Below are 55,335 nucleotides of genomic sequence, written 5' to 3' on the forward strand. Positions count from 1 at the left end.
CCAGAGCCGATGGTACTGCGGTAAAACGTGGGAGAGTAGGTCGGTGCCAAACTTTATCAAACGCCCGTCTTCATTAGAAGATGGGCGTTTTGCGTTTGTAAACTTTTAATTGCTCTTATCTTTATAGATATTTATATACTTTGTAAAGTATTGCTCATGAAATTATACTACTACCTGGGTTTGGTTTGTCTTTTTGCTTTTTCGTCGTGCTCAAATAGGACCGATAAGCAAAAAAATAATACTTCCGCCCAATCCCCGGGCGCCAAACCCCGCATCGATACAGGCATCATGGTAAAAGACACTTTTTTTATCAGCCGCACTACAGATACTACAGGACAGGTTGTGCACGCAATTTATATCGATCCTAATAGAAACTCGCCCGCTTACGATCAGATTTTCCCCTGGAGCAATGGCGACAGCGCCAATCTCAAAAATTATCTTACCCAACTGAAAAAAGGGAAACATAAGCTAATTCATGCCGCTGTTGGCCACTTCCCGGTTGAGTGGCGACCTGTTTATCGCTACCGGGGTAAATATTATGTGTATAACCCGGATGATGCCGCAGGTAATAATACGATGTACGTTACAGATTCTTTGATAATGCCTTATTATTTCGGAGATGGTTATACGCCTGTCGCAATACAAACTTTCAAGCGTAATAATAGTAAGTGGGTTACTATAAAAACTACACATTACCCTGATATGGAGGGTGTAGCTTTTGGCGATGTAGATGTATATACTATTGATGAAAAAACCGGACTATCGGTTTGGGTTATAAATAATGAGGGCGAACTAATGGTGCCTCGGTCAGGTGCAAACAACTATCCGCTAATTGTTAATTATTCAACCTTACAAAAATATCCTGAATTGGATTTTGATAATATAGACGCAAAGACGCTTGTTAATAAATAGCCTAACGCAACAAAAAGCCCTTCGAGGTTATCGAAGGGCTTTTGCTTTATAAATAATTCTATTATTGATATTGTATATAAATTGGGTTAGGCTTTTTCTTTAACACCTCCTGTGGTGTCAGCATATGGTGAGGCGCCTTTTTGATATCGTTTTTATAAAATAATTTAAAGCCGGTAAATTGCACTGGCTCATTTTTGATGAAATAGCGCCAGGTTCCTTCTTTTAAGTCTGGTTCGCCCCAACCGTCCATATCCATTACCAGTTGAATTTCAGGATGTAATTTGATGTTCTGATAATTGGTCAACATCTTTTTAGTAAAGCGGTGAACAATTAAAATTTTAGGAGGCAGATTATATTTTCTTACTAAACCTGCCAGGTAATTTGAAACATAGTTTACGTCTGCAGCGTCATAGGTGCCTATTTTTTTGCCCGGTAAACTACCGTCTTTCATTGAGAACTCAGGATCCATTCCAAAATGCACCTGAGGCATGATCAGGTATTTTTCTAATAAAGGTAACTCAGTATGAATATTGCTTAGAGCAACCTGCACATCCAGGAAAACTATAGCGTGAGCTTTTTTGGCCAATACTAATACGCTATCTATTTGCTTAAAAGGCATCCGGTTACGGTATTTTCCATCTTTACCGGCGTTGCCGCTGGCAACTACCGCTATATAATGCAAAGCAGGCTGTACCGGAGTTTTTGGATCGGCGCGCTCCCAATTTTTAACCTCGCCTTTTAATTTGGCGAGCATTTCGTTAGGCGGCAGCTCGCCTAAAATCCCCATCTTTTTAGCGTACAGGTTACCGTAAAAGGCTACCACACGTTTAAATGGTAAAATAGCACCAGGCAACGGGTAAGGTGCGTTTTTTACAGGCCATTTTCCGGTAGTATCGCCGTTTGCCAGGCGTTTCATTAATGAATCATATAGTTTTTTATCTAGCGGCGGGTAAACTACTTTTTTAGTGGTGTCGCCGGGCGCGGCCTCAGCATTTTCACCGGCGGTGTTTGCTGTAGCTGCAGTTTGCCTGGTGTCTTTAGCATTAGTTTTGTTTTGCGTGCAGTTAGAAAACAATCCTAACGATAGCACTAAAAGTGTAGATAAAAATATATTTTTCATTTATAATTTGTTTGCTTGTGTGTGAATTGTGTGGCTTCGGCTCGAGGATTATACCTGTCACAAAATAACGCGATTTAATTTAGTCGATAGGTTAAATTTATCCACAAATTGCCTATTTGTGTTTATAAAACTTACCAAACACACCCAGGGGCAATTTAATGCCCGATGTTGCTTGCAGGTACAGTTCGCCAATCTCCAGGTTTTGGACCTTTGGGAATGCATTTTTGATAAGGTTTTCGACGATTACTGCCGAAAAACCAAGCGAATAAGTATTGAGGATTAAAAAATGTTCTTCAGGATCCAGTAATTGAACTACATCCTTAATCATTTCATTAATATTATCTTCAAGTTTCCATTTTTCGCCGCTGGGGCCATGCCCGTAAGCCGGCGGATCAAGGATAATACCATTGTATTTTTTGCCGCGTTTTAATTCGCGCTTTACAAATTTTAAGGCATCCTCAACAACCCAGCGAATATTTTGCAGACCTGATAATTCCTGATTCTCATTTCCCCAGGTTACCACCTGGCGAATGGAGTCGACGTGTGTAGTATCCGCGCCGGCACCTTTGGCAATTAATGAAGCGCCGCCAGTGTACGCAAACAGGTTGAGCACTTTGGGGTGGGGCGTTGTAAATTTTTTAACGTTTTGCGATATGTAATCCCAGTTAACAGCCTGCTCGGGGAAAATACCGACATGTTTAAACGAAGTTAACGCTAACCTGAATTTAATGGCTGCCTCGGGGTTTTTGTATTCGATGTGCCAGCGATCGGGTGTAGATGGGTTTTTCTTGATCCACTCGCCTGATGTGGCTGTGCGGCCCTTAAAACGGATGTGATGCAGACGCTGCCATTCTGATTGCGGTAACACTTTATTCCAGACAGCCTGTGGCTCGGGCCTGATCAATATTAAATTTCCAAAGCGCTCCAGCTTTTCAAAATCGCCGCAGTCTATCAATTCGTAATCTTTCCAGTGGGTGGGAGTAAGCAGTTGGATCATTGCCGTTTAACGAGTATTTATCAAAGAATATTGATCGGCAAATATAGGCATTTGAGGCTACTTATCGGCCTGTAGCCAGCCCTATTTTGAAAACCAATGCGGCACCTGTCAACTTGTAGTAACAAGTTTGTTAGAATAAGCAGAAAATTTTTTCACAAAACCAATGATCTGTATTTTTAATCACCCAAAACAGATCGGTGTGAAAAAGCTACTAAAAACTACTTATAAGCTGCTTTTACCAGCTTTATTATTGACTATAACAGCAAGTGCACAAAAGTTGCCAAAGATACAGGCTGCCAGCGTACTCGCTCCGGCAGTTGTTAAAGTTGACGGTAAAACCACCGAGTGGAATAATCGCTTTCAAGCTTTTAACCGTACTACTGAGGTTTACTATACGTTGGCTAACAGCGCCACCAAATTGTATCTTATCGTACAATCAAACGAAAAGAGAATTATTCGTAAGATTATCGCTAATGGTGTTACATTAACCATCAATACAGGTTCGGTAGACCAGAAAGACGGTCTGGCAGTAACGTTTCCGGCGTATACAAAAACGGAGCGTCCGCCGAGTTATAATTTAGGCAATCCATACCTTGAGGTAAAGGATACGGTTCAGAACAATAAAATGGCCGATTCAACCCTAGCTGTTTTTAATGCCGACCTTTCATCACGCCTGAAAATTATTGGCGTTGTGGGCGACCCCAATGCTGCTCCGGATAGCACTCTTTCTATTTTTAATACTGATGGATATAAAGCCGCCGGCAATTTTACGCACGCAGACAAAGCATTTGTTTTTACTTATGAGTTGGCCATTCCACTAAGCGCAATAAAATTTGCTGCCGATAAACCCGGCGCTTTTAAATATACCTTACAGGTTAATGGCATTCAGGGCGAGGTACAGATTGATGGTAATAACCAAATGTCTTACCTGGCCGGCGACGGTAGCCGTGTTTATGTTGGTTACGCCGGGCCCAATAATCTGGGCTTTGCCAATCCCACGAATTTCTCGGGCGAATATACGCTGGCCAAGTAGCCGCAAAGAGGGCTAATGGGCTTTATGCAATATTTATTTTGCTGATAAGATTGTTTTATTATTACATTTAGTAAAACCAATTATATTCCTGATGCCAAGCGTATTTAACTGCAAGTTTTTCTGTGCCGTACTACCGGCCTTGTTTTTGGCGGCTTTTGCAAACGGCCAAAAATTGCCAAACATTCAAAAAACCGCATTACGTGCTCCAGCCAATATTAAAGTAGATGGTAAAGTTAATGAGTGGCCCGCCGGGCTTCAGGCTTATAACCATGCTATTCAGGCATCTTACACCATAGCTAACGACGATAATAAACTGTACCTGATAGTTAGCTCAAATCGCAAAGAGATCATCAACAAAATGATCAACGGCGGCGTGTCGCTGGTGGTAAATAAGGTAAGAAAATCAATGGTTGGTGGGGTTTCGGTTATGTATCCTGTTTTCGCGCCCGATAATTCGCCGGTAATAAATTTGAATGTTTTGTATGACACCAAAGCCGATGCACCAAATGCCAACCGGAAAATTGATTCGTTGATTAAAGTGAATAATGCATTGCTGAATGATAAAGCCAAATTTATTAGGCTAAGTGGTGTACAGGGCGATATTGATACGCTTATATCAGTTTATAATAAAGACGGTGTTAAAGCTTACAGCGCCTTTGATGGCAATAGGAATTATACACTCGAGATTTCTGTCGACCTTAAAGTATTGGGACTTTCTATCAATAATAAAACCCCGTTTAACTACGCCATACGGTTCAATGAATTGAAACTGGATTATGTGCCGGGTGTGGATATTACCCGCAATACTGAAGGCGTAATCACCCAGATGAAAGTTACTGACGTAAAGCTAGCCAACTCTTACATGAGTGTTTTAAATACCACTGATTGTTGGGGGACGTATACATTAGCTAAATAGTATGTCATAACTTATTACGCGCTGCCTGCATAAACTTGCTGGCAAAGACAAAGTCGTTCAGCTCTTTATTGTCAGTCTTGGCTATCTCTTTGTTGCTGCCTTCCCACCATTTTTCGCCATTGTGTAAAAAGATGATGTGATCGCCTATACCCATTACCGAGTTCATATCGTGCGTAACTACCACAGTCGTCATTTTATACTCCTCGGTGATTTCGGCAATCAGGTCGTCAATCAAAATAGATGTTTTAGGGTCGAGGCCTGAGTTAGGTTCGTCTACAAACAAATATTTAGGCTGCATAGATATGGCCCGTGCAATGCCCACGCGTTTTTTCATACCACCCGATAGCTCGGCTGGATAAAGCTTATTCTTGCCCTCAAGGTTAACCCGTTCCAGGCAAAAGTTGGCGCGCTCCAGTTTTTCGGCTTTTGATTTGTCTGTAAATAGGTTTAGCGGAAACATAATATTTTCCTCTACGGTCATGGAGTCAAACAGCGCCGAGTTTTGAAACAGCATGCCAATATGCGTGCGGATAGGCACGCGCTGTTCAAAATTCATTTCTGTAAAGTTCTCACCGGCAAAAAATACCGAGCCTTTAGTGGGTTCATGTAAACCAACTATGCATTTTAACAAAGTTGTTTTACCCGAACCAGAACCGCCTATGATGAGGTTGTTTTTTCCCGGTTCAAATTTGGCCGATATGCCTTTGAGTACCTCGTTTTCGCCAAATGTTTTATAGATATCCGTAATCTCGATCATAACATTATACGGGTTATCACTAAATCGGCAAATAATATCATTACACAGCTATAAACTACGCCGCGGGTTGACGATTGGCCAACCTCAAGGGCGCCTCCCGAAGTATAGAAGCCCTGGTAGGCACAAATGGAAGCAATTATAAACCCAAACACTACAGCTTTAACTAAGGCCACCTGCATTGTTAAACCGTCAAACCCATCGCGAACGCCGGTTATGTAGTCGTCAGGAGTAATGTCGCCAGACAATACGCAGGCCAGATACCCGCCGCCTATGCCCAGAGCTATGGACACAATAACCAACAAAGGTATCATTGTCATGCTGGCAATAATTTTTGGCGATATTAGGTAACCAGGTGCGTTAACACCCATAATTTCCAGGGCATCAATTTGTTCGGTTACACGCATAGTGCCTATCTGCGAGGCAATGCTTGAACCTACACGCCCGGCCAGTACCAGCGCTGATATGGTAGGGCTAAATTCAAGTATAGTTGAGTCGCGCGCAATTTTGCCGGCAATGCTCATAGATACCAGTGGACTGCTTAGCTGGAAAGCAACCTGAATGGTGGTAGCCGCACCGATAAAAATGGATATGATTGCAATAATGCCTAAAGAGCCAATGCCGATAGAGACCATTTCGCGCATAACCTCGTTCCAGTAAACCCTGAAATTTTCGGGCCGCCTGAAACTTAAACGCAATAAGAGGATGTACTTGCCTAAACTGTAAAACATGCAATCATATGTAAATTGGGTTAAAAATACATTTACTTTTTGTAACCCACCGTGTTTTAAATGTAGTAATTTAACGCTAAAGGTGGTTAATTGTTTAAGCCATGGCGGAATGTCATTCCGTTGCTTCCTCTGCCTCCTGAATTATAGTAGTACGAACCATTATCGATTTCTAACGTAAAATTAATTGGTACTGTATACTGAACCCGCACCGGTTTACCATTGGCGTAACCCGGTGTCCAGGCAGGGGAAATAGATAAAACTCTAATTCCTTCGTCCGCCATCGTTTTACTTGGGGCTCTAATCGCCTTAATATTTGAAAGCGAACCATCTGTTTCAACCATAAACGTCAGGAACACCTTACCCGAAACCCCGTTCTCTCTATCAGCCGCCGGAAAGTGAACATTGTTGACCAAAAATTGTCCAAATTTTTCAAGGCCGCCCGGGAACTGCGGCATCACGTCAGGTTTTTGCATGGCGGTGTCACTCAATAAAAAGGCGATGGGTAAGGTATATATTACTCGTACAGGCTTACCGTCTAAGGTACCAGGCTGCCAATTTGGAAATAGTCTTGGGACTCTTTCAGCTTCAGCTTTCATGGTAACGCTTGCACCTGTTAAGGCATGTACATTAGAGACATGGCCATCTTTTTCAATGATAAATTGAACATAAACTTTTCCCGAGCGTTTATTTTCCCTGTCTTCAACTGGGTAGCGTTGATTATTAAACAGGAAGTTTTTGATTCCTGCAACACCCGACATAAACTCAGGCGCCCTATCAACTTTACTTACCGATATTGCAGAATCTGTTTTATTATAAGCAGCATCCAGAGCAGCAAAATCGGGTACGCTATCATCAAAATATATATCTATGTTAGGCGACGCTTTTTCCCGATTATTGATTAGAAAGTTAAATTTAATTGTTAAATTGGTGGCTGAACGCACTGGCTTGCCTTCTATCGAGAGGCCTGCACTCCATGGCGTAGATAACTCCAATACTCTAACTACTTCATTTTCCATTGCTTTACTTACAGTACTATTAACTTTAATATGAGTTATTGCACCGTCTTTTTCAACAATCATAACTATATTGACGTCGCCTGTAGTCTTCTTCTTCAAATCCTCTTTGGGATATCTGAAAGTATTTTGAAAGTAATCGATAAAGTCCTGCTTAGTTTTTTGTATAAAGCCTGAGCTACCGCCGTTAAATGATGGCTTCTCAGTTATAATAGATTCAATAGGCTCGGATTTGTCAAAATGTGAAACTGCTGCTGAATCAATAATTGGCTCCCAATCGCCGGTGACCGTGCCGCCTTTAAGAGATGCCTTTTTAATGGCTGCTGTAAAATCATTAGTATAAATTACCACTTTTCCATTGCCTTTTGTAGCTAAAACGGTTCCAATCGAGTCTCGGCATTCTATGTATCCCCCATCGCTGGGATAGGGAAACTCTTTAATGGTATAGATATTGCCATTTGGGAAAAAACTGATAATTTTCCCTTTGGCTTGCGCTGTATTAATATCAATAGTCATTGATATATGACCATTCGGGAAATATTCGGTGGTATGTGTCTCTTCCTCACCCTTTTTGTTTTTGGTAATTGCGATTTTTTTATAGAGGCTACCGCTCTCAAAAAAATAACTGCTTTCGCCAACTACTAAACCATTGTGATAAGTAGCAACTCGTTGCTTGTTGCCGTTAGGATAATAAGTAGTTGCAGGACCTTCAAAATTGTTACTAAATAATTGTGAAGTTAAAAAGGCCGATAATTTTAATTGACTATTTTTATAGTATTCTATCACTGGATACAGGCCTCCGTCTTTTTCGCTTTTAGGTAAAATTAACAAAGAGTGATCTGCAGTTTCTTTATTGGTCTCAATATTAGCAGCGTCAAAATAATACTTCAACGTGTCAGATTTAACCGTAGTTTGGGCATGAACATTCTGGAGCATCAATACCCACAGTAATAAGAGTGATAAGGTTTTATACATAAACTAAAAATACCTTGAAATATAGCAGCAATTTTTGAAATAGCCAAGCTGCTACCCTGCTCAATTACATTTTCACCGACTATTCAGCCCCGTTCCCCGATTTGTGTGCCGGGGATTTTAAAATTGTATCTACTTTTAGATTATGAAACCATCAGGCATGATAGCTTCATCACCAATAAAATAAAAGTAATACAGATGAAAAATGCTTTAATAACCGGATCAACCAAAGGCATGGGCCGCGCAATAGCAATAGCTTTTGCTAAAGAGGGCATCAACCTGGCTGTAAATGCACGTAATACGGACGATTTGGCAGCTTTCAAAACCGAGCTGCTTGACATCAACCCCAACATCAAAGTGTTTACCGCCGTTGCTGATGGGAGTGATCGCCAGCAGCTTTTGCAATTTGCCGAAGGTGCCCGCCGCGAACTGGGCGCTATCAACATCATCGTTAACAACCTGGGCATGTATAAGTATTCAAATATATTGGATGATGAGCAGGGCTTGTTCGAGAAGATGGTAAACACCAACCTGATGCCGGCTTATGAGCTTTACCGTTTGTTTGGTAAAGACATGGCAGCAGCGGGCGAGGGGCACATTTTCAGCATATGCTCGGTAGCTTCACTAAACCCTGTTGTTGAGGCCGGTATTTATAGCGTAACCAAGGCAGCCTTGTTAAGCCTGAGCAATACCATGCGGCTGGAAATGCAAGAGCACGGTGTGAAAGTAACCGCAGTAATTCCCGGCTCAACACTAACCGACTCATGGAAAGGCCAGGATGTTGATAAAGACCTTATGGTTTTGCCTGAAGACGTAGCATCGGCCATTTTAACTATTTATAAAATGAGCAAAGGCGCCAACGTCGACCAAATTATTATCAAACCCGCAAAGGGACAACTCTAAACTAATTAAAACTTAAAGAACATGGAAAAGAAATTAGAACGCGACGAACAGCATAAAATGATTGCTGGTGTGTGCGCAGGTTTAGCCAATTATTTTGATGTAGATATTACCATAGTACGTGGCATATTTGTGATATCAATGATATTGCACGGCGTAGGGGTGCTGCCTTACATCATTCTTTGGATCATTATGCCGAAAAAAATCACTTACCGTTTTGATACCGGTTTTAAACCGGGTGTTGATTATACCATGCCGCCACAAAATGGCCCTGTAGATTACAGCATACCTAACAACCCGTTTGGCCACGCAGCCGGCAGCCCCTATGTGCAGCCTAAAAAGAAATCGGGCGCTGGCCTGGTGGTGGGTATGGCCCTGGTAGCATTTGGTGCCTTCTTCCTGCTGGAGAACTTTGATTTACTGCCCGACTGGGACTTTGGTAAGCTGTGGCCGGTAGTATTGGTAGCTTTGGGCGTATTAATGATATTTTCGCCTAAAAAAGAGAAACCATGGGAGCAGACAGACTGGGCAACTGCTCACGAACCAGCAACCGAAACAAAAACTGAAGACAAACCAGAGGATAAAACACCCGATACTCCTCCAACTATATAATCAACCCAAAAGCTTAAAAGATCATGAAAAACGATAAAATAATCCCCGGCACTGTCCTGGTACTGATTGGAGCGACAATACTATTGCATAACTATGATGTTATACACTTTCATTTAGGTAACTTTTTTCACCTGTGGCCTATATTCTTTGTGGTGGGCGGTATTAACCTGATATTTGCCAATAACCGTTCAGGCTGGGCAACTGCTTTAAAACTGGCGGTAATATTTATAGGTTTCGGGCTTATCATATTCGGCAATTTTGGTCGTCGTAGCGAGTTCTTTCCTACTTATACCTGGTATGACGATGGCGATGACAGCAGCAGCCATGGCCACATTACCAAAGTATCAGGTAACAGCGAATTTAATACACCCTATGTAGCCAACGCAAAAGTTGCTACGTTAAATATCAGCGGTGGTGGTACCGTGTATACTTTAAACGATACGACCAGCGAGTTATTCACGGCATCAACCAAAGAATTTAGAGGCCGATATGAGTTTAGCCATACCAATACCGACTCTGCATATACCTTAAATTTTAAAATGCGTGGTAACCGTAACTTTAAGTTTGATTTTAACGATGATGACGACAAAGGAAAAGATAAGGACAGCATCCACACAAACTCTGCTGTATTTAAACTGAACGCCAACCCGGAGTGGAACATCAATGTAAAAACCGGCGCTACCGAACTGGATTTCGATCTGTCGAAATTTAAGGTTCGCTCGGTTAATCTGGCTGGTGGTGCGGCAGAATTTAACTTGAAAATGGGTCAACCATTGGTTGCTACTAACATTATTGTTGAAACCGGTATGTCAGACGTTACCATTAGCGTACCTGCTACCGCAGCTTGCCAAATCAAAAGCAGCACAGGCTTATCATCAACCAACTTTGATGGCTTTAATAAAATGGCCGATGGTACTTACGAAACCCCTGGCTTCAGCAACGCTAAAAACAAAATGTTTATTAAAATGAGCGGCGGCATGGCCGACTTTAAGGTTAAGCGATATTAATTGCTTAACCTTAATTGGTGTTTATAACGTAAGTTTTTGCCCAGCTATCGTACCAGGCCTGGCGGTGTTCGCTGAAAAGAATACTTAAAAACGGTATCCAGATGGTGATGGAAAGCGCTACGCCCAGGTTACGCAATAAGGCGCTTTGAATGGATAAACGCTGCCCGTCAATATCAACTACAATCAGTCGTAAAACCTTTTTGCCAAGGCTTCCTTTTAAAGGCGTCAACTCACATATGGTATTGTATATCATAAACGAAGCCAGCATAATTAATGAAAGCTGTAACATGGCTGGTGGTAAAGGGTCGCCCAATTTATAGCCGGGAGGTAACACTATCAGGCCAGAATTTGTTAAAATGTTCGACACCAGCATATACCAGCCTATATAATCTATTAAAAAAGCGCCCAATCTTTTGCCAAAACTTGCCAAGTTATCCTCAGTAGGGAAATAAATTCCTTTACGTTCAAAGTATTCATTAAATTCAGGCAGCTCTGAGGCATACTGCTGCTTATTATTTGCAGTTATAATTTCCGTATGGATATCAATATCCAGCTGCGTAATTTCTTTAAACGTATACGGACCCTTTTTCTCGCCGTTATCTAACAGATAATATTCTTCGTTCATTGTAACACAAAGGTACCTTTTTTGAAGGTAAATTCATTCTTAACCTAACTAAATTCATTAAGGCGGCCCAGGTCCCAATGTTAAATAATAGTGTAATTATTCCAAGCGCGGGAATGCACGCATCGTTCGGACAAATTCCCTGCTAACCATTTTGCCATTATCAGGTCTGTAAAGTATTAATGTAGTATCAATACCTTTAATTTTATAGGCAATCTCAAGATTCTTAGCTGTTAAAATTGAGTTAGGATATTTGCCCGAATGTAAGATGAAATTAATGCCGGTGCCATCGCCATTACTTAAGCCGACGTCTATAGGTACAATATCTGAGAAAATACGATCAGTTTCTATGTCAAGTGTTATGATACGTGGGTTTGAAGTATCGCGTTTTACCGGCGTGTTGGTTTTTGCGGCCCGCTCTAATTCGGTTTGGATTTTTTCGAATTCGATTTTATCGTCCCACACCCCCTGTATTATCTGCTTTATTTTTACTTCAGGACTTTCGGGCTGTTTGCATGATAAAAATGCAGAGATTGCCAATAGCGTTATTATTTTGCTTCTCATTTGTGTGACGGTTAAGGGACTAAATATCGCTTATTAAATAATTTAATCCTCTATAATATCGTTAAATTTGCACTGATATAATCTAGTACATGAGCTCTTCTACAATCTTATTGCCCGGCCGTTATTGTAACTCATTAACCGAATATTCGCGTTTTGTTACGCGAGAGGTAATGATTGGCGATCTGGCGATGGGTGGCAATAACCCTATCCGCATACAAAGCATGACCACGACTGATACCATGGACACCATGGGTACGGTTGAACAGTCTATCCGCATGATTGAAGCAGGCTGCGAATTGGTGCGCATTACAGCGCCAAGCATTAAAGAGGCTCAAAACCTGGCTGAAATTAAAAAGCAATTACGCAACCGCGGTTATCACACCCCGCTGGTTGCCGACATACATTTTACCCCCAACGCAGCCGAGGTAGCTGCGCGCATTGTTGAAAAGGTACGCGTTAACCCCGGCAACTACGCCGACAAGAAGAAATTTGACCAGATAGATTATACCGATGCCGAGTATCAGGCCGAACTGGAGCGCATCTACAATAAGTTTGCACCGCTGGTAAAGGTTTGTAAAGAGTATGGTACCGCTATGCGTATCGGCACAAATCATGGCTCGCTAAGCGATAGGATTATGAGCCGTTATGGCGACACCCCGCAGGGGATGGTCGAGTCGGCTATGGAGTTTATGCGCATGTGCGAGACGCTAAACTATCAAAACCTGGTGATCTCGATGAAATCGAGCAACCCGCAGGTGATGGTGCAGGCTTACCGCTTATTGGTTGAAACGATGGTGGCCGAAGGTATGAACTACCCGCTGCACCTGGGCGTAACCGAGGCCGGCGATGGCGAGGACGGTCGCATCAAATCGGCCGTGGGTATTGGCACCCTGCTTGAAGACGGTTTAGGCGATACTGTTCGCGTGTCGTTGACCGAAGAGCCCGAAGCTGAAGCGCCCGTAGCTATAGCACTGGTTGAACGGTACGCTGCGCGAGCTAAGAGCCAGGAGTCAAGAAACAAGAATCAGGAATTAGCGCAAGGAACTCCCTCTCCTTTGGAGCGGGCCGGGGAGAGGTCTCACAATCCCTACGAATACAAAAAACGCGAAACCTACGAAGCCAACGCTTTTATAGGCGGGCATATGGTACCGCGTGTTGTGGTCGACCTGTCGCGCGCTAACCTCAAAGATGCAGCCGTTTTGACTGATGCCGGTTATATCTACTCGCCAATTTTGGATAAGTATAACATGGCCGAGCAGTCGGTCGATTTTGTTTATTTTGGCGATGAACTGCCATCGTTTAACCTGCCATCTAACTTAAAACAGCTATATAATTACCCGGCCTGGAAAAAACTGACCGATAAAACGCTTTGCCATCCGGTATTTACTTTACAGGAGTTTATTGAGGCCGATGATCAGTCGTCTGCCTTAAACCTGGTAAGATTAAAGCCTGCGGATATTGATTCGGATGCGTTCGGTTCATTGCCGTTAAGCAATTCGCTGATTTTTGTTTTAGAGACCGATGCCTTGCATGGTATGGCCGATCAGCGTTCGTTCTTCTTTAAAATGGAAGAACTGGGGCTGGATATTCCGGTGATAGTTAAAAGAACCTATAATTTCGACACTCAAGACGCTGAACTCAAGGCTCAGAACTTACAGTTATACGCAGGTACGGATCTGGGCGCTCTGCTGGTGGACGGTTTTGGCGATGGCATCTGGATTGACGCACCACAGGTAGAAACTAAAGTCATCACTTCCACGGCCTTTGGCATTTTGCAAGCTACCCGTTCGCGTATTTCAAAAACCGAATATATATCTTGCCCAAGCTGCGGCCGTACGCTGTTTGATTTGATGGTGACCACCCAGATGATCCGTAGCCGCACCAGTCATTTAAAAGGATTAAAGATCGGCATTATGGGCTGCATTGTAAACGGCCCGGGCGAAATGGCCGACGCCGACTATGGATACGTAGGCTCGGGCACCGACAAGATCACCCTTTACCGCGGCAAAGAAGCCGTGAAGAAAAACATCAGCGCCGCTAATGCGCTTGACGAGTTGATTGATATTATACGTGAAGATGGGAATTGGGTTGAACCTGTGGAGGCATAATTAATTTAATTAGCGATATAGTAAGGGTGTCACCCTGAGCCCGTCGAAGGGCGAGCGTTGGTCGGTCAAACTTTTGGGCCTTTGCGCAATATACTTCGACAAGCTCAGTATGACACCTTTTTTTGATTAGGCATAATCCTTATTTCGTCATTGCGAGGCACGAAGCAATCTCTGCAAATGCTATTCTAGTCGCTTTGTTACTTGTCGCTTGGTGTCGCTCAGTTGCCGCTAAGGCTGTTACTTTACCTTAAATGCAAAGTAACCAAACATCAAGCCAATCCAATCGCTTCAGCCGCACGGGCCATACACCCGGCCCGGTGGATTGGCAGGCCTTTACCCGCTTTTTTGATTTCCTTCAATTTTAGCACTATTCTCAATGTGTTCACCAGTGTCAGCTGTACAGCTTCGGGCGAAAGCAGGTAAAACGATGCTGGGCAAGTGCGGTGGAGGGCTGTCGGGAATGTTGCCTGAAGCACAAGCCTAAGTGCGACAAATTGCGGCAACAGGCCCCCTGCCCAGGTTTTACCTGCTTTGCAGGGCAAAGGCCAAGAGCGCAAAGAAGCATCACAGTTGACTTGATTATTCACAGGTTGTTAATTTTTAGTGTGAATGAGATCGCTACGCTAAGTATTTGGTTCTTTTCATCAAGGGAAAGAACAAAGCCTACCCGCGGCGATTGAGCGGGACGATCCTTACAACTAGGAATACACATGAGCATAAGTTAACACGCAATACCATAGTTTATCCCTATCTTTAACCCATGCCTAACATCGTATACATAGCAACCAGCATCGACGGTTACATAGCCGGCAAAAATGGAGACATCAAATGGCTCACAGAATATCCTAACCCTGATCAAAGCGATTACGGTTTCTTTGATTTTATGAAGGGTATCGACGCTCTTATTATGGGCCGTCACACTTTTGAGACCGTTAACGGCTTTGATATGTGGATGTATAACAAGCCTGTATTTGTCATCAGTAATACGCTTACTGAGCTAACCGGTAAATGGGCAAACAAAGCACAATTGGTAAAAGGCGACTTGAAAGAAGTAGTAGCCGGGCTAAATGCAAAAGGCATCAATAATATCTATGTTGATGGGGGCGCAACTATTCAAAGTTTTATGGCGCTGGATATGATTGATAAGTTGATCATCACCATTATTCCTATTGTTTTGGGCGGAGGCGTCCCCTTGTTCGGCAATAGTGCCCAACTCAATTTTAAACATGAATCAACAGATGTTTATACCGGCGGACTGGTGAAAAATACCTTCGCCCGCGACCGCGGTGTTTAACACACCGGCGCAAAATCAGCAAATAGCTTGCCGGCCTCAGGTAAGCGGTTTAGCGGAGTATAGGTAGATACTTCGGCATACTCGCGCCACATTTGCTGCACCTTTGGGTTTTTGTGCGCATTTTTCATGGCTTGTTCTGATTTCCACTCAAAGACTTCAACTATCGCACCGTCCTTGGTTTCTAATATAAATGATTCTTTGTCTGTGACCAGTCCTGCTTCACGTAGGCAGGACGCATGTTTCTTTATCAGCGCTCGTAGCGCTTCTTCGTTGCCGGGGTTTGGCTTGTAGGCAACTATCGCGACTCGTCCCATATTCTGTTCGTTACTTTTTTACAAAATACGCAATTTAAAGCTAAATAGCTGTTAACTTTTTAATAAATTTACTGTTTTGTTGCAATTATTGCTGTATAATGACGCTTTTTATAATATAGATTATATTTTACATACATTTTGATCGGCTTAGCTTAAATATGCTTTCCACCAGTTACTGTTATGCGGGCCGCTAACCTCGGTAGGCATGCCCGGTTCAGGTACAAAAAGCTGAATATTTTTTTTGCCGGCATAGCCGAGCAACTTTTCAATTGGTTCAAACCAGGCATGCAGCGCCAGGTTAAAGGTACCCCAGTGAATAGGCATCATTATCCGGGCATTCAGATCAAGGAAAGCATCTGAGGCTTTATCCGGCCCCATATGTATATCGGGCCAGTATTGGCCATAAGCGCCAATTTCCAGCGTCGCCAGATCAAACGGCCCGAAGGTCTCGCCAATGTCCCTGAATCCGGGAAAATAGCCGGAATCGGCACCATGAAAAATATTGTGGTTCTTTCCCTTTATCACAAACGATGACCATAAAGTTTCATTACGCCCGATAATCCCGCGCCCTGAAAAGTGCCTGGCTGGTGTGGCAGTGATTACCAGGTCATGATCAATCATTACGCTGTCGCCCCAGTCTAGTTCGGTGATGAAGTTTTTAACTATACCCCACTTTTGCAGGTATTGCCCAACACCGAGCGAACAATAAAACGGGATGGTAGTACCTTTAAAGAATTCGATTGTAGCCTTATCGAGATGATCGTAATGGTCGTGAGATATAATAATGGCGTCCAAAGGCGGCAAATCGCTCAACCTTACCGGTGGATTAAAAAAACGTTTAGGCCCGAATAATTGAGTCATGGAAACTCGCTGGCTCCAAACCGGGTCGGTTAAAATGGTGCGGCCGTCAATCTCGATCAATAAACTCGAATGCCCTATCCAGGTAATGCGCAAGCCGGTTTTAGGTGGTGTTTGATAAATGGAGACGTCCGTTTTAAACGGTCCCAGCGTTTTCTTGGGTACCACCTCGGCTTTATTGGTGGCGTATGCCCTGATCATCGGTATAATATCACCTGGCTTAACTTCGCCGGTAGGTATGGTGTTCTGATATTTACGGCCTATTTTTTTGGATGGTGATATGCCCATGCTTAGTTGGTAGAGTGTGGTTAAATAATGCAAGCGACGTTAGTTACCAGCCATTCAGATTATTTGTTTAAAAATTCAATAGCCTGATCGCAAAAATCAAGCAGATGCTGAGGCAATACGTCCTTAGCATATGGATGTGTGCCGCCAAAAGTATGATCGCCCCCTTTTATAACAGAAAAAGCAGCCTGTGGTTGTGCCTGATGTAATTCTTTTGCATGTGCAAGTGTTACGCTCTTGTCATGATCGCCAAACACCATTAACCAGGGTTGGGCCACTTGCGCAGCTTTTGCTAAAATGTCCAGGCGGCCCGGGTTGCGCGCCAAATCATCCAGCAAAGTGGATTTTAAGGGCATTTGCTGATTGGTGCGGCTGTTATGCACGTACATTATGCCTTGTAAGCGCCATTGCTGCTCTGCATCTTTAGGCCATAAGTTATTAAAGCCCGAGACGGATGCCATGGTAACCAGTTTAAGTACCCGCTTATCCTCGCTGGCTTTAATAATGCTGATAGCCCCGCCCATGCTGTGGCCAATCAGGAAAACGCCATGAGCTCGTGGAAAGCCTGTACCATTGCAGGCAAAATCAATCACGGTATTCAGGTCGTCCAGCTCAATGCTGAAAGTATTATCTGCAAAAGCTATCAGGTCAGTAAAATCAAGCGGATTAGCCGGCGTTGTACCGTTATGGCTAAAGTTAAATTTCAGGTATCTGAAACCATTTTGGGCAAAATACCGGGCGACAAGATCATGCGTTCCCCAGTCTTTGAATCCCTTAAAACCATGTACAAAAATTATGAGCGGCGCTGTTTTATGGCGACTGTCATAAGTCAGATCCATCAGCATGGCGCGGTCTTTGCTGCCGGGTAGGGTAAAGGTTTCTTGTTTAATCATTGTTTATAGTCAATATTAATACAATAGCTAGTATTGACCAAATAATAGATAGTTTTTAGCCCGGCTTGTTACAATTAATCTTTCGCACTCCACCAAACCCACCAAATTAGCGTAGGTTGTAAAGCCAGCCGCGCCCAGGCAACCCAGGGGCTAACCGTAAACGTACCGAGTTTAAAAGGTGCATTAATAATCATTTGAATATGTACGGGTAAAAAAGCAATGAGCATTAGACTTATGGCCAGCGCGGCAAACCGACGGGTAGCCTTGAAGATGAGCAGCAGCCCAAACAATATTTCAAGAATCCCTGACAAATAATTGACAAAAACGGGGAAGGGAATATAGTACGGAATTATACCGATGTAAGCACCCGAATGCAGAAAATGATTGCTGCCGGCAGCTAAATAGCAAAAAATGATGACAATCATATTTAATCTTTTTGCCATTTTTATATTTTTGGCGGCTAATTTGCCGGTTTGGTTACACTTTTAGTATCAAATCAATCAATTAATTGAAAATAGAGTGGTTATTTATAGACATTCTAAATAGCACTGTATGACAAAGTCTTGACAGATGATCTGCTTCAAGATATTATTTTTGTTGGGTCAAATTTAAAAATGCTTTGAAGTATTTAAAGGTAATAGCTTTTACGCACAAACAGATCGAGCTGAAAGAACTGGGGAAGTTGGTAATCTGTGAGGAGAACTTAACTGAGAAGCTGCATCAGGTTAAAGCCGAATTTGGCATTACTGAGTTATTTTACGTGGCAACCTGCAACCGGGTTGAGTTTGTAATGATCACCCCTCAGGTGGTCGACAAGGCATTTGCCACTAAATTTATTCAGAAACTGGAAATTGGTCTTTGTTCGCACCACAGCGGTTTATTTGTGGACGCTGCTTCAATTTATGAAGATCGTGAAGCTTTGAATCACCTGTTGCGAATGTCGTGCTCGCTTGAAAGTTTGGTGGTAGGAGAGAAAGAGATCCTGGCCCAACTGCGAAAAGCTTATGACACCTGCCGCGAAGCCGGCCTTACCGGCGACGGATTGCGAATGTTTATGAACTGTGTCGTCAAAACCGCAAAAGAAGTTTACACACACACCAACATCTCCAAAAATCCAATCTCGGTAGTATCGCTGGCCTACCGTAAGCTTAATGACCTTAGGCTTTGCTCAAATGCCCGCATCCTCATCATAGGCGCCGGCGAAACCAACCAAAACATTTCCAAATATCTTCAAAAACATAAATTCAGCAATTTTGCTGTGTTTAACCGTACGCTGTCAAAAGCTCAAAAATTAGCTGCCGATCTGGGTGGCGATGCTTATACGCTTGACGCTTTAAAAACCTACGATAAAGGCTTTGATGTCATCATCACCTGTACATCAGCAACTGAGCCTATTATTACCCCTCAGGTGTATGCCGGCTTGCTAAAGGGCTGTACTAACAAAAAAACCATAGTTGATCTGGCTATTCCTAACGATACCGCTCCTGAAGTTTTAGAACAGTTTCCGGTAAATTTTATCGAAGTGTGCTCATTAAACGAAGTTGCTAAGCGTAACCTGCAGGAGCGCTACCAGGAGCTAACCCATGCCGAGGCTATTATTGACGAAAACATCGCTGAGTTTTGCATCCAGTTAAAACAACGTAAAGTTGAATTAGCTATGCGCGAAGTTCCTGAAAAGATCAAAGAAATACGCAACGCCGCCCTAAACACCGTATTTGCCGATGAGGTATTGAATATGGATGCCCAGGCCCGCGAAACTTTAGAAAAGGTGATTGCCTACATGGAGAAAAAATATATCAGCGTGCCTATGGTTATGGCTAAAGATATATTGATCAATAATAACTAATTCAACAACTAATTCCACTTTAGATAGAATAAAAGGATTATATAAAAAAGCGCTCAGATACTATCTGAGCGCTTTTTTTATTTGGATGTAGTAAATTCGTTTAGCGGGTTTATTTCTTACTAAACGAGTAAACCACATAAGCCGTTCTATCCCCTAAAGCAACGGGCGATTTTAAGGTCATTGAACTGCCGTCAACCTGGGTTACATATAGTTTATAACCCTCGGCTATATGTCTGGTAGCTTCGCCTTTAAATGTTTTTTTGAACTGAAATATCGGGTTGCTTTTGTCCTGATCGTCGTAACTCCAAAATATGCTTTGCGATGTGCCGTCGGCCAAAGTATACATACCATTGCCGCTATTGGTTAACTGCCATGTACTGCCTATAAAAGCAGCCGGCGGCGCCTGGTCAAACACATTTTGTACAGCGCCAGGTACCAAACCCTCGTAGCTTACGTTGGTTAAAGTCCAGGTGCCGTTAATGTGCCCGTGTGCGGCGCCTACCAAACTTTTAGTAGTAGAGCAGGCCTGTAAAAGCAATGTAACTGCTAAAACGCTAAACGTAAATTTTAATAACTTTTTCATGATTGTTGTAAGTGTTTATCACAACAATGATAACATAAATCTTGCCAAGAATGTTTACAATTACAGGCAGAACATAAACAGCCCGGTACCCAGTTCAAACCGCCGGGCTTCTGCTGTTCAGTGGGCTGCAAACTCACCCACCCGGTAACTACCTCCCGGCACCCTGAAAGCAATGTTAATGCGGTTATAAGTGTTGATGGTAGTTATAGCTAATGTCAGGTCAACCAGCTCTTCATCAGTAAATTGCTGGCGCACCTGCTCATAAACTTCGTCAGGTACATCGTTATTATTTAGTTTGGTAATGGCTTCTGCCCAGGCAAGCGCAGCACGCTCGCGGTCGGTATACATCGGACCTTCGCGCCAGGCCGCCAGCATATACAGGCGTTGTTCTGTTTCGCCTTCGGCACGCAGGTCTTTTGAATGCATATCAAGGCAATACGCACAGCCATTTATTTGCGACACGCGGAAATACAGCAAATGCAACAGCTTCTGCTCAATTGGCGATTTTGCCAAATATGCCCCTAGTCCAAAAAGCGCCTTCATCGCGCCAGCTCCTTTTGCGAAAAAATTTATTCTAGCTTCCATGTTATTGATGTTTTTTTGAAGCAATGACGATTGGAGAGGGGGTGAATTGGACAAGGGTGACTAAATATTTTCAAATTATAATTACGTCATCGCAGATACTACGTAGTCGCTGCACGGATTTAGCTGTATTCCTAGATATGAAGATCGTCCCGCTCAGTTGATTTGTGCGCAACCGAACGTAAAGTGTACGCTTTTGTTACAGCTGATTATTGATAAATAATGTCTTAATAATCTGATTTTCAATAATTTGATAAACTGGCATAAAAATGCATATTTCCCTCAAGGATCCCTATCTTCAATCATTATGTTCAAAAACCACATCAAAATAGCCTGGCGAAGCTTAAGCAAAAACAAGTTTGCAGCTTTGATTAATATCGGTGGCTTGTCTATCGGTATGGCGGTAGCCATGCTGATAAGTTTATGGGTTTATGACGAGTTTACTTTTGATCACTATCACAAAAACTATAAAAACATAGTGATGCTGATGCAGAACGAAACCAGCAATGGGCGCGTCAATACAGAGCGTTCTATGCCTATCCCACTTGGGTATCAGTTAAGACGAGAATATCAACATGATTTTAAAACCGTGGTATTGCTGCATCCCGGCCAAAATATTCTTTCGGCAGGCGATAAAAAGCTGAATCCGCTCGGTACCTATATACAGCCCGAGGGCCCTGAAATGTTGACATTGAAAATGCTGAAAGGATCGCGGAATACATTGAAAGATCCGTCGGCTATATTGCTTTCAGCTTCAACGGCAAAGGCTTTGTTTGGCGATGCCGATCCTATCAACCGCCCCCTAAAAATCGACAATAGATGGAACGTGAAGGTAACCGGGATTTATGAAGATCTGCCCAAAAACACCACGCTGCAAGAGGTAGGCAGCTTTATGGCTTCGTGGGATCTGTATATGACTACCCAGCCGTATCTAAAGGATGCTGCCACCACCTGGGGTAATAACTCGTGGCCTATATTGGCCGAGCTACAACCCGGCGCTGACATTAACGCAGTAACGGCCCGCATCAAAGACTTGAAGTTAAAAGGACTTGCACTTAATCATGACGATGTCGGGCTTTCGTTCAAAGCGCAGCTCTTTTTACAACGTATGGCCGACTGGCACCTTTATGATAAATTTGAGAACGGTAAAAACGTAGGTGGCGAAATTCAATTTGTACGCATGTTTATCGTTATCGGCATATTTGTACTGCTGCTTGCTTGCATCAATTTCATGAACCTGAGCACGGCCCGCAGCGAGAAACGCGCTAAAGAGGTAGGCATTCGCAAAACTATAGGCTCCATGCGCGGCCAGCTCATCGCCCAGTTTTTTGCAGAGTCGATGTTGTTGGCTTTAATGGCTTTCTTGTTTGCGCTAATCATCGTTCAAATATCATTACCCTGGTTCAACCAGGTTTGCGGGCGCCAATTGGGTATTCCCTTCAGTAATTCCTTGTTCTGGCTGGCCGGCCTGCTCTTTACCTTCTTAACCGGCATTATTGCCGGTAGTTATCCAGCGCTGTATTTATCGTCCTTCAATCCGGTGAAAGTATTAAAGGGTACGTTCAAGGCTGGTCCGCTGGCGGCCATTCCGCGTAAGGCGCTCGTAGTGGTACAGTTTGCGGTTTCGGTAGCCTTAATCATCGGTACGGTAGTGGTGTATATGGAGGTCAATTATTCAAAAGATCGGCCGGTGGGGTATAACCAGCAGGGTTTGCTGCAGGTGTTTTTTATAGATGGTATAACTAAACATTTTGACGCCTTTAAACATGACCTGCTGAATACCGGTGCAGCAACTGCGGTTAGCCAGGCTAATAGTCCGCTTACAGAGATCTGGAACAACTACAGCGACTTAACCTGGGCAGGAAAGGACCCGAAATTGCAAAGTAATTTTGGTATCATAGCCGTAAGTCGGGATTATGGTAGAACGTTGAATTGGAAGATAACTAAGGGGCGCGATTTTTCGCCCGAGTTTGGTTCTGATTCTTCGTCAATAGTTGTCAATGAGTCAGCTGTCAGGTTTATGAACATGAAGAACCCGCTGGGCAAAATTGTGCACTGGGACCGCGATTATACCATCATAGGCGTAGTTAAAGATGTGGTGATGACATCGCCGTTTGAACCTGTTAAGCCAATTATGTACGGCTTTTTAAAAGGGTATGGCGATGCGCTGCAAATACGGGTTAACCCCAATATGAGCATGGCCGCGGCTTTGCCCAAAATTCAGAAGATTTACAATGCATACGACCCTGAGAGTCCGTTCGACTACCATTTTGTGGACGCCGAGTATGCCAAAAAATTCGCTACCGAAGAGCGGGTAGGTAAACTCGCTGGTGTATTTACTTGCCTGGCTATCCTCATCAGTTGCCTTGGGCTATTCGGTATGGCCTCATTTGTAGCCGAGCAGCGCAAAAAAGAAACAGGTGTGCGTAAAGTTCTGGGTGCCTCAGTCATAGGTTTGTGGCGATTACTGTCTACCGAATTTGTGGTGCTGGTAACGATATCACTGCTCATAGCGATGCCTGTCGCCAATTATTTTATGAAGCAGTGGCTGATGCATTATGAATATCGAGTGTCGCTGTCGTGGTGGGTGTTTGCATTGACAGGTGTAGGCGCAGTGCTGATCACGCTTTTAACAGTAAGCTGGCAAACAATCAGGGCATCGCTGGCTAATCCGGTAAATAGTTTGAAATCGGAGTAGGAGAGGCTCACAGATGTGCGGATATGCAAATGTGCAGATGTTTTGTTGATTGTCATCCTGAGCATCGCGAAGAATCTTATCAAACAGATAGGAAATGTCGCCGATCGCTTAAATAAGATCCTTCGCGATGCTCAGGATGACAATCTAAAAAGGAGAGATATCCAACCTAATCTCTAACTCCATCTCTGGTCACTAACCCCGCCTCCGTCACTAAATATTCATATCCTGAATTAAATCTATAACCATCGGTATAAAAAATTAAATTTGCGGTGCAAATAGATTAACCCTCTTGGAAAGAACATTAATTATAGGAACGCGCGGAAGCGAACTGGCGCTATGGCAAGCCAATTTTGTGAAGGATAGCCTGGCTAAGGTAAACATCAATGCTGAGTTAAAAATTATTAAAACCCAGGGCGATCGTATCCTGAACTTAAGTTTTGACAAACTTGAGGGCAAAGGTTTTTTTACCAAAGAGCTTGAAGAAGAACTATTGGCCGGCACTATTGATTTAGCCGTTCACAGTCACAAAGATCTGCCTACAGAAAATCCGCCTGGATTAATCATTGCTGCAGTTTCAGAGCGCGAGAACCCGTCTGAGTTGTTATTAATATTGAAAGACTGTGTTGACGTAAAGCAAAAGCTTTCAGTTAAGTATGGGGCTATTGTAGGTACGTCGTCCAATCGTCGTAAAGCTCAGTTACTGGCTTACCGCCCTGATCTGGAGATAGAGGACCTGCGCGGCAATGTGCCTACCCGTATCAACAAACTGCGCGAAGAAAACTATGACGCTATTATGCTGGCTAAAGCCGGTGTTACCCGCCTGGGTATTGACCTGAGCGAGTTTCATGTCGAAGAATTAACCCCAAATGAAATTGTACCCGCACCCGCGCAAGGCGTACTGGCCATACAGATCCGCGAAAGCGATACGGAGCTGTTTGAGGCGCTGCAGGTATTGCATCATCCCGGGGTAGCCGAGGAACTATCGGTTGAGCGCACCGTATTGAAACTATTTGGCGGCGGTTGTCATCTGCCCTTGGGCTGTTACTGCAAAAAAGATGATGACGTTTTCCAGGTATTCACGTCAAAAGCCGATGAAGGCGACCAGTTCCCTGATCGGTTATTTCTGGAGGCTGGCAAAACCGAAGGGTTGGCAGAACAGGTTGTTGCAAAGTTTAATTCAGAAAGGAAATTACCGGCCAGCGTATTTATTTCGCGCGAGGTATCTGAGCAAAGCTATTTCCGCAGGGCGCTGGCAAAACACAATATACAAATTGACGGCCGCTCGCTGATACGTACCGTGCCGGTGATTACCAAGCTTGATCCTTATATTTTAAAATACATTAACTGGATATTCTTCTCGAGCAAAAATGCCGTGGAGTACTTTTTTCAACTTAACCCGGTATTACCAAAGGATGTTAAGTTTGGGGTGATGGGAGCCGGCAGTGAAGAGATGCTGCGCCGGCAGGGCCACTTCGCCGACTTTACCGGGCTGGGTAATGACTCAACTGAAATAGCCGAAGAATTTGCAAAGATTGCGAACGGTACAAATGTGTTGTTCCCGGGTGCTGAAGAGTCGTTGCGGAGTGTTCAAAAAGGTTTATCAAGTGATACTAAAGTAATAGACCTTGCTGTTTATGAAACAGTATTGGAAGATGAAGTAGAAGGTTCGGGAGCCGATGTGCTGGTGTTTACCAGTCCGTCAAATGTCGATGCATATTTTGCTGATAATTTACTGGACCCATATCAAAAAGTTATAGCCATAGGGAAATCGACCGGTAAAAAATTTGAAGAAATGGGTGTAAAATACACGCTGCCTTTCTCGCCCGACGAAGTAGGTTTGGCTGAGGCGGTGTTTGGATTATAATTATAGTCATTAAGTCATTGGGTCATTAGGTCACTGGATAGTGAAAAATGACTCAATGACTTAATGACCCAATGACATAATATGTTACAACGACCAAGAAGAAACCGCAAGAGTGAGGTAATCAGGCAGATGGTGCAGGAGACGCACGTAAGTGCAGCTAACCTGATATTCCCGCTGTTTATTGTTGAGGGTGAAAATCAGAAGAGTGAAGTGGCTTCCATGCCGGGTATTTATCGTTATTCGATAGATAATTTGCTTCGCGAGGTTGAAAGCTGTATGAGCCTGGGTTTGAAGGCGTTCGACCTGTTTCCGAACATTAGCGAAGAGCTAAAAGACAAATATGCTACTGAAAGTCACCGCGAAGAAGGTTTATACCTGCGTGCTATCCGCGAAGTAAAAAAACACTTCCCTGAAGCCTGCGTTATTACCGATGTGGCGATGGACCCATACAGCAGCGACGGTCATGATGGTATTGTGGAGAATGGTCATATCCTGAACGATGAGACTTTGGATATATTGGGTAAGATGTCATTAGCACAAGCGCAAGCCGGTGCCGATATTATTGCGCCAAGCGATATGATGGATGGCCGGGTAGGTTATATACGTAATGTGCTGGATAATAATGGTTTTACCAATGTTTCCATCATGTCTTACTCTGCTAAATACGCCAGCGCGTTTTATGGTCCGTTCAGGGATGCGTTGAACTCGGCGCCTAAATTTGGTGATAAAAAAACTTACCAGATGAACCCGGCTAACCAGCGTGAAGCTTTGATAGAATCACGCCTGGACGAAGCAGAAGGCGCAGATTTCCTGATGGTAAAACCTGCACTGGCTTACCTGGATGTGATTAAACTGATAAAAGACGATACAGAACTGCCGGTAGCCGCCTACAACGTAAGCGGTGAATACGCCATGCTGAAAGCCGCCGTACAAAAAGGCTGGCTTAACGAGCAACGCGCAGTAACCGAAGTACTAACCAGTATCCGCCGTGCAGGAGCTACAGCGATACTGACCTATCACGCTAAAGAGGTTTTAGAGAATAAGTGGATTTAGAAAAGTAAAAAGTCAAAATTCAAAAGTAAAAATAAGGGAGGCTTTTGAATTTTGACTTTTAAATTTTGACTTAACAAAATGTTAGACTCAATAAAAAAGATATTTCAGGGAGAGGGCGAATTACCGGTAAATACTACAGGTAAACCGGATATAAGCAGGGAAAAATCTGCTGAGTTATATGCTAAGGCCAAGACGTATTTCCCGGGCGGGGTAAACTCGCCGGTACGTGCGTTTAAGTCGGTTTATGGCACGCCGCTATTTATTAAAAAGGGCGATGGCAGCCATATCTGGGATGCTGATGATAATGAGTTTATCGACTTCTGTGGGTCATGGGGGCCGCTGATTTTGGGCCACAACCATCCAAAAGTTAAAGAGAAAGTTATCGAGGCAATGCAGAATGGTATGTCATTTGGCGCTCCTACAGCGCTGGAGAATGAGTTGGCCGAGCTGATCCTGAAAAATAATAAATACATTCATAAACTGCGTTTTGTAAGCTCCGGCACAGAGGCGGTTATGTCGGCCATACGTTTGGCCCGTGGCTATACCAAACGCGATAAAATATTAAAGTTTGAGGGCTGTTACCATGGCCATTCAGACTCATTGTTAGTTAAAGCAGGTTCGGGGTTGGTTACTTTTGGCGAAACCTCATCGGCAGGCGTGCCCAAATCATTTGCCGACGAAACCGTTGTTATAGGCCTGAATGATATCGAGGCGCTGAACAAAGCCTTTGCTGAATTCAAAGATCAGATTGCTGCGGTAATCATAGAGCCTATCCCCGCAAATAATGGCCTGTTGTTGCAAAGCAAAGAGTACTTGCAAGCCCTTCGCGATAGCTGTACTAAAAACGGCTCCCTGTTAATTTTTGACGAGGTGATTTCGGGTTTCCGTGTTGGATTTGAAGGCGCCGCGGGCTATTACCAAATACAACCTGACATCATTACTTATGGTAAAATAATTGGGGGTGGTTTACCGGTAGGCATGTATGGCGCGTCGGCCGAAATTATGGGTCATATCTCGCCTGATGGTGGTGTTTATCAAGCCGGTACCCTATCAGGCAATCCGGTAGCTATGGCGGCGGGTATTGCACAGTTAACCGAGCTGTTGCGTATGGGTTTTTACAAAGATCTGCACAAAAAGACGGAAGAATTCACCGAAGCTATTCAGCGTTTTGCTACCGCCCGTAATTATAAATTTAAGGTATTTAGCATTGGCTCCATATTTTGGTTTGCCTTTACAGATAAGCCGGCAATAAGTACCGCTGATGAGATAGACCCGGCGAGCATGGAGAAATTTAAAGTAATGCACCGTGAATTGATCAATCGGGGGATTTACCTAGGTCCCTCAGGCTATGAGGTTGGTTTTATATCATCCGCCCATACCAAGATCGATCTGGAGAAAGCAAAAAGAGCTATATTTGATAGTCTGGATTTAGTATTTAAGAAATAGGCCCCACCCAACCCTCCCAAAAGAGAGGTTTTTAATTGGGGATAAAAATATAAGTTTTAAAAATGCTTCTCCCCTTTGGGGAGATTGAGAGGGGTTTATGAAACGCTCATTTGTAATATTTTACGCACTTATAACGTATGCACTGGCCGAGCTGGTTTGGTGGGGCTACATGCTGGTTAAATCGCAGCCCGGCCGCATTGGCATGATTATGGGCGAGGGGATGGTGTTTGTACTGGTGTTTGGCATCGGTGCCATTTATCTGCATAAATCATTCAGGCGCGAAAAGAAATTGCAGGAGCAAAAAAAGAACTTTCTGCTATCAGTTACGCATGAACTAAAATCGCCGCTGGCATCTATTAAACTGATGCTGCAAACCATACAAAAAAGAAATCTGAACCGGGAGCAAACCTTAGACTTTATTGATAAAGCCTTATTGGATATTGAACGCCTTGATGACATGGTTGAGAATATGTTGCTGGCATCAAAAATTGAAAATAGTTCGTATACCTTTCCTAAGGCGCATTTTAGTTTGTCTGTTTTGGTTGATAGTATTGTTAATCGTTTACAAATCACTAAATGCGATGGTAATCAGCAAATTATCAATGCGGAAATAGAGCCTAAAATTGAATTTGACGGCGATAAGTTTGCTTTAACATCCGTGGTAACCAATTTGATAGAGAATGCTATAAAGTATTCAAAGCCTTGCGAAACGGTTGATGTTAAACTATTCTCAAAAGACAATAAGATCTATCTGCAGGTAGCCGATCATGGTATTGGCATAGCAGATGAAGAGAAATCACGGATTTTTGAAAGATTTTATCGTGTGGGTAGCGAAGATACCCGCAATACAAAAGGAACCGGCCTGGGTTTGTATATTGTAAAACAAGTGTTAGACAAGCATGAGGCCAGCATCAGGGTCAAAGACAATCGCCCTGTTGGAAGCATATTTGAGGTTGTCTTTGCACTAACTTAAATCACAACATAAAATGTCTGTTAGAAAAAGAATTTTACTCGCCGAAGATGAGGAACATCTTTTAGAAGCTATCAAATTAAACCTTGAGTTAGAAGGTTACAAGGTTTCAACCGCTAACAACGGTAAAAAGGCTTTACAAATATTTAAAGAAGAGCGCTTTAACCTGGTTATTCTGGACGTAATGATGCCCGAGATTGACGGTTTTGTGGTTGCTGAAACCATCCGCCTGGAAAACTCGGATGTGCCGATTATGTTCCTGACCGCCAAAAATACTAATGAGGACAAAATTGCCGGGTTAAAAAAAGGCGCCGACGATTACTTAACCAAACCCTTTAACCTGGAAGAACTGATATTGCGTGTTAATAACCTGATAAAACGCAGCCTTAAGGGCGACGATTTAAAAGAATTTAACAGCTATAAAATTGGCGATAAAACCATTCACTTTAATTCATTTGAGCTGGTTAACGGCGATGGCAGTATTACCCCGTTGACAAAAAAGGAAACGATGCTGTTGAAGCTACTGATTGAACGTAGAAACGAAGCTGTATCGCGCGAGCAAATACTGGAAACGGTTTGGAATTACGACGTTTACCCTTCAACCCGTACAATTGATAACTTTATCCTTACGTTCCGTAAATATTTTGAACCCGATCCTAAGAACCCGATCTATTTTCATTCAATCCGCGGCGTGGGGTATAAATTTACAGATCAGCACTAATTAATGTTTACCAATAAGGCACGCATACTTGTTATAGGTATTTTTGTTATTGCTGCGGCTTTGGCCATTAATTTACGCGAATATGAACTGGCCGCTATTGTAGGCATGTTTGTTTTGCTGTTGATATGGGGCTATTTTAAAGAAGGAACTATTGTAATGGCGGCCAAGGCTTTTCATAATAAGAATTATGAAAAAGCTGAATCGTTACTGCTGCAAATAAAGAATCCCAACTGGCTTAGTAAAAAGCGACGCGGTTTTTATGAGTTTATCTATGGTGGAATATGCCTGCAAAGGCAAGATTTTGCCGAAGCCGAAAAGCACTATGAGATAGCCGCACAATATCCGTTACGGTCGGTAAACGACCATGTGGCGGCACTGGTACATGTGGCTAACTTAAGTATCCGCCATAACGATTTTGAAAAGGCTAAAGCTTATTTGGCATTGGCCGATAAACAAGAAGAAAAAACAACGGCTAAAATGAAGGAAGTGATTAAACGTCTTCATAAGGAGTTGGATAATAAATAAACTGTAGAGACGCGATGCTTCGCGTCTTTTGAAACATCCAAATAATAATACAAGGAGACGCGATGCATCGCGTCTCTACAAGCAACAAATGAACGATCTTTTCATCAAAGCAGCATTTTCACAGAAAACAGAGCGCCCACCCGTATGGATGATGCGCCAGGCAGGCCGGTTTATGCCGCAATACTGGGAAATAAAAAATAAATACACTTTTCTGGAAATGTGCAAAACGCCCGAAATAGCAGCCGACGTAACCATGTTACCGGTTGATTTATTGGGCATTGATGCTGCCATATTATTTTCAGACATCCTGGTAACCGGCGAAGCCATGGGCGGCGACCTGAGCTTTGAGCAAGGAGTTGGGCCACGGTTTGCTAACCCTGTGCGTACACAAAGGGATATTGATAATCTGAATACTGATTGCCTCGAAAACCTGCAATATGTTGCCGATGCTATTAAGGTTATTCAGCAACGCTTAAATGGTAGCATTCCGCTTATCGGTTTTGCCGGTGCGCCATTTACCGTGATGAGCTACCTGGTTGAAGGCGGATCGTCAAAAGACTTTAAACTAACCAAGCTGATGCTGCATAACCAACCAGGTTTGGCGCATCAATTATTATCAAAAATTGCGGCAGTTACGGCCGATTATCTGAATCTGCAAATTGCAGCCGGTGTTAACGCTATCCAGATATTTGATAGTTGGGCGCAAGCGTTGGCCTGGGACGATTATAAAGAATTTTCGCACCAATACATTGCTCAGATCATCAGCAAACTAAACAGAAAAGATATTCCGGTGATTTCTTTCTGTAAAGGTAGCTCGGTTTTTGCACCGTTAATGGCCGAAGCCAAACCCGATGTTATTTCTATCGATTGGAACGTTGATCTGCTGGATATCAAAAAGCGTTTGCCGCAGGGTATCGCTGTTCAGGGTAATCTTGACCCGCATATTTTGTATGCCGGTAAGGAAGTAATAAAAGAAAGAATTCATCGCCTGTTTGAGCGCATGCGCGGCGAAAGCGGTTTCATTTTCAACCTGGGTCATGGTATTATGCCCGACATCCCGTTTGATCATGTGAAGTATGCGGTGGAGGTGATAAAGGAGTATAGTTACTAAATAGAAATAATGGGTGTCACCCTGAGCGCGTCGAAGGGCGAGCGTGAGGCCTTTGTCCGCGTGCTTCGACAGGCTCAGCATGACATCTGTTTGTAAATTAAGGGTAGATGTACCAATACGTATTAGCCATACACATTATCTTTGTAGTCTGCTGGATGGCGGGGCTATTTTACATGGTGCGCCTTTTTATTTACCATACCGAAGCGCAGGCCAAGCCCGAGCCAGCGCGTACCATCTTATCTGAACAGTTTGAGATCATGGAAAGGAAGTTGTGGTGGATTATTACTACACCTTCGATGTACCTGGTGTTGGCCGCCGGTATCACCATGCTTTGCCTTATGCCTGCATGGCTACAGATGGGCTGGATGCATATTAAGCTGCTGTTTGTTGCAGGGTTGATAGCCTACCATTTCATCTGCCAGCAAAAGATGAATCAAATGCGCAAAGGCATCTATAAATGGACCTCAACCCAATTACGCCTTTGGAATGAATTGGCTACGCTTCTGCTTTTTGCTATAGTGTTCCTGGTAGTGCTTAAAAACGCGCTGAATTGGATATTTGGCGTAGTGGGAATTATTGCTTTCTCTGTTATATTGATGATGGCAGTGAAAATCTATAAGCGTTTTAGGGAAAAGAAATAATAAAGGGTGGCTATATGTTAATTGCAGTTTTATGCCGTAATACATAAACGATCTCGTCTGCGGCATCTTCTTTACTTACAAATTTATTAGCCGCGTCTAAAATAAAGCCATTTTTAATTAAAATTTTACTGCTTTTTGAATTATCAGGATGTGTCACTGCAATTATTGCATACAGCTGCATTTCACTAAATCCATATTTTATAACCGCCTTTATGGCTTCCTGCATTAAACCCTTCCCTTGTTGAGCAGGCATCAATTCGTAACCTATATCAGCAGTTTGTCTTTTTAAATCAAAATTCCAAAAGCATATGGTGCCTATTAATGTCGGGTCGGTCTTAAGGCATATTACCCAGTAAGCGCCTGTATTTTTATTCAATAATTCTGTAATGTTTTTAATAAACGCTTCTGCTTCGATGACGTTGCTAGTAGCCGATCTGTTAAGGTAACGATTCACTTGCTCGTCAGACCGTAACTTTGCCAGGTCGCCTGCGTCAGTTAGCAACAGCATTCTTAATACTAACCTCCTGGTAGTTAATACCGGAAAAGGATTGAAGTCAAGTTTCAAAATTTAATCGTTTATTTACTCTGGGTCGGCGATACCTGATATTTAATGTTAAAAATAGACAAATAAAAAATAGTTGCATCAGCATGCAACCATTTTCGTCTAAGCTTCATCTTAGCTATAAATGATGTTACTGAAACCTACCTATACAATTGAAGAACTAATAACCCGCAGCAAGACTGGCGAGCGTAAGGCGCAGGAATTGCTCTATAAGCAGTTCGCCTCAAAAATGCTCGGCGTTTGTATGCGCTATGCGACGGATAAGATGGAGGCAGAGGATATGTTGCAGAACGGGTTTATAAAAATGTTTAAGAAGCTGGAAGACTACAGAGGTGAAGGTTCTTTCGAGGGATGGTTGAGGCGGATAATGGTACATAGCTCGATAGAGTATTATCGTAAACATCATAAAATGATTCAGGTAATAGATGTAGCCGAAATGAGCGATGAACCATCGGTTAACCCTACCGCAATGGCTACCATGAGCGCGCAGGATTTGATGGGTTTGATCAATCAGCTGTCGCCGGGTTATAAAATGGTGTTTAACCTCTATGCTATTGAGGGTTATTCGCATCGCGAAATCGCGGAGATTGTAGGTATTACAGAAGGCGCTTCGAAGTCGCAATTGTCAAGAGCCCGCGCAATTTTAAAGGATTTGGTAGTAAAAATGGAGGTAAAGAATTATGGATATGCAGGATAAAGATTTTGATAAATTATTTAGCTCAAAATTTGACGATTTTGAGGTTGAACCGTTGCCAATGGTATGGAAGAACATTGCCGATGAGTTGGAAGGCAAAAAGACTGCGCTGCCATGGATGAGCTATCTGAGTATGGCCGCTGCTGTTGCAGTGGTATTTACTACAGGCTGGTTGTTTTTACGTGGCAATACGCAATCGGGCCAAAAACATCATAATTATGCTAACCTGGTTAATCATGATAGTAAACCACAAGTAACCCCTGTAGTAAAGCAGTCTGAGCCGTTGGTGAGTGACAGTGCATCAGCTAATAAAGCTGAAGCCGAAACGGTGGTTTCCAATAACAATCATCAGCATAAAACCATGTCGCCGGTAAATAAAGCAACTGAGCCGGTAACCTATAAAACTGATGACATAGTCAAAGTGCCGCAGCAAGAAATAAATAGTGATCAGCAATTGATAGCGCAGGCCACAGCGCCGGCAACTGCACCAGCCAAACCAATTATGCCCGATGTTCAGCTATCGCCCAAAACTATTGATGCCGTGGCCGCTACACCGGTTGAAAAACCTGTGGTTGTTACAACAGAAAAGGAAACAGAGGAGACTCCACGGAAGCGTGGTATACATAACCTTGGTGGTTTGATTAATGCGCTGGTATCAAAGGTTGACAAACGCCCACATAAATTTATTGAATTTAGCGATGAGGCTGATGATGACGCTGAAACCAACTTAACTGCGGTAAACATGGGCCCGCTAAAATTTAAAAAACAATAGTCAATATATATTCTTACATACAATCTAAATACATAAACACATGAAACGTCTGTTAATGACTGCATTATTATGCGGTGCGGCAAGCCTGAGTTTTGCCCAAACTACAACTACTACAACTACTGTAACAGTAACGAATGGCAAGGATACTACTGTTAAAACTATCGATAAAATTAACCTTGTGCGCCATAAGGGTAAATCATCGGGATTCAATTTTGGAATTACCTTTTCAAGGTTTGACCTTGGTTTGACCACACTTATTGATAATGGCAGTTTCACCCTGTCGCCTAAAAATGATTTTTTGAGCTATCGTTCATGGAAGTCAAGTAACGTGGGGTTTGATTTGCTGCAATTTGGCTATCGCTTTAACCCTAACTTTAAAATCTATTTGTCTGGCGGTTTTGACTGGACGCTGATACGTTTACGTAAAGATATTACCATTCAAAGAAACGCGCCCGAACTGACCTACGTTACTGACAGCATCCATTTCAGCAAAAATCGTTTCTCGTCAACTTACCTGCGCATCCCATTGTCGTTTGAGTTCAGGACCAAGGAATATGCCAACGGCAAACGTTTTCGTTTTATTGTTGGTCCGGAGGCTGGTTTATTGCTGGGCGGTCGTGTTAAACAAATAAGTGACGAACGTGGCAAACAAAAGTTTGATGACGACTATCACTTTGCCAAAATGCGTTATGGTGCATTTGCACGTATAGGCTACGGCTCATTTGGATTATACTCGAAGTACTATTTCAACGACATGTTTGAGAACAGCCCGGCACAAGCAGGATTAAAAAACTTTGCCTTCGGTTTAACCTTCGGCTTTTAAGCAAATCAACCCTGCATATACCATGCAAAAGGCGGTTCAACAGAAACCGCCTTTTGTTTTTATCTTTGCCGCATGAGCGATGCGTCTTTTCTACAGGCTTTATCCGTAAGCAAAACCTATCCGGGTGAGCGAGTGGCAGGAGTTAAGCAAATCAGTTTAAATATACAGCCTCAACAAATTACTGCTATAATTGGCGAGAGCGGCAGCGGCAAAAGTACATTGTTAAGACTGCTGTATGGACTTCTGTCTCCTGATGAGGGACGTGTATATTTTAAAGGCGAACGTATCTGGGGACCTGAGGAAAAGCTGATCCCCGGACACGATGCGATGAAGATGGTAACCCAGGATACCGACGGGCTAAACCTGTTTGCCAAAGTATGGGATAACGTGGCTGTATTACTGCCCAATACCGACGTTGCTGCTAAAAGGCAACGTACCGAAGACGTGCTCAGGCAACTTAACATACATAAACTGGCCGATAAGCAGGCTTTCTTTCTGAGCGGCGGCGAAAAACAACGTGTAGCCATTGCCCGCGCTCTGGCCACGCGGCCAGAGGTATTGTTGCTGGATGAACCGTTTAACCAGGTCGATACCTCGTTTCGTGAAGGTTTGCAGCAGGATATAAGGCAAATTGTTCATGATACCGGTTTGACGGTGATCATGGTGTCCCACGACCCGGCCGAGGTGCTGTCAATGGCTGATGAGTTGATTGTGTTGAAGGACGGCGAGGTAATTGAAGCGGGGCACCCTAAGGCTTTATATCAAAATCCGCAGAACTTATACACCGCCAGGCTGCTTACCAATTGTAACGTGTTAACAAGGGAAGAAGCTGCACAATGTGGTATCGACGCCAGTTCAGCCGAGGTAGTTATATATCCAGAGTGGGCCAACCCAACCAGTAGTTGGACCCGCAAGGACTGGATGGTTAAGCAAGTGCTGTTTAAAGGTAATCATGAAGACCTGCTGGTTACCAAAGGCGATATCACATTACGCTTATTGAACGATGAGGCTGATAGGTATAAGGTAGGCGATAAGGTACATATCAAGATCAATAAATACCTGGAGTTTTAGGCCAAAGTGTTCCGCTAAAAAGTGAAACACTTTGAAACACGTTTTTAGGTTAAATGATTAATAATCAACTATTTGAATAAAGTAGCTGAAACACTTTGAAACAGTAGTAATACTTTAACATATCTCCATAACTGCATAGTAATAAGTAACTTATGGTATTTTGCGTATTTGCGCAAAAAAGGAGTGAAACACCCAAAGTGAAACATGCCTAAATTACTTAGGTATACAAGCTGCAGCCTGATTTTTAAAGCGAATGCTTTTGGATTGTTGAGCATAATCAATAATTTTATCAGCTTATCCAACTAAACCTGTTTTGCCTCATGAAATCAGCTTTGCTTACTATATTATTTGCGCTGCCTCTTTTTGTTGCTGCGCAAGACATCCCCTGGAAAAAAGAGCGCCCCTTAACCTGGGCCGACTACAAAGCAAAGCCTGATAAAATGTCTGATGGCGGAGCCGCCACCTACAGCAATATTGGTTACTACGTTCAACCTTTACGTTCAGATACAGGTTATCGGTTTTCTGTAACGGTGCGTTGTGTGTTTCTCGGCGACCGGTCATGGGTGAAATATCGGTTTATGACCGATGGTATGTTAGATCATGAACAACTTCGTTTTGATATCAGCGAGCTCTACGCCCGCAAACTTTACGATGCACTCACCAAAGTAGTTTACTCAGACAACTGGAAGGAAGAAATGCGGCAAATATATGATGGTATAAGAGAAGAATGGTTTGCCGCTAACCGCAGGTATAATAAGCAAGTCTCTATTCTTGATGCAGAAAAGCAGGCGGCCTGGGATAAAGAAATTCGGGGTGAGATAGCCAGGCTCCCATCGTATTAATTTTGGCGAAAATCAGTATAGATATTAGCAACCGCAATGCTTTTAAAACAAATAGCGCAATGTGAATATTATAAATTAAAAAACACTATGCTATGAAAAAGAACGTATTAAAAATGCTGGTGTTAGCTGCGGTATGCGCAACATTGGCAACAAGCTGCGGCCCACCACGGCAATTGGCTAAACCACCTGCGCCACCGGCGCATCCGGCGCCATAAGTAAATGTCCGCCTTGTTTATAAACAGGGCGGACATTTTATTTGCGATTGGCTGGCAAGTTAGGTAGCTTTATTTACCATGAAAAACCTCATCCTTTTAATCGTCATTACCTGCCTGACGACTGCTACCCAAGCGCAAACCCGTAAGAGGGTACAAACCACTGTTGTGGATGGCGATCTGAAATTTGAACCGCCGCTAACCGCCTGCGAGCGAGAGTGGGTAGTATTAAAAAAAGCAGACACCTCAACCAGCTATACTTTTGGTTATGTTTTTATTGATGGCGATCAAAGCTTCATGTTTCAAAGAACCGGCACTTTTGTAAATGGCAAAGTGGGCAAACGGAATAAATACATGGTAAGCCAGATCAGCAAAACCGAATATTACAAGCCCGAGCCCATATACAGTTGGGTATCTTTCCAGTTGGGCTATTCGCCGCCGCCGCGTGTGGCAGTTATATCTGCCGAACATTTTAAAGAACTGGGCATTCCTGCCGAGCCTGATTGGGTAAAGCCTTATTATAATTATATCGATACTTTAGAACATATTTTAGGTGGGGATGTATTTATGCAGATAATTTTATGTTTGACAAAGCGCTTGCCTGTTTGGAAGATGTTTACAAAAAATCGCCGCATTACGCCGGCGTACAAATAAAAGTTGATCCTTACCGGCATTTTCCGCTTCATGGCATTGAGGCCAACCTGGCACGAGCGTACAACAGGAGCGGGCAGTATGACAAGGGGATAGATGTTTTAAATAAAGCTATCATTCACGATCCGGCATACATAGCGCTATACCTGGAACTGCTCAATGATTATTACATGAAACAGAATTGGCAGATGATCATTGAGACTGCGCAGCAGGGCTTGGCGCAAATGACTACAGTCGATAAATCAGAGGGAAAAAGCAACCTGGCTGCATATGTAGCTACCGGTTATGAGCATTTAAAAAACGACGAGCAGGGTAAATACTGGCGCAAAAAAAGCGATGAGTATAACCCGCACCCCGGATTGGTTTATTAGTAATCTTCACAAAGAACCATTTATTTTATATACGATTTAAAGTCGTCGTCAAACATCGTGATATCTGCCTTATGGGGTTTTGTTTTGCCATCGAATAAAATGATGCTCCAGCTTAGCGAACCGAGTTTAAGCTTGTATAACTGGTTATTCGCAATTTTAAAAGCCAGGGTACCTTTTGAATCTTTGACGATGGTTTTAAATTTAACAGAGTCGAGGTAGGTTTGGCAGCCCGCTAGGTAGAATTGGTTGTCGTCAACAATAGTAAAGAAATCTTCGCCGTCCTCTTTCTTCATTTTGTTTATTTGCTGCATGGTGGGGTAAAGTACCAGTGCGCAAGGGGTAGTGATCAGGCTGTCGTAATCAGGTTTGGTTATTACAGCAGTGTAAGCTTTTGTTTTAGCAGCTATTTTCTGTTGCTCTGTTTTGTTTTTGCAGCCAATGGCAATCAGCAACAACAGAGACATCGTGAATTTGAGTTTGGTTATAGGTATCATTGCTTAAAAATAGGTAATTATATTGTTTTGCGTTTTGGGAGACGCAAAATATTGCGTCTCTGCAAAAAACAAATTGAATGGAAGACGCGAAGCATCGCGTCTCTACGTTCGGGAATTTTGTAGAGACGCGATGCTTCGCGTCTCCGGCGTGCATTCTGCTCCGGCGTGCGTTTTGCGTTAGGGATTGCAGTGGATACCGTCCGTCAGCTGACGGATAATGCCTGCAGGCGTATGAACGGAAAGCCCGGCCCGATAAAATCGGGGAACGCCATTATTTAGTGATTAGAGATTAAGGGTAATGTATAATGTAATACCGCGTGTACAAGATCCTTCGCTATCGCTCAGGATGACAAATTGCTGAGTTGATCCAATTGCTTAATTACCAGTATAATTAGCAAAATTTCATTGCTGATACGTATCTCAACCACTCACCCAATCAACTTAATCCACCTACTCATCAATCCCACCAAAAATTTTTTCGCCTAACCGCTTGAAAATCACAAAACAACTCCGTACTTTTGCAGTCCCGAAAAACTGCCCGTCAATGTAGGCGGCAGCGGGATTTAAAACAAAAACAAACAGAAAGCAAGAATGCCTACTATCAATCAATTAGTTAGAAAAGGTAGAGTAGCTCTGGTTGACAAGAGTAAGTCACCAGCGTTGGACAGCTGTCCACAGCGAAGAGGAGTATGCACCCGTGTGTATACCACTACCCCTAAGAAACCAAACTCAGCAATGCGTAAAGTTGCCCGTGTGCGCTTAACCAACGGTAAAGAAGTAAACGCTTACATCCCTGGCGAAGGTCACAACTTACAAGAGCACTCAATCGTGTTGATCCGTGGCGGTCGTGTTAAAGACTTACCGGGTGTACGTTACCACATCATCCGTGGTGCACTGGATACATCAGGTGTTGCCGGTCGTAACCAACGTCGTTCAAAATATGGTACTAAACGCCCTAAACCAGGTCAAGCAGCAGCTGCGCCTACAAAGGGTAAAAAGAAATAATTAAAGGAGGATAGTAACAATGAGAAAATCGAAACCAAAAAAAAGAATCCTTCTTCCTGATCCAAAATTCAATGATGTTTTGGTAACCAGGTTTGTAAATAACATGATGTATGACGGTAAAAAATCAACCGCATACGGCATATTCTACAACGCTGTTGATATCGTTGAGAAAAAAACAAATGAAAGCGGTTTAGAGACCTGGAAAAAGGCTTTAAACAATATCATGCCATCTGTTGAAGTAAAAAGCCGCCGTGTGGGTGGTGCTAACTTCCAGGTACCTACTGAGGTTCGTCCTGAGCGTAAAATTGCTTTGGGTATGAAATGGTTAATCAGCTATGCCCGCAAACGTGGTGAAAAAACCATGATGGAGAAATTAGCCGGCGAGATCATCTCGGCAGCTAAAGGTGAAGGTGCAGCAGTGAAAAAGAAAGAAGATACGCACAAAATGGCTGAGGCTAACAAAGCGTTCTCACACTTTAGATTCTAATGAGCGAATTAGTGAATTAGTGAATGAGTGATTTATTGAAGTAATGGTAATAATGCCTTAATCTTTAAATTGCTCATTCGCTAATTCACTCAATCACTCATTCAATCATTAAAAAATAGACATGTCAAGAGATCTTAAATATACAAGAAACATAGGTATTGCCGCTCACATTGATGCCGGTAAAACCACTACTACCGAGCGTATTCTTTACTATGCGGGCGTTAGCCACAAAATAGGTGAGGTACACGAAGGTGCTGCTACAATGGACTGGATGGCGCAAGAGCAGGAGCGTGGTATTACCATTACTTCGGCTGCTACTACAGTTAACTGGAAATACCGCAACCACAACTACCACATGAATATCATCGATACTCCGGGACACGTGGACTTTACCGTAGAGGTAAATCGTTCATTGCGTGTATTGGATGGTCTGGTGTTCTTGTTTTCAGCGGTTGATGGTGTTGAGCCTCAATCTGAAACTAACTGGCGTTTGGCTAACAACTACAACGTGCCACGTATTGGTTTTGTAAACAAAATGGACCGTAGCGGTGCCGATTTCCTTAACGTGGTAAAACAAGTTAAAGAAATGCTGGGCAGCGTGGCTATTCCGTTGCAATTACCTATCGGTGCTGAAGATCAATTTAAAGGTGTAGTTGATTTGATTAACTTCCGTGGCATTGTTTGGAACGAACACGATAAAGGTATGACCTTTACTGAAGTTCCAATCCCTGCTGATATGATAGACGAAGCTACTGAGTGGAGAGAGAAATTATTGGAAGCTGTAGCTGAGTTTGACGATTCTTTGATGGAGAAATTCTTCGACGATCCAACCACCATCACTGAGCGCGAAGTATTAGACGCTTTACGTCAGGCTACTTTGGCCGGTAAAATCGTTCCGATGACTTGCGGTTCATCTTTCAAAAACAAAGGTGTACAAACCATGCTTGACTATGTGATGGAGCTAATGCCTTCACCACTTGATTCAAAAGGTGTAGTAGGTACTAACCCTGACACAGGCGCAGAGATATTAGTTAAGCCAGATGTTAAAGAGCCATTTGCAGCTTTAGCATTTAAAATTGCTACAGACCCATTCGTAGGCCGTTTGTGCTTTATCCGTGTTTACTCAGGTAACCTGGAAGCTGGTTCATACATATACAACATGCGTTCTGAATCAAAAGAGCGTATCTCTCGTATATTCCAGATGCATGCTAACAAGCAAAACCCTATCCCTAACGTAGGTGCAGGTGACATTGCTGCGGTAGTAGGCTTTAAAGATATCAAAACAGGTGACACCCTTTGCGACGAGAAACACCAGTTGGTTTTGGAATCAATGGTATTCCCTGATCCGGTTATCGGTTTGGCTATTGAGCCTAAAACTCAGGCCGACGTTGATAAATTAGGTATAGCTTTGGGTAAATTAGCTGAAGAGGATCCAACCTTCCGTGTACAAACTGATCAGGATACCGGTCAGACAGTTATCAGCGGTATGGGCGAGTTACACCTGGATATCTTGATGGACCGTTTAAAACGCGAATTCAAAGTAGAGGTTAACCAGGGTGCTCCACAGGTAGCTTACAAAGAGGCTATCACCGGTACTACTCAACACCGCGAAACTTATAAAAAACAAACTGGTGGTCGTGGTAAATTTGCCGACATCCAGGTTATTATTTCTCCGGCTGATGACGAGAAAGAAGGCTTACAGTTTGTGAACGAAATTGTGGGTGGTGCTATCCCTCGCGAGTTCATTCCATCTGTTGAGAAAGGTTTCAAATCAGCTATGGACAATGGTGTGTTAGCAGGCTACCCGCTTACCAGCCTGAAGGTACGTTTGATCGATGGTTCGTTCCACGCAGTCGATTCAGATGCTTTATCTTTTGAGATTGCAGCACGTTCTGCTTACCGTGAAGCATTGCCAAAATGTAAACCGGTATTGTTAGAGCCGATCATGAAAATCGAGATATTAACCCCTGAAGAAAACATGGGTGACGTTATCGGTGACATGAACCGTCGTCGTGGTCAGCTTCAAGGCATGGATACCCGTGCAGGTTCGCAAGTTATTAAAGCTATGGTACCACTGTCTGAAATGTTTGGTTACGTAACACAATTACGTACTATCACTTCGGGTCGTGCAACTTCAACCATGGAGTTTGATCATTATGAACCGGCTCCGCGTAACGTACAGGATGAGGTTGTTGCCAAATCAAAAGGACGCAAGCAAGTATCAATTGAATAGTGATTGATTGATTAGGTGAGTAGTTTTTAACCACTCACTTAATCAACTTATTAAACATAATCAACCAATCCTAATAAATAGCTCTTAGGTGAGGTTATAAAACAAAAACAAAATGAGCCAAAGAATCAGAATCAAATTGAAATCTTACGATTACAACCTGGTCGACAAATCAGCTGAGAAAATCGTAAAAACAGTAAAGCCAACCGGCGCTGTAGTTAGCGGACCGCTGCCATTACCAACTGAAAAGAAAATTTTCACTGTATTGCGTTCACCACACGTAAACAAAAAAGCGCGCGAGCAATTCCAATTATGCTCTTATAAAAGACTATTGGATATCTACAGCTCAAACTCAAAAACTGTAGACGCGTTGATGAAACTTGAGTTGCCAAGCGGCGTTGAAGTTGAGATCAAAGTTTGATAGGCCCGGAAGAGCCGAAAAATATAAAAAGCCATTCGATTAGTTCGGGTGGCTTTTTTTGTTGAATAACAAATTGAGCGTTATTTTGTATATTTGAGTATGAGCACTTATGTAGTTAATCCGACAGCTGAACAAGAAAAACTGATTACCGCATTTTTAGAGGAGCAGCAGATCTCTTTTTACAAAGAAGATGAAACTTTGCCGCAGCATGTTTTGGATGGTATTAAGAGAGGGCAAGCAGATTTTTCAGCGGGACGATTTATAAGTTTTGAAGAATTTAAAAAAAAATATCCGGCTGAATAAGCAATGCAATTCAAAGTCGTTTTTACCGATGAGGCGGATGATACATTTGATTTAATAGGGCGTCAAATATTAGAACGATGGGGTGAACAAGAACTTTTTAAATTTAGAAGTCGTGTTTATAAAGTCATCGATACAATAAGTAAATCTCCTTTAATTTTTCAGGTTGTTGACGGCACAGCTAATTTGCGAAAGGCTGTTATACATGGTAACTGTTCAATTTTTTACGAGATCAAAGGAAATATAATTTCAATCAGTTTTTTCTGGGATAACAGACAAGACCCTATATTCAGGCAATAATCAACCAGCATACCAGGGCGCCTGCCAGCGTATTCAAAAAATTAACTAAATTATTCCCAATAATTCCGCGACGCTCCAATAAAGCCCCCAAAAGGGAGTCCAACAGATTGCCAACCGTACCAGCGAATACTATCCACCAGAACGCAATGTCCCAACCGGCAAAAGCCGAGTAAACCACAGCAATCAGCGTGGCGCCTATTACGCCAATCAAAGTGCCCTCTATACTGATAACACCATCTAACCCGCGGACGTCTTTCTTCAAAGTAAGAATATTGAAACAGTGTTTACCATAAACCATACCCAGTTCTGATGACAGTGTATCAGCCGTCGCAGCCGCGAGGCTGCCCGCCACCATTGTCTGCACAATGCCAATTTTTTCCGGCGACTGCCAGCCCATCAGCCCCAATACTGCTGCTATGCCGCCGTTGGCTAAGACTTGCAGGGCGGTGCGGCGGCCTTTATTCTTTTCGGCCGCGCCGATGGCTGCTTTTTTATTTGCGTGCCATTTAGTTGCGGCAGTACTTAATATAAAAAATGTTGCCAGCGTACATAAACCGGTGAGCCCGGCGCCCTTGTATATGAATATACCAATCAGGTCGCCGGTTAAGGCTCCCGTTCGGGTTAGTTTGCCGCTGTAATAACTCCATACAGCTGCCAGAAATAACATTACGAAAACGGAAGTATCAATTAAAGTCATAGGACGCTCGTCACAAAAATATTCATTAATGGCGTTCTCAAAAATAAAGCGCAGTTCATTTTTGTTTATTTTGGTGACAAAAAGCAATGATGGGTTTCAACAGCTTTTATAAAAAACTATTCGGGCCAGTAACGTCAGTACCGGCTGCGCTGCAGGCTCCGCATTTTGAAGCTTTAGATGGTTTGCGAGGAATCGCGGTGCTCATGGTCGTTTTCGCGCATTTGGGCGGGAATGTCTTGTTGAATCCGTTGGGCCTTTCCATAAACAGCCGCACCGGTGTCGATCTGTTTTTTGTTTTAAGCGGGTTTTTGATCACCACTATTTTATTGAAGGAGCAGCTTACCAAAGGCAAAGCATCTTTGTCGCAATTTTATATCAGGCGGGTATTGCGGATAATTCCGGCGGCTTATGGGTTTCTGGCAGTACTTTGGCTATTAAATATCTTTTTTCACCTAAATATCCGGCTGTTTGATTTTGCGGCATCGGCAGTCTTTATCAAGAACCTGCCAATGCCCAATGAACCTTTCACGGCTCATTTTTGGTCGCTTGCTGTCGAGGTGCAGTTTTATCTGATCTTCCCGGCATTGCTAATGTCTAATGTTAACCGATACACCGCTATCGCTTTGCTGATTGTTGTCGGCGCTACTGCGATTGCTTTCTGTGGAGAGCACTTTGTAAGTATCAACCATTATCCTGTTACTAATTGGTTAAACAGGTTGAGCCGGTATGCTTTTTGGAAAGGGCCGGTCATTATTTTGATAGGCTCGTTACTTTCCATATTTATGTTTAAAGGCATCATTCCTGTAACATCGGCATCCGGCCGTAATATTTTAGTTACTGTTCTGCTATTGCTGGCATTAGTGATAACCACCCGTGCTTTTAGTTATTATACCCGTTACGTGTCCGAGTTTGTAGGGGCAGTTCTATTTGCGATGGTAATTTTATTCAGCTTAAAGGGGAGGAGCTTTCTGTCATCAAGGCCGTTGGTGAAAACCGGGCTGATCTCTTATAGTATGTACATCTGGCAGGAGCTTTTTATCGGGACAAACGCGTGGCAACCCTGGCTAAGATTTATGGACGGCCATCCTATAGTGATAATCATTATAGTAAAGCTTGGGCTTTTGCTACTAATCAGCACACTATCTTATTATTTTATTGAGCGACGTTTTTTACTGTTGAAAAGTAAGTTCAAATAGCTAAAAGGCATTTCCATTTTCCAGGAAATCCTGCCAAACACCTTCCAGTTCATCAACCAACTCGGGCCTGATAGAGATACCCGATGCTTGTGGTGTCCAGGTTTGGGCGGCCAGGTTACCTGTCTTTAAGATATCGAGACTAAGTATTTGTTCATGCTCGGGATTTAGCAATACATCCAGGGCAATAGTGATGCGGTGATAATGCCGCCCCTTTCTGAAAGCAAGATAGGGCTCAGAAGCGATATATCCCGAGGCAAAAATCCCTTTGGGTTCAACACCTACACGCACTATAAAAGCGCGATCGCCGGGTTTAATGGTTTTATGACTGGCTACGCTCCAGTTGTCTTCCAGATGGCCGGTTTCTTTTAGTTTTTTAATGTCGTCAGCTAAATCTGCCCATTCAAACTTAACAGGGTTCCAGCCAAAAAGGTAGGCTTTGCCCTCTAATTCCCTGAACGGGGAATGAGTATTGTTAGTTGAGTGGCTGTTCATGCTTTTATTGCTACCCTCCAGGGGCCGGAGTTAACCTCTACCGGTTAATTCATCCAATTTGTTTCGTTCGGTTTGCAACTCGCGGGCCAGTTTCTTTTCCTTTTCGTTGGCTTTGGCTTTAAAGGTTTTAAACTCTTCTTCCAGCTCATTATACAAGGTGGTACGGTAAACAGCTTCTTTACGATAGCCGCCGGTACGCGCAATTACCACAGCGGCAATAATGCCGAGAACGAGCACCAGTCCCCACATAATCATATTGTAAGTGCTTTTTGCCAGGGCAATGCCAATAAAGCTAATGGAATCGGTTTTGGTAAGGGCTTCTTCTTTTGCTTTTACAGCTGCTCGCAAACTGTCAATAGTTTTGGCTTGCACTGTAGTTTTATCGTTGGCTGTTTTTAATTGGTTACGTACGCCTCGCAGCGTGTCGCTGTAGCTTTTCCACATTGCTTCAACAAAAGGCTTTTGATAGTTATATACCTTGGTTAGCAAGTATTGATATTGGCCGTAAAGGCTTTTGTCGGTTTTAGGTACAGGTTGGGCTACTGTGCTGCTGTCCTTTTTTAACTGAACTTTGGCCGTTGTTACGGCTGCCGGTATTGCGGCGACTTTTTTTACACTATCAGCCTTTAACTGTTCATGATAAGTTTTGGCATAAGCGCCATAGCCATATCTGCTGTAAGGTCTCCCGGTTTTGGGGTTAATAGGAATACCCGCCGTATGATTAGTTGTATTTGCCGGTTTTACCACTGTAGTTGTTTTTTTAACAACAGCTTTTTTAACGCTGTCTTGAGCTCGAGTGTGGGCTAAAAAACCGAACAAAACCAGCAATAACAGTGAAAGTCTCAACATGAATTGGTTCTTCATAATTGTAAAATTATACAATGATATATTAAAAAACAGTAAAAAATAGGTTTTGTTGCGGGTTTGCAGCATTATGGAGTATGAGTTATGTGGCCCTTTGTACGCAATTTTGCTACACTTAGTTATATTAGCGGCATGAATATCGGGATTATAGGTTTGGGCGACATGGGCCGGCTATATGCTAAAGCTTTTGCCAAAGCGGGCTACGCTGTTACAGGTTGCGATTTGCCGGCCAACAGGCAGCAATTGGAGGATGAACTGTCGCCATTGGGTATTACGGTGCTTGATAGTGGTAAAGAGGTGTCGCAAATCAGCGACCTGGTTATTTATTCCGTCGAAGCAGAGCATATTGCCAAAGTTGTCGCTGAATACGCGGCGTATACTAAACCGGGAGCCATTGTTGCCGGACAAACCTCAGTGAAAACGCCCGAGATAATCGCCTTTGAAAAATATCTTCCGCAGCACGCGCAGATCATTACTTTTCATGGCATGCATGGCCCCGGGTTTGATCCACAAGGGCAAACGCTCATCCTTATACCACATCGTGCCGATAATGAAGCGCGTCAACGCATGATTGACCTGTTTACGGCCATCGGGTCGGAAATTGTAGAACTGGCCGATTATCATGAACACGATAAAATTGTTGCCGACACCCAGGCCGTAACCCATGTAGGTTTTGAAAGCATGGGCACGGCCTGGAAAGAAGCCGGTTTTTTCCCCTGGGAAAATGCCTCGTACATTGGCGGTATTGACAATGTGAAGATCCTGACCACTCTCCGCATATTTAGCTACAAAGCCCACGTATACGCGGGTTTGGCTATCATGAACCCTTACGCCCGCCAGCAGGTAAGACAGTATGCCGTTTCTGAATCAGAGTTGTTTAAGCTGATGATACAGGAAGATGAAGTGGCATTCCGCGAGCGCCTGTACAGAGCGCGTGATTTTGTTTTCCATGAAAGCCGCAAACCCATCATGCTAAATGACAAGGTTATGAGGGAATTTTCCCTTGGAAAAGATCATGACAAGCAAAAGCCAAACTCGCACCTGAGCATATTAAGTATGGTTGATGCCTGGTACCATCTTGGGGTTAACCCGTACGATAACCTAATTTGCCAAACTCCGCCTTTTCGCTTACGATTGGGGATTGCCGAATATCTGTTCAAAGACGAAGCATTACTGGAAGAATCTATACAGGCCGCACTATATGATAAAACCATCCGGGGCGATGATCTGGAGTTCCACTCCGCCGTGCGCGAATGGGCCGCTATTATTGGCTATGGCGATATGGAAGGCTATAAAAAACACTTTAACGACGTACAGAAGTTTTTTGATGGCAGGCTGGAAGAAGGCAAGCGTCAAAGTGCCGAATTGATCAGAAGGTTAATGACAGAATAATATTATCCTTATTATACCGAATTTGTTTCGGTATCTTGTTGTACATTCAAAAACGGCAATCGGCAAGCCTGACAAGTGAGATGCTGAAAGAAGTTCAGCAGGACCTTTTTCGGTTTTTACTCCCTCAAACGTTCATCGGTATAAGTTATCTCTGTGCGGCCGTGTCTAATCGGTTTGCCAAACTCATCAACCGCCACAAACACAATTTTATCAATAGTGAGAATGGTTTTTTGGGTGATCTTATTGCGTACGGCGCAGGTTAGGGTTAACGAGGTATGGCCAAAATGTGTGGCCTTAATACCCAGCTCAATAATATCGCCCTGGCGTGCCGAGCTTACAAAGTTTATTTCAGACATATACTTGGTAACACAACCATTGGTGCCTAATTGAATAATGCTGTAAATAGCAGCTTCTTCATCAATCCAGGCCAGCAGGCGGCCGCCAAACAAAGTTCCATGAGCGTTAAGGTCCTCAGGTTTTACCCATTTGCGTGTGTAGAAGTTCATGTGGTACTAAATATGTGGCAAATATACTTAGTTGTCGTCGTCATCCAGGTCAGGGTCATCTCCTGTTTTGGTCCATTCAACTCTTAAATCATTTATATTTTGTGTGGCGATATTAATTTCGGGGCGATATTTTACCGGGTCGCGGTCGCGATACTCTTTATATAAAAGCGTGTAAAGTTTGCATTCCTCCAAAATTAGCTTCGACTTTATAACTGCCACCTGCTTTTGTTTTTTAGGTAGTGTTAGTTTATTTAATTTTGGGGCAATATCCTTCAGCGTATCAATTTCTGGGAGGGCCTTAGTGTTAAGTAAATACATTACAGAGTCGTGGCTCATGTTATAATTACCGTAAAAATTTTGTTGTAAGCTGTTAGACAGTTTCTGAGTATGATGCGTGAGTTCTTTCAAATCGCGCAACTGATAAACAGGCGCAAATGCAAGGCAACAAGCCGTATAAGCAAGCGTAGCAATACTAGCCAAGCCAACCACGATAGTTTGTTTTCGGTTTTTTAGTCCGCTATAGGCTAATAAACCAAACAAGTACCCCGATATCAACCCGCCAAAGTGTGCGGCATGATCAACTTCCTTACCTATCGGGATAATGCTGTAGGCCACAAATATTACCGTGCTGATTAGTAAAGCCCGGCGGGCACTTGCCTCATAAAATTTTGTACTTAGTAAGGCAAGTAAAATTCCGAACAAGCCAAATATAGCGCCCGACGCGCCGGCTGCCACCCCATGGTCATGCCAAATCACCGAAGTAATGCTGGCGCAAATGCCCGTGAGCAAATACAATATCAGGTAATTCCATCTACCCAGCTTCGATTCAATAAGCGATCCTATGTAAATAAGCACAATCATATTGCCACCCAGGTGCAATAATGAAAAGTGCGAAAATATACTGGTTACCAGGCGCCATACCTGCCCGTGCAATACCGGATTGCGGCTACTAAAACCAACTGACAGATAGAGATTTTCGAAAGTTTCTTTTAAATCATGAACTTCAAAATGGTTACCATTATGCCGCGTTGCATTAAATATACTTGCAACAAAGAGCGCTATTATAATAACATGTGTCAGGAAAAAGGCGACGATATTAATGATTACCAGCAACGGCGTAATAAAATATTTAGGGGCAGGTGTAAAAGCCGATAAAAACGTGCGAAGTTTTTCTTTATACCCCATCGGAGGGTCTTCCAGATTAATAAACTGGTTATCCGGAATGCTGTCGATAAGCTGCTGGGTGGTTTCGTGCAGGCTGTCTTGCAGATGGTATTCTACATACTCGATCTCGCCATTTACCAGTAATTCGAGGTTTTTAGCGTTTTTACCATAATCCGTAAAGAAAAACTGATACCCTACGCATTCGCTTTTAATTACTATATCGTTACCTATTATTCTGGCCGAAACTTCTTCGGCATAGCTTTCCCATGAAATTTGCGTATAGCCAATAATGCCATCACGGTTAAAATAACCAATGCGCCAGCCCAGGTTTTTAAAAGCGTGATACAATAAGGTTAAATAGTAATCAGGGCTGTAGTCGCCCAGCGGAATGGTAATTATTTTACGTGGTGATATGCCCCAGGCCATATTTTTGTGATAAGCAAGATAAATATAAATGAATTTAATAGTAAGTACGCAGGTTTTTATGGCGGCAGGTAATTGCCTTTATAGTTGATCTTGATAAAACAAGTGGATATATTATATTTACGCTTAAAACCGTCGCGATGTTTAAAAGACTATTTCCTGCTATTCTTATGTCCTTAACGTTAACTGTTTATGCTCAGCAAAAGCAGATAGACAGCTTAAGGCAGCTTATAAATACCAGTAATATTGATAGTCTTGAAATTAATTACAATTACCAGTTATCACAGTTTTACAGCGACAAACCCGATTCGGCACTTAAATATATAGGCAATGGCATAAGGCTGGCCCGTAGTAAAAACTACAAAAGCAAAGTTGCTACCGGCCTTTATTTGTACGGATACACCTATAACTTACTGGGGAACTATCCTGCAGCTATCAAAAATTTGTTTGAAAGTTTGCAGCTATGTAATGAGTTAAACCAGCGTCGCTTCAGTATAAATTGTTATACCATGCTGGCCAGTATCTATGACGATCAGAAAGACGAAGAGAAAGCAATCCATTACCTGCAACAGGCCATAGCACTTAGCCGTGAGTTTAAGCTGGATAAGGCACTTGCCCAGGGGTACTCATCGGCAGCATTTTATTATAACCGCGCCAATAAACCGCAAATGGCCTTTAAATATGCTAACCTGGCCAATGTATTAGCTGCACGTCTTAACGACGAATTGATCACCGCGTATGCGCAGCTTAACCTCGGTAATACCTACTTGCTGCTTAAACAGTATGACACCGGTTTGGCATTTTTAAAAACATCAGTCGCTACCACCACCCGGCTTGGCGAGCACTACAGGGCTATGATGGCCAATATGCTTATAGCCGATCATTACATAGCGGTACATCAAACCGATTCGGCAAAGGTATACTGTATAAATGCGTTGAATGATGCTAAGATTGTCGGCTATACCTTTCAAATCATGGACTCGACCGAAAAGCTGGCTGCATTATACGATGGATACGACCAGGCAAAAGCGACCGCCTATTATAAGCAGGCCCTGGCTTTAAATAAGCAATTGTTCGACACCGAAAAAACGCGCGAGTTTCAAAACCTGACCATCGCCGAAGAGCAACGCCGCCGTGAGCTGGAAGAGCAGAAACTAAAAGAAGAAGAGGAACGCAAGACCAACCTGCAACTAGTAGCCATAGCCTTATTTATACCGATATTTCTGATGATCGTATTCCTGTTAAGCCGCACTAAAATGCATCGTAAGCTTATTGATTTTATGGGTGTGCTTTCGCTGATGCTGCTGTTTGAGTTTATAACGTTATTGCTGCATCCGCTTATTGAACGCTTAACACACCATACACCGGTATTTGAACTTATTATCCTGGTGGCCATAGCGGCATTCCTGGTTCCGCTGCACCATAGCTTAACGCATTGGTTAAAAAATAAATTATCGCACCAGCCGGCTGCCCATAAGCTACCGCAGTAGCCAGGCCATGTCTGTTATAAACACCTTTAATTACTAAGCTGCAGGTGTAGTCAACGGGCTAACATATAACCCCTTCATAGCCAGGGGCGGGCCCTGCCGTACTGCTCATAAAATCAAGTTTTTACCTCTTTTGAATATTTATTTAAAAATAACTTAGTAACTATTTGACAATTAAAGTAAAGTTGCTATCTTTGCCGTCCCTTTCGAGGGGAAAATTATAATGCCTTGAACGAAGCCCTACTGCTTCGATGGGCACAAACACATAAAAAAATGTCAGGAATAATTGGTAAAAAAGTAGGAATGACCAGCATATTCGACGACTCAGGGAAAAACATCCCTTGCACAGTTATCGAAGCTGGCCCTTGCGTAGTAACACAAGTAAGGTCTGTTGAGACAGACGGCTATGCAGCTGTACAGCTAGCATATGGCGAGAAAAAAGAGAAGAACACTTCTGCTCCGTTAAAAGGCCATTTCCAAAAAGCCGGTACTACCCCAAAACGTAAGCTTGTTGAATTTAAAACTTTTGAAGATCAAAAATCTTTGGGTGACACTGTTACCGTTGAGATTTTCTCTGAGGGAGATTTTGTCGATGTAGTGGGTACGTCAAAAGGTAAAGGTTTTCAGGGTGTGGTAAAACGTCATGGTTTTGGTGGTGTGGGTATGCAAACTCACGGTCAGCACAACCGTTTACGTGCTCCGGGTTCATTGGGTGCTTCATCTTGGCCGTCAAGAGTATTCAAAGGCATGCGTATGGCAGGCCAAATGGGTAATGAGCGCGTTAAAATTCAAAACTTAGAAGTATTGAAAGTTTACGCAGAGCAAAACCTGTTAGTAGTTAAAGGTTCCATCCCAGGGGCTAAGGGTTCATTCGTAATCGTGGATAAATAAGATGGAAGTTAAAGTATTAAACGTATCAGGTAAAGAAACAGGTGCCAAGGTGCAACTTCCTGAAGCGATTTTCGGTATCGAACCTAATGATCATGCTATCTACTTAGACGTTAAGCAATTTTTGGCTAACCAACGTCAGGGTACGCATAAATCAAAACAACGTAATGAAATTGCAGGTTCAACCCGCAAATTATATAAACAAAAAGGTACAGGCGGTGCACGCGCCGGTAGTGTAAAATCTCCATTGTTTAATGGTGGTGGCCGTGTTTTCGGTCCGCAACCGCGCGATTACAGCTTCAAGCTGAACAAAAAGCTTAAAGTATTGGCCCGTTACTCTGCCTTAACCTACAAAGCTCAAGAAAGCAATGTAGTAGTTTTAGAAGATTTTAGCTTTGATACTATCAAAACTAAAAACTACGTAAAACTGGTTGCAGACATCAACGCTAGCGATGTTAGAACATTATTAGTATTGCCTGCAGCAAACAACAATGTGTATTTATCAAGCAGAAACCTGGCGAAAACCAAGGTTATCACAGTTGACCAAATTAACACTTATGATGTGTTAAACGCTGGTAAATTGGTGTTAACAACCGGTGCTGTTCAAAAATTGGAGGAAGCATTAGCTAAGTAATATGGAAATTTTAAGAAAACCCTTACTTACTGAAAAGGTAGCTCAAATCACTGAGAAGCTTAACCGTTATGCTTTTATAGTTGACCCTCGGGCTAACAAAATTCAGATTAAAACAGCAATCGAAGCCATGTACGGCGTAAACATTACTGCTGTTAATACAATGAGATACGTTGGAAAACTGAAAACTCGTAACACCAAAGCTGGTTTGGTTCAAGGCCGTTCAGCTACCGTGAAAAAAGCGATTGTGACGTTGAAAGACGGTGAAACAATAGATTTTTACAGCAATATATAATTAAGACATGGCAGTAAAGAGATTTAGACCGGTTACTCCGGGTACTCGCTTCAGAGTTGATGTATCTAATTCAGATATTACAACAAACGTTCCTGAAAAATCGTTGGTTGTATCATCCAACACAAGATCGGGCGGACGTAATAACAGCGGTAAAATGACTATGCGCTATTTAGGTGGTGGTCATAAAAAAGCATACAGATTGATCGATTTTAAACGTAATAAGTTTGACATCCCTGCAACAGTTGCTACAATTGAGTACGATCCAAACCGTTCTGCACGTATAGCACTGCTACACTTTGCAGATGGTGAGAAACGATATATGATAGCTCCGGAAGGTTTAACTGTTGGTACAATAGTTGTATCTGGCGAGACCGCTACTCCAGAGGTTGGTAATACTATGCCTTTGAAAAACGTTCCGTTAGGTTCTATTATACACAATATTGAGTTAAACCCAGGCCAGGGTGGTGTTATTGCCCGCAGCGCCGGTACTTATGCACAGCTTTCAGCACGCGATGGTAAATATGCTATCATCAAATTGCCTTCAGGCGAAACACGTATGATACTGTCAACTTGTTTGGCTACTATCGGTACCGTTTCAAATGGCGAAAAAGCAAACGCGGTATTAGGTAAAGCTGGTCGTAACCGCTGGTTAGGCCGTCGCCCAAGAGTTCGTGGTGTTGCCATGAACCCGGTAGATCACCCTATGGGTGGTGGTGAGGGTAGAGCCTCAGGTGGTCATCCACGTTCACGTAAAGGTTTGTTAGCTAAAGGCTACAAAACACGTGACAAGAAAAAAGGGTCTGATCGTTATATCATTGAAAGAAGGAAGAAATAATAATGGCACGTTCAATTAAAAAAGGACCTTATATTGACCATAACCTTGACAAAAAAGTCTTGACGTTAAATGAGTCAAATAAAAAATCGGTTGTAAAAACATGGTCACGTCGTTCCATGATTTCTCCTGATTTCGTTGGTCATACATTCGCGGTACACAACGGTAACAAATTTATCCCTGTGTATGTAACTGAAAATATGGTTGGTCATAAGCTGGGAGAGTTTGCACCAACCCGTACATTCCGCGGTCACGCAGAAAAGAAAAAATAAGCAATGGAAGCAACAACTAAAATCAAAAAGTCTGTATTGATCAGACAACGCAAAGAGCAAGAGAAGGCTCAGCAAGGTGGCGCTTCTGTTGCAAAATTGCAGAATTGCCCAACTTCGCCACGCAAAATGCGCCTGGTAGTTGACTTAATTCGCGGTGTTGAAGTTGAGAAAGCGTTAAACACACTGAAGTTCTTGAATAAAGAAGCAGCAGTACGTGTTGAGAAGCTTTTAGTATCAGCTATCAAAAACTGGGAAGCTAAAAACGAAGGTCAACGTGTTGAAGACAGCAATCTGGTAGTAAAAGAAGTATCAGTAGGCGGTGGTCGTCAAAACAAAAGAATGCGTCCGGCTCCTCAAGGTAGAGGATACCGTATCCGCAAACGTTCAAACCACGTAACGCTAATTGTAGGCTCTAAAAACGATATCAACTAATAGAAATGGGACAGAAAGCACATCCAATAGGTAACAGATTAGGAATCATCAGAGGTTGGGATTCTAACTGGTTCGGTGGCAACAACTACTCCGATAAATTAGTTGAAGACGAAAAGATCCGCAAATACTTATCAGCACGTATCAGCAAAGGCGGCGTGTCAAAAGTAGTAATCGAGCGTACTTTGAAACGTATCACTGTAACTATTCACACTGCCCGTCCGGGTATTGTGATTGGTAAAGGTGGTGCCGAAGTAGATAAAATTAAAGAAGAGTTGAAAAAACTTACTAAAAAGGAAGTTCAGATCAACATCTTTGAGATAAAACGCCCAGAGCTTGATGCACAACTGGTAGCTGAAGGCATAGCAAAACAACTTGAAGCACGTATCTCTTTCCGTCGTGCCATGAAAACTTCAATAGCTTCAACCATGCGTATGGGTGCTGAAGGTATTAAAGTAATGACATCAGGCCGTTTAGGTGGCGCTGAGATGGCACGTAGCGAGCAGTATAAAGAAGGAAGAATCCCTCTGCATACTTTGCGCGCAGACATCGATTATGCATTAGGTGAAGCTTTAACTACTTATGGT

The 55,335-nt window shown here is 43.0% G+C and carries 62 protein-coding genes and 1 pseudogene (1 of these 63 only partly in view); 41 read left to right on the forward strand and 22 right to left on the reverse strand.

Annotated elements, in window-relative coordinates; genetic code table 11:
* The first annotated feature begins 156 nt into the window (after positions 1-156).
* Positions 157-912 (forward strand): hypothetical protein, encoded by a 756-nt coding sequence (locus tag ACFS5N_RS13815; RefSeq protein ID WP_377186573.1) that lies wholly within the window; start codon positions 157-159, stop codon positions 910-912.
* Between the two features lie 61 nt (positions 913-973).
* Here ACFS5N_RS13815 and ACFS5N_RS13820 read toward each other — a convergent pair whose 3' ends face one another.
* Complete coding sequence (locus ACFS5N_RS13820; protein ID WP_377186576.1) at positions 974-2,032, reverse strand: hypothetical protein; 1,059 nt, start codon at positions 2,030-2,032, stop codon at positions 974-976.
* Positions 2,033-2,144: 112 nt separating this feature from the next.
* Complete coding sequence (locus tag ACFS5N_RS13825; protein ID WP_377186579.1) at positions 2,145-3,029, reverse strand: class I SAM-dependent methyltransferase; 885 nt, start codon at positions 3,027-3,029, stop codon at positions 2,145-2,147.
* A 199-nt stretch (positions 3,030-3,228) separates the two neighbouring features.
* Here ACFS5N_RS13825 and ACFS5N_RS13830 point away from each other — a divergent pair, with 199 nt between their 5' ends.
* The gene (locus ACFS5N_RS13830; RefSeq protein ID WP_377186582.1) at positions 3,229-4,062 is read left to right on the forward strand and encodes a hypothetical protein; all 834 of its coding nucleotides are present in this window, start codon (positions 3,229-3,231) and stop codon (positions 4,060-4,062) included.
* Between the two features lie 91 nt (positions 4,063-4,153).
* Complete coding sequence (locus ACFS5N_RS13835; protein ID WP_377186585.1) at positions 4,154-4,978, forward strand: hypothetical protein; 825 nt, start codon at positions 4,154-4,156, stop codon at positions 4,976-4,978.
* A gap of 4 nt (positions 4,979-4,982) precedes the next feature.
* Here ACFS5N_RS13835 and ACFS5N_RS13840 read toward each other — a convergent pair whose 3' ends face one another.
* From ACFS5N_RS13840 to ACFS5N_RS13850, 3 genes are all read right to left on the reverse strand, one after another.
* Positions 4,983-5,735 carry an ABC transporter ATP-binding protein gene (locus tag ACFS5N_RS13840; protein WP_377186588.1) on the reverse strand — a complete coding sequence of 251 codons (753 nt, stop codon included), beginning with the start codon at positions 5,733-5,735 and terminating at the stop codon, positions 4,983-4,985.
* Complete coding sequence (locus ACFS5N_RS13845) at positions 5,732-6,463, reverse strand: MlaE family ABC transporter permease (RefSeq protein WP_377186591.1); 732 nt, start codon at positions 6,461-6,463, stop codon at positions 5,732-5,734. Before ACFS5N_RS13845 ends, ACFS5N_RS13840 begins: the two co-directional genes overlap by 4 nt.
* A gap of 86 nt (positions 6,464-6,549) precedes the next feature.
* A complete protein-coding gene (locus ACFS5N_RS13850; RefSeq protein WP_377186594.1) occupies positions 6,550-8,451 on the reverse strand; it encodes an energy transducer TonB in 1,902 nt (633 codons plus the stop codon).
* A 123-nt stretch (positions 8,452-8,574) separates the two neighbouring features.
* On the opposite strand from ACFS5N_RS13850, the gene ACFS5N_RS13855 reads away from it, so the two are divergent.
* From ACFS5N_RS13855 to ACFS5N_RS13865, 3 genes are read left to right on the forward strand one after another with little or no spacing between them, the layout of a single operon-like run.
* Entirely contained in the window at positions 8,575-9,351 is a 777-nt protein-coding gene (locus ACFS5N_RS13855) for an SDR family NAD(P)-dependent oxidoreductase (protein ID WP_377186597.1), read from the forward strand.
* 21 nt (positions 9,352-9,372) lie between these two features.
* Positions 9,373-9,960, forward strand: coding sequence for a PspC domain-containing protein (locus ACFS5N_RS13860; protein WP_377186599.1), 588 nt, complete (start codon positions 9,373-9,375; stop codon positions 9,958-9,960).
* 23 nt (positions 9,961-9,983) lie between these two features.
* Positions 9,984-10,967: a LiaI-LiaF-like domain-containing protein gene (locus ACFS5N_RS13865; RefSeq protein ID WP_377186602.1), complete on the forward strand. Its 984-nt coding sequence runs from the start codon at positions 9,984-9,986 to the stop codon at positions 10,965-10,967.
* A gap of 10 nt (positions 10,968-10,977) precedes the next feature.
* On the opposite strand, the gene ACFS5N_RS13870 is transcribed toward ACFS5N_RS13865, so the two are convergent.
* Together ACFS5N_RS13870 and ACFS5N_RS13875 are read right to left on the reverse strand one after the other, a co-directional pair.
* Positions 10,978-11,592, reverse strand: a complete 615-nt coding sequence (locus ACFS5N_RS13870; RefSeq protein WP_377186605.1) for an RDD family protein — start codon at positions 11,590-11,592, stop codon at positions 10,978-10,980.
* Between the two features lie 96 nt (positions 11,593-11,688).
* Positions 11,689-12,153, reverse strand: a complete 465-nt coding sequence (locus ACFS5N_RS13875) for a hypothetical protein (protein WP_377186607.1) — start codon at positions 12,151-12,153, stop codon at positions 11,689-11,691.
* Between the two features lie 89 nt (positions 12,154-12,242).
* Here ACFS5N_RS13875 and ispG point away from each other — a divergent pair, with 89 nt between their 5' ends.
* Positions 12,243-14,261 carry a (E)-4-hydroxy-3-methylbut-2-enyl-diphosphate synthase gene (gene ispG, locus ACFS5N_RS13880; RefSeq protein ID WP_377186610.1) on the forward strand — a complete coding sequence of 673 codons (2,019 nt, stop codon included), beginning with the start codon at positions 12,243-12,245 and terminating at the stop codon, positions 14,259-14,261.
* Between the two features lie 269 nt (positions 14,262-14,530).
* On the opposite strand, the gene ACFS5N_RS13885 is transcribed toward ispG, so the two are convergent.
* Positions 14,531-14,848, reverse strand: a complete 318-nt coding sequence (locus ACFS5N_RS13885) for a hypothetical protein (protein ID WP_377186613.1) — start codon at positions 14,846-14,848, stop codon at positions 14,531-14,533.
* 173 nt (positions 14,849-15,021) lie between these two features.
* Here ACFS5N_RS13885 and ACFS5N_RS13890 point away from each other — a divergent pair, with 173 nt between their 5' ends.
* Positions 15,022-15,555: a dihydrofolate reductase family protein gene (locus ACFS5N_RS13890; protein ID WP_377186616.1), complete on the forward strand. Its 534-nt coding sequence runs from the start codon at positions 15,022-15,024 to the stop codon at positions 15,553-15,555.
* On the opposite strand, the gene ACFS5N_RS13895 is transcribed toward ACFS5N_RS13890, so the two are convergent.
* From ACFS5N_RS13895 to ACFS5N_RS13910, 4 genes are all read right to left on the reverse strand, one after another.
* Positions 15,552-15,869: a hypothetical protein gene (locus ACFS5N_RS13895; protein ID WP_377186619.1), complete on the reverse strand. Its 318-nt coding sequence runs from the start codon at positions 15,867-15,869 to the stop codon at positions 15,552-15,554. The genes ACFS5N_RS13890 and ACFS5N_RS13895 overlap by 4 nt on opposite strands.
* A 147-nt stretch (positions 15,870-16,016) precedes the next feature.
* Positions 16,017-17,015, reverse strand: a complete 999-nt coding sequence (locus tag ACFS5N_RS13900; protein ID WP_377186621.1) for an MBL fold metallo-hydrolase — start codon at positions 17,013-17,015, stop codon at positions 16,017-16,019.
* A 59-nt stretch (positions 17,016-17,074) separates the two neighbouring features.
* Complete coding sequence (locus tag ACFS5N_RS13905) at positions 17,075-17,905, reverse strand: alpha/beta hydrolase family protein (RefSeq protein ID WP_377186624.1); 831 nt, start codon at positions 17,903-17,905, stop codon at positions 17,075-17,077.
* A gap of 74 nt (positions 17,906-17,979) precedes the next feature.
* Positions 17,980-18,348, reverse strand: coding sequence for a DoxX family protein (locus ACFS5N_RS13910; protein ID WP_377186627.1), 369 nt, complete (start codon positions 18,346-18,348; stop codon positions 17,980-17,982).
* A gap of 176 nt (positions 18,349-18,524) precedes the next feature.
* On the opposite strand from ACFS5N_RS13910, the gene hemA reads away from it, so the two are divergent.
* A complete protein-coding gene (gene hemA / locus ACFS5N_RS13915) occupies positions 18,525-19,751 on the forward strand; it encodes a glutamyl-tRNA reductase (protein WP_377186630.1) in 1,227 nt (408 codons plus the stop codon).
* Between the two features lie 109 nt (positions 19,752-19,860).
* Here the strand turns inward: hemA and ACFS5N_RS13920 are convergent, their stop codons facing one another.
* Entirely contained in the window at positions 19,861-20,334 is a 474-nt protein-coding gene (locus ACFS5N_RS13920) for a hypothetical protein (protein WP_377186633.1), read from the reverse strand.
* Between the two features lie 117 nt (positions 20,335-20,451).
* On the reverse strand, positions 20,452-20,919 hold the full coding sequence (locus tag ACFS5N_RS13925; RefSeq protein WP_377186636.1) for a carboxymuconolactone decarboxylase family protein: 468 nt from the start codon (positions 20,917-20,919) through the stop codon (positions 20,452-20,454).
* A 304-nt stretch (positions 20,920-21,223) separates the two neighbouring features.
* Between ACFS5N_RS13925 and ACFS5N_RS13930 the strand changes: the two genes are divergently transcribed.
* From ACFS5N_RS13930 to ACFS5N_RS13970, 9 genes are all read left to right on the forward strand, one after another.
* Positions 21,224-23,614: an ABC transporter permease gene (locus ACFS5N_RS13930; protein ID WP_377186639.1), complete on the forward strand. Its 2,391-nt coding sequence runs from the start codon at positions 21,224-21,226 to the stop codon at positions 23,612-23,614.
* A gap of 289 nt (positions 23,615-23,903) precedes the next feature.
* The gene (hemC, locus tag ACFS5N_RS13935) at positions 23,904-25,478 is read left to right on the forward strand and encodes a hydroxymethylbilane synthase (protein WP_377186642.1); all 1,575 of its coding nucleotides are present in this window, start codon (positions 23,904-23,906) and stop codon (positions 25,476-25,478) included.
* Between the two features lie 81 nt (positions 25,479-25,559).
* A complete protein-coding gene (gene hemB / locus ACFS5N_RS13940; protein WP_377186645.1) occupies positions 25,560-26,531 on the forward strand; it encodes a porphobilinogen synthase in 972 nt (323 codons plus the stop codon).
* A gap of 78 nt (positions 26,532-26,609) precedes the next feature.
* A complete protein-coding gene (hemL, locus tag ACFS5N_RS13945; protein ID WP_377186648.1) occupies positions 26,610-27,977 on the forward strand; it encodes a glutamate-1-semialdehyde 2,1-aminomutase in 1,368 nt (455 codons plus the stop codon).
* A gap of 97 nt (positions 27,978-28,074) precedes the next feature.
* Positions 28,075-28,950, forward strand: coding sequence for a sensor histidine kinase (locus tag ACFS5N_RS13950; RefSeq protein WP_377186651.1), 876 nt, complete (start codon positions 28,075-28,077; stop codon positions 28,948-28,950).
* Positions 28,951-28,963: 13 nt separating this feature from the next.
* Complete coding sequence (locus tag ACFS5N_RS13955; RefSeq protein WP_377186654.1) at positions 28,964-29,668, forward strand: response regulator transcription factor; 705 nt, start codon at positions 28,964-28,966, stop codon at positions 29,666-29,668.
* A gap of 3 nt (positions 29,669-29,671) precedes the next feature.
* Positions 29,672-30,193: a tetratricopeptide repeat protein gene (locus tag ACFS5N_RS13960; RefSeq protein WP_377186657.1), complete on the forward strand. Its 522-nt coding sequence runs from the start codon at positions 29,672-29,674 to the stop codon at positions 30,191-30,193.
* Positions 30,194-30,281: 88 nt separating this feature from the next.
* A complete protein-coding gene (gene hemE / locus ACFS5N_RS13965; protein WP_377186660.1) occupies positions 30,282-31,304 on the forward strand; it encodes a uroporphyrinogen decarboxylase in 1,023 nt (340 codons plus the stop codon).
* A gap of 107 nt (positions 31,305-31,411) precedes the next feature.
* A complete protein-coding gene (locus tag ACFS5N_RS13970) occupies positions 31,412-31,945 on the forward strand; it encodes a CopD family protein (RefSeq protein ID WP_377186663.1) in 534 nt (177 codons plus the stop codon).
* Between the two features lie 10 nt (positions 31,946-31,955).
* Here the strand turns inward: ACFS5N_RS13970 and ACFS5N_RS13975 are convergent, their stop codons facing one another.
* Positions 31,956-32,510: a GNAT family N-acetyltransferase gene (locus tag ACFS5N_RS13975; protein WP_377186666.1), complete on the reverse strand. Its 555-nt coding sequence runs from the start codon at positions 32,508-32,510 to the stop codon at positions 31,956-31,958.
* 124 nt (positions 32,511-32,634) lie between these two features.
* Between ACFS5N_RS13975 and ACFS5N_RS13980 the strand changes: the two genes are divergently transcribed.
* The 5 genes from ACFS5N_RS13980 to ACFS5N_RS14000 all read left to right on the forward strand — a co-directional run bounded on the left by ACFS5N_RS13980 (position 32,635) and on the right by ACFS5N_RS14000 (position 36,709).
* Complete coding sequence (locus ACFS5N_RS13980) at positions 32,635-33,204, forward strand: RNA polymerase sigma factor (protein ID WP_377188485.1); 570 nt, start codon at positions 32,635-32,637, stop codon at positions 33,202-33,204.
* The gene (locus tag ACFS5N_RS13985; protein WP_377186669.1) at positions 33,188-33,973 is read left to right on the forward strand and encodes a hypothetical protein; all 786 of its coding nucleotides are present in this window, start codon (positions 33,188-33,190) and stop codon (positions 33,971-33,973) included. Before ACFS5N_RS13980 ends, ACFS5N_RS13985 begins: the two co-directional genes overlap by 17 nt.
* Before the next feature lie 40 nt (positions 33,974-34,013).
* Positions 34,014-34,796, forward strand: a complete 783-nt coding sequence (locus tag ACFS5N_RS13990) for an outer membrane beta-barrel protein (protein ID WP_377186672.1) — start codon at positions 34,014-34,016, stop codon at positions 34,794-34,796.
* A 72-nt stretch (positions 34,797-34,868) separates the two neighbouring features.
* Positions 34,869-35,867 carry an ABC transporter ATP-binding protein gene (locus ACFS5N_RS13995; protein ID WP_377186675.1) on the forward strand — a complete coding sequence of 333 codons (999 nt, stop codon included), beginning with the start codon at positions 34,869-34,871 and terminating at the stop codon, positions 35,865-35,867.
* A 320-nt stretch (positions 35,868-36,187) separates the two neighbouring features.
* Positions 36,188-36,709, forward strand: coding sequence for a hypothetical protein (locus tag ACFS5N_RS14000; protein ID WP_377186677.1), 522 nt, complete (start codon positions 36,188-36,190; stop codon positions 36,707-36,709).
* 85 nt (positions 36,710-36,794) lie between these two features.
* On the opposite strand, the pseudogene ACFS5N_RS14005 reads toward ACFS5N_RS14000, so the two are convergent.
* Positions 36,795-36,914, reverse strand: a pseudogene (locus ACFS5N_RS14005) (hypothetical protein); the annotation flags it as partial.
* 88 nt (positions 36,915-37,002) lie between these two features.
* On the opposite strand from ACFS5N_RS14005, the gene ACFS5N_RS14010 reads away from it, so the two are divergent.
* Both ACFS5N_RS14010 and ACFS5N_RS14015 read left to right on the forward strand, forming a co-directional pair.
* A complete protein-coding gene (locus ACFS5N_RS14010) occupies positions 37,003-37,575 on the forward strand; it encodes a hypothetical protein (RefSeq protein ID WP_377186680.1) in 573 nt (190 codons plus the stop codon).
* On the forward strand, positions 37,527-37,943 hold the full coding sequence (locus ACFS5N_RS14015; protein WP_377186683.1) for a hypothetical protein: 417 nt from the start codon (positions 37,527-37,529) through the stop codon (positions 37,941-37,943). The genes ACFS5N_RS14010 and ACFS5N_RS14015 overlap by 49 nt, the downstream gene beginning before the upstream one ends.
* A 20-nt stretch (positions 37,944-37,963) precedes the next feature.
* Here ACFS5N_RS14015 and ACFS5N_RS14020 read toward each other — a convergent pair whose 3' ends face one another.
* Positions 37,964-38,437 (reverse strand): hypothetical protein, encoded by a 474-nt coding sequence (locus ACFS5N_RS14020; protein WP_377186686.1) that lies wholly within the window; start codon positions 38,435-38,437, stop codon positions 37,964-37,966.
* A gap of 591 nt (positions 38,438-39,028) precedes the next feature.
* Between ACFS5N_RS14020 and rpsL the strand changes: the two genes are divergently transcribed.
* The 6 genes from rpsL (at position 39,029) to ACFS5N_RS14050 (ending at position 43,180) form a co-directional block, all read left to right on the forward strand.
* Entirely contained in the window at positions 39,029-39,442 is a 414-nt protein-coding gene (rpsL, locus tag ACFS5N_RS14025) for a 30S ribosomal protein S12 (RefSeq protein ID WP_144246509.1), read from the forward strand.
* Positions 39,443-39,461: 19 nt separating this feature from the next.
* Positions 39,462-39,929, forward strand: a complete 468-nt coding sequence (rpsG, locus tag ACFS5N_RS14030) for a 30S ribosomal protein S7 (protein ID WP_377186689.1) — start codon at positions 39,462-39,464, stop codon at positions 39,927-39,929.
* 121 nt (positions 39,930-40,050) lie between these two features.
* On the forward strand, positions 40,051-42,162 hold the full coding sequence (gene fusA / locus ACFS5N_RS14035) for an elongation factor G (RefSeq protein ID WP_377186692.1): 2,112 nt from the start codon (positions 40,051-40,053) through the stop codon (positions 42,160-42,162).
* A 112-nt stretch (positions 42,163-42,274) separates the two neighbouring features.
* The gene (rpsJ, locus tag ACFS5N_RS14040; RefSeq protein ID WP_022830652.1) at positions 42,275-42,580 is read left to right on the forward strand and encodes a 30S ribosomal protein S10; all 306 of its coding nucleotides are present in this window, start codon (positions 42,275-42,277) and stop codon (positions 42,578-42,580) included.
* Between the two features lie 99 nt (positions 42,581-42,679).
* Complete coding sequence (locus tag ACFS5N_RS14045; RefSeq protein ID WP_377186694.1) at positions 42,680-42,883, forward strand: hypothetical protein; 204 nt, start codon at positions 42,680-42,682, stop codon at positions 42,881-42,883.
* A gap of 3 nt (positions 42,884-42,886) precedes the next feature.
* A complete protein-coding gene (locus ACFS5N_RS14050; protein ID WP_377186697.1) occupies positions 42,887-43,180 on the forward strand; it encodes a type II toxin-antitoxin system RelE/ParE family toxin in 294 nt (97 codons plus the stop codon).
* Here the strand turns inward: ACFS5N_RS14050 and ACFS5N_RS14055 are convergent.
* Positions 43,170-43,877: a DUF92 domain-containing protein gene (locus ACFS5N_RS14055; protein ID WP_377186700.1), complete on the reverse strand. Its 708-nt coding sequence runs from the start codon at positions 43,875-43,877 to the stop codon at positions 43,170-43,172. The two genes, ACFS5N_RS14050 and ACFS5N_RS14055, sit on opposite strands and share 11 nt — an antisense overlap.
* Before the next feature lie 86 nt (positions 43,878-43,963).
* On the opposite strand from ACFS5N_RS14055, the gene ACFS5N_RS14060 reads away from it, so the two are divergent.
* On the forward strand, positions 43,964-45,073 hold the full coding sequence (locus tag ACFS5N_RS14060; protein WP_377186703.1) for an acyltransferase family protein: 1,110 nt from the start codon (positions 43,964-43,966) through the stop codon (positions 45,071-45,073).
* On the opposite strand, the gene ACFS5N_RS14065 is transcribed toward ACFS5N_RS14060, so the two are convergent.
* Both ACFS5N_RS14065 and ACFS5N_RS14070 read right to left on the reverse strand, forming a co-directional pair.
* Positions 45,074-45,565, reverse strand: a complete 492-nt coding sequence (locus ACFS5N_RS14065; protein WP_377186706.1) for a hypothetical protein — start codon at positions 45,563-45,565, stop codon at positions 45,074-45,076.
* A gap of 30 nt (positions 45,566-45,595) precedes the next feature.
* Positions 45,596-46,429, reverse strand: coding sequence for a hypothetical protein (locus tag ACFS5N_RS14070; RefSeq protein ID WP_377186709.1), 834 nt, complete (start codon positions 46,427-46,429; stop codon positions 45,596-45,598).
* 132 nt (positions 46,430-46,561) lie between these two features.
* Here ACFS5N_RS14070 and ACFS5N_RS14075 point away from each other — a divergent pair, with 132 nt between their 5' ends.
* Positions 46,562-47,821 carry a prephenate dehydrogenase/arogenate dehydrogenase family protein gene (locus ACFS5N_RS14075; RefSeq protein WP_377186712.1) on the forward strand — a complete coding sequence of 420 codons (1,260 nt, stop codon included), beginning with the start codon at positions 46,562-46,564 and terminating at the stop codon, positions 47,819-47,821.
* A gap of 116 nt (positions 47,822-47,937) precedes the next feature.
* Here ACFS5N_RS14075 and ACFS5N_RS14080 read toward each other — a convergent pair whose 3' ends face one another.
* Both ACFS5N_RS14080 and ACFS5N_RS14085 read right to left on the reverse strand, forming a co-directional pair.
* Positions 47,938-48,327 carry an acyl-CoA thioesterase gene (locus ACFS5N_RS14080; RefSeq protein WP_377186715.1) on the reverse strand — a complete coding sequence of 130 codons (390 nt, stop codon included), beginning with the start codon at positions 48,325-48,327 and terminating at the stop codon, positions 47,938-47,940.
* A gap of 27 nt (positions 48,328-48,354) precedes the next feature.
* Positions 48,355-49,917: a rhomboid family intramembrane serine protease gene (locus ACFS5N_RS14085; protein WP_377186718.1), complete on the reverse strand. Its 1,563-nt coding sequence runs from the start codon at positions 49,915-49,917 to the stop codon at positions 48,355-48,357.
* A 167-nt stretch (positions 49,918-50,084) separates the two neighbouring features.
* Here ACFS5N_RS14085 and ACFS5N_RS14090 point away from each other — a divergent pair, with 167 nt between their 5' ends.
* From ACFS5N_RS14090 to rpsC, 8 genes are all read left to right on the forward strand, one after another.
* Positions 50,085-51,404: a tetratricopeptide repeat protein gene (locus ACFS5N_RS14090; protein ID WP_377186721.1), complete on the forward strand. Its 1,320-nt coding sequence runs from the start codon at positions 50,085-50,087 to the stop codon at positions 51,402-51,404.
* A 270-nt stretch (positions 51,405-51,674) separates the two neighbouring features.
* The gene (rplC, locus tag ACFS5N_RS14095) at positions 51,675-52,292 is read left to right on the forward strand and encodes a 50S ribosomal protein L3 (protein ID WP_377186724.1); all 618 of its coding nucleotides are present in this window, start codon (positions 51,675-51,677) and stop codon (positions 52,290-52,292) included.
* A 1-nt stretch (position 52,293) separates the two neighbouring features.
* Positions 52,294-52,923 carry a 50S ribosomal protein L4 gene (rplD, locus tag ACFS5N_RS14100; RefSeq protein WP_377186726.1) on the forward strand — a complete coding sequence of 210 codons (630 nt, stop codon included), beginning with the start codon at positions 52,294-52,296 and terminating at the stop codon, positions 52,921-52,923.
* A gap of 1 nt (position 52,924) precedes the next feature.
* Positions 52,925-53,215, forward strand: coding sequence for a 50S ribosomal protein L23 (gene rplW / locus ACFS5N_RS14105; protein ID WP_377186729.1), 291 nt, complete (start codon positions 52,925-52,927; stop codon positions 53,213-53,215).
* A 7-nt stretch (positions 53,216-53,222) separates the two neighbouring features.
* On the forward strand, positions 53,223-54,050 hold the full coding sequence (gene rplB / locus ACFS5N_RS14110; protein ID WP_377186732.1) for a 50S ribosomal protein L2: 828 nt from the start codon (positions 53,223-53,225) through the stop codon (positions 54,048-54,050).
* 2 nt (positions 54,051-54,052) lie between these two features.
* Positions 54,053-54,319: a 30S ribosomal protein S19 gene (gene rpsS, locus ACFS5N_RS14115; protein ID WP_194107141.1), complete on the forward strand. Its 267-nt coding sequence runs from the start codon at positions 54,053-54,055 to the stop codon at positions 54,317-54,319.
* A gap of 3 nt (positions 54,320-54,322) precedes the next feature.
* Positions 54,323-54,751 carry a 50S ribosomal protein L22 gene (gene rplV / locus ACFS5N_RS14120; RefSeq protein ID WP_377186735.1) on the forward strand — a complete coding sequence of 143 codons (429 nt, stop codon included), beginning with the start codon at positions 54,323-54,325 and terminating at the stop codon, positions 54,749-54,751.
* 5 nt (positions 54,752-54,756) lie between these two features.
* A protein-coding gene (rpsC, locus tag ACFS5N_RS14125; RefSeq protein WP_377186738.1) for a 30S ribosomal protein S3 crosses the window boundary here: on the forward strand, positions 54,757-55,335 show its 5' portion. The gene runs 276 nt beyond the window's last position; only the first 579 of its 855 coding nucleotides appear in the window; it begins with the start codon at positions 54,757-54,759; its stop codon lies off the right edge, out of view.

The sequence above is a fragment of the Mucilaginibacter ximonensis genome, from assembly GCF_042686265.1.
Classification (GTDB): domain Bacteria; phylum Bacteroidota; class Bacteroidia; order Sphingobacteriales; family Sphingobacteriaceae; genus Mucilaginibacter; species Mucilaginibacter ximonensis.

What these genes read in the sequence shown, in the direction of transcription:
- rplV (WP_377186735.1), top strand. Translation starts at nt 54,323, where the DNA reads ATGGAAGCAACAACTAAAATCAAAAAGTCTGTATTGATCAGACAACGC.
- ACFS5N_RS14075 (WP_377186712.1), top strand. Translation starts at nt 46,562, where the DNA reads ATGAATATCGGGATTATAGGTTTGGGCGACATGGGCCGGCTATATGCT.
- ACFS5N_RS14060 (WP_377186703.1), top strand. Translation starts at nt 43,964, where the DNA reads ATGATGGGTTTCAACAGCTTTTATAAAAAACTATTCGGGCCAGTAACG.
- ACFS5N_RS13835 (WP_377186585.1), top strand. Translation starts at nt 4,154, where the DNA reads ATGCCAAGCGTATTTAACTGCAAGTTTTTCTGTGCCGTACTACCGGCC.
- ACFS5N_RS13920 (WP_377186633.1), bottom strand. Translation starts at nt 20,334, where the DNA reads ATGAAAAAGTTATTAAAATTTACGTTTAGCGTTTTAGCAGTTACATTG.
- ACFS5N_RS14045 (WP_377186694.1), top strand. Translation starts at nt 42,680, where the DNA reads ATGAGCACTTATGTAGTTAATCCGACAGCTGAACAAGAAAAACTGATT.
- rpsS (WP_194107141.1), top strand. Translation starts at nt 54,053, where the DNA reads ATGGCACGTTCAATTAAAAAAGGACCTTATATTGACCATAACCTTGAC.
- ACFS5N_RS13970 (WP_377186663.1), top strand. Translation starts at nt 31,412, where the DNA reads ATGTACCAATACGTATTAGCCATACACATTATCTTTGTAGTCTGCTGG.
- ACFS5N_RS13840 (WP_377186588.1), bottom strand. Translation starts at nt 5,735, where the DNA reads ATGATCGAGATTACGGATATCTATAAAACATTTGGCGAAAACGAGGTA.
- ACFS5N_RS13875 (WP_377186607.1), bottom strand. Translation starts at nt 12,153, where the DNA reads ATGAGAAGCAAAATAATAACGCTATTGGCAATCTCTGCATTTTTATCA.
- ACFS5N_RS13900 (WP_377186621.1), bottom strand. Translation starts at nt 17,015, where the DNA reads ATGGGCATATCACCATCCAAAAAAATAGGCCGTAAATATCAGAACACC.
- ACFS5N_RS13925 (WP_377186636.1), bottom strand. Translation starts at nt 20,919, where the DNA reads ATGGAAGCTAGAATAAATTTTTTCGCAAAAGGAGCTGGCGCGATGAAG.
- ispG (WP_377186610.1), top strand. Translation starts at nt 12,243, where the DNA reads ATGAGCTCTTCTACAATCTTATTGCCCGGCCGTTATTGTAACTCATTA.
- ACFS5N_RS13910 (WP_377186627.1), bottom strand. Translation starts at nt 18,348, where the DNA reads ATGGCAAAAAGATTAAATATGATTGTCATCATTTTTTGCTATTTAGCT.
- hemE (WP_377186660.1), top strand. Translation starts at nt 30,282, where the DNA reads ATGAACGATCTTTTCATCAAAGCAGCATTTTCACAGAAAACAGAGCGC.
- ACFS5N_RS14050 (WP_377186697.1), top strand. Translation starts at nt 42,887, where the DNA reads ATGCAATTCAAAGTCGTTTTTACCGATGAGGCGGATGATACATTTGAT.
- ACFS5N_RS13825 (WP_377186579.1), bottom strand. Translation starts at nt 3,029, where the DNA reads ATGATCCAACTGCTTACTCCCACCCACTGGAAAGATTACGAATTGATA.
- hemB (WP_377186645.1), top strand. Translation starts at nt 25,560, where the DNA reads ATGTTACAACGACCAAGAAGAAACCGCAAGAGTGAGGTAATCAGGCAG.
- ACFS5N_RS13850 (WP_377186594.1), bottom strand. Translation starts at nt 8,451, where the DNA reads ATGTATAAAACCTTATCACTCTTATTACTGTGGGTATTGATGCTCCAG.
- rplB (WP_377186732.1), top strand. Translation starts at nt 53,223, where the DNA reads ATGGCAGTAAAGAGATTTAGACCGGTTACTCCGGGTACTCGCTTCAGA.
- rpsJ (WP_022830652.1), top strand. Translation starts at nt 42,275, where the DNA reads ATGAGCCAAAGAATCAGAATCAAATTGAAATCTTACGATTACAACCTG.
- ACFS5N_RS13955 (WP_377186654.1), top strand. Translation starts at nt 28,964, where the DNA reads ATGTCTGTTAGAAAAAGAATTTTACTCGCCGAAGATGAGGAACATCTT.
- rpsL (WP_144246509.1), top strand. Translation starts at nt 39,029, where the DNA reads ATGCCTACTATCAATCAATTAGTTAGAAAAGGTAGAGTAGCTCTGGTT.
- ACFS5N_RS14055 (WP_377186700.1), bottom strand. Translation starts at nt 43,877, where the DNA reads ATGACTTTAATTGATACTTCCGTTTTCGTAATGTTATTTCTGGCAGCT.
- ACFS5N_RS13960 (WP_377186657.1), top strand. Translation starts at nt 29,672, where the DNA reads ATGTTTACCAATAAGGCACGCATACTTGTTATAGGTATTTTTGTTATT.
- rpsG (WP_377186689.1), top strand. Translation starts at nt 39,462, where the DNA reads ATGAGAAAATCGAAACCAAAAAAAAGAATCCTTCTTCCTGATCCAAAA.
- ACFS5N_RS13990 (WP_377186672.1), top strand. Translation starts at nt 34,014, where the DNA reads ATGAAACGTCTGTTAATGACTGCATTATTATGCGGTGCGGCAAGCCTG.
- ACFS5N_RS13870 (WP_377186605.1), bottom strand. Translation starts at nt 11,592, where the DNA reads ATGAACGAAGAATATTATCTGTTAGATAACGGCGAGAAAAAGGGTCCG.
- ACFS5N_RS14065 (WP_377186706.1), bottom strand. Translation starts at nt 45,565, where the DNA reads ATGAACAGCCACTCAACTAACAATACTCATTCCCCGTTCAGGGAATTA.
- ACFS5N_RS13995 (WP_377186675.1), top strand. Translation starts at nt 34,869, where the DNA reads ATGAGCGATGCGTCTTTTCTACAGGCTTTATCCGTAAGCAAAACCTAT.
- ACFS5N_RS13930 (WP_377186639.1), top strand. Translation starts at nt 21,224, where the DNA reads ATGTTCAAAAACCACATCAAAATAGCCTGGCGAAGCTTAAGCAAAAAC.
- ACFS5N_RS14090 (WP_377186721.1), top strand. Translation starts at nt 50,085, where the DNA reads ATGTCCTTAACGTTAACTGTTTATGCTCAGCAAAAGCAGATAGACAGC.
- ACFS5N_RS14020 (WP_377186686.1), bottom strand. Translation starts at nt 38,437, where the DNA reads ATGATACCTATAACCAAACTCAAATTCACGATGTCTCTGTTGTTGCTG.
- fusA (WP_377186692.1), top strand. Translation starts at nt 40,051, where the DNA reads ATGTCAAGAGATCTTAAATATACAAGAAACATAGGTATTGCCGCTCAC.
- ACFS5N_RS13895 (WP_377186619.1), bottom strand. Translation starts at nt 15,869, where the DNA reads ATGGGACGAGTCGCGATAGTTGCCTACAAGCCAAACCCCGGCAACGAA.
- ACFS5N_RS14080 (WP_377186715.1), bottom strand. Translation starts at nt 48,327, where the DNA reads ATGAACTTCTACACACGCAAATGGGTAAAACCTGAGGACCTTAACGCT.
- ACFS5N_RS13820 (WP_377186576.1), bottom strand. Translation starts at nt 2,032, where the DNA reads ATGAAAAATATATTTTTATCTACACTTTTAGTGCTATCGTTAGGATTG.
- rplD (WP_377186726.1), top strand. Translation starts at nt 52,294, where the DNA reads ATGGAAGTTAAAGTATTAAACGTATCAGGTAAAGAAACAGGTGCCAAG.
- rplW (WP_377186729.1), top strand. Translation starts at nt 52,925, where the DNA reads ATGGAAATTTTAAGAAAACCCTTACTTACTGAAAAGGTAGCTCAAATC.
- ACFS5N_RS13980 (WP_377188485.1), top strand. Translation starts at nt 32,635, where the DNA reads ATGTTACTGAAACCTACCTATACAATTGAAGAACTAATAACCCGCAGC.
- ACFS5N_RS13845 (WP_377186591.1), bottom strand. Translation starts at nt 6,463, where the DNA reads ATGTTTTACAGTTTAGGCAAGTACATCCTCTTATTGCGTTTAAGTTTC.
- rplC (WP_377186724.1), top strand. Translation starts at nt 51,675, where the DNA reads ATGTCAGGAATAATTGGTAAAAAAGTAGGAATGACCAGCATATTCGAC.
- ACFS5N_RS14070 (WP_377186709.1), bottom strand. Translation starts at nt 46,429, where the DNA reads ATGAAGAACCAATTCATGTTGAGACTTTCACTGTTATTGCTGGTTTTG.
- ACFS5N_RS14085 (WP_377186718.1), bottom strand. Translation starts at nt 49,917, where the DNA reads ATGGCCTGGGGCATATCACCACGTAAAATAATTACCATTCCGCTGGGC.
- ACFS5N_RS13950 (WP_377186651.1), top strand. Translation starts at nt 28,075, where the DNA reads ATGAAACGCTCATTTGTAATATTTTACGCACTTATAACGTATGCACTG.
- ACFS5N_RS14000 (WP_377186677.1), top strand. Translation starts at nt 36,188, where the DNA reads ATGAAATCAGCTTTGCTTACTATATTATTTGCGCTGCCTCTTTTTGTT.
- ACFS5N_RS13890 (WP_377186616.1), top strand. Translation starts at nt 15,022, where the DNA reads ATGCCTAACATCGTATACATAGCAACCAGCATCGACGGTTACATAGCC.
- ACFS5N_RS13815 (WP_377186573.1), top strand. Translation starts at nt 157, where the DNA reads ATGAAATTATACTACTACCTGGGTTTGGTTTGTCTTTTTGCTTTTTCG.
- ACFS5N_RS14010 (WP_377186680.1), top strand. Translation starts at nt 37,003, where the DNA reads ATGAAAAACCTCATCCTTTTAATCGTCATTACCTGCCTGACGACTGCT.
- ACFS5N_RS13860 (WP_377186599.1), top strand. Translation starts at nt 9,373, where the DNA reads ATGGAAAAGAAATTAGAACGCGACGAACAGCATAAAATGATTGCTGGT.
- ACFS5N_RS13865 (WP_377186602.1), top strand. Translation starts at nt 9,984, where the DNA reads ATGAAAAACGATAAAATAATCCCCGGCACTGTCCTGGTACTGATTGGA.
- ACFS5N_RS13905 (WP_377186624.1), bottom strand. Translation starts at nt 17,905, where the DNA reads ATGATTAAACAAGAAACCTTTACCCTACCCGGCAGCAAAGACCGCGCC.
- hemL (WP_377186648.1), top strand. Translation starts at nt 26,610, where the DNA reads ATGTTAGACTCAATAAAAAAGATATTTCAGGGAGAGGGCGAATTACCG.
- ACFS5N_RS13985 (WP_377186669.1), top strand. Translation starts at nt 33,188, where the DNA reads ATGGATATGCAGGATAAAGATTTTGATAAATTATTTAGCTCAAAATTT.